At 31.8% G+C, this 57,671-nt stretch carries 45 protein-coding genes and 1 CRISPR repeat array (2 of these 46 running past the window's edge); of the genes, 18 read left to right on the top strand and 27 right to left on the bottom strand.

Translation table 11 applies throughout. The features are described 5' to 3' along the window. From ACFQ1R_RS00470 to ACFQ1R_RS00455, 4 genes are all read left to right on the top strand, one after another. Positions 1 to 857 carry the final stretch of an alpha-ketoacid dehydrogenase subunit alpha/beta gene (locus ACFQ1R_RS00470; protein WP_379924111.1) on the top strand. It extends 1,555 nt beyond the left edge of the window, so 857 of the gene's 2,412 nt are visible here — the last part of the coding sequence; its start codon lies beyond the left edge, outside the window; the stop codon is at positions 855 to 857. An 81-nt stretch (positions 858 to 938) separates the two neighbouring features. Then, the gene (locus tag ACFQ1R_RS00465) at positions 939 to 1,409 is read left to right on the top strand and encodes a hypothetical protein (protein ID WP_379924110.1); all 471 of its coding nucleotides are present in this window, start codon (positions 939 to 941) and stop codon (positions 1,407 to 1,409) included. Positions 1,410 to 1,500: 91 nt separating this feature from the next. Beyond that, positions 1,501 to 1,800 carry a nucleotidyltransferase family protein gene (locus ACFQ1R_RS00460; RefSeq protein WP_379924109.1) on the top strand — a complete coding sequence of 100 codons (300 nt, stop codon included), beginning with the start codon at positions 1,501 to 1,503 and terminating at the stop codon, positions 1,798 to 1,800. A gap of 137 nt (positions 1,801 to 1,937) precedes the next feature. Further along, positions 1,938 to 2,882, top strand: a complete 945-nt coding sequence (locus tag ACFQ1R_RS00455) for a hypothetical protein (protein ID WP_379924108.1) — start codon at positions 1,938 to 1,940, stop codon at positions 2,880 to 2,882. Here ACFQ1R_RS00455 and ACFQ1R_RS00450 read toward each other — a convergent pair. After that, positions 2,876 to 5,101, bottom strand: a complete 2,226-nt coding sequence (locus ACFQ1R_RS00450; protein WP_379924107.1) for a DNA cytosine methyltransferase — start codon at positions 5,099 to 5,101, stop codon at positions 2,876 to 2,878. The two genes, ACFQ1R_RS00455 and ACFQ1R_RS00450, sit on opposite strands and share 7 nt — an antisense overlap. 166 nt (positions 5,102 to 5,267) lie before the next feature. Between ACFQ1R_RS00450 and pheT the strand changes: the two genes are divergently transcribed. Then, positions 5,268 to 7,694 carry a phenylalanine--tRNA ligase subunit beta gene (gene pheT / locus ACFQ1R_RS00445; RefSeq protein ID WP_379924106.1) on the top strand — a complete coding sequence of 809 codons (2,427 nt, stop codon included), beginning with the start codon at positions 5,268 to 5,270 and terminating at the stop codon, positions 7,692 to 7,694. Positions 7,695 to 7,755: 61 nt separating this feature from the next. Here pheT and ACFQ1R_RS00440 read toward each other — a convergent pair whose 3' ends face one another. Then, positions 7,756 to 8,376 (bottom strand): L-threonylcarbamoyladenylate synthase, encoded by a 621-nt coding sequence (locus tag ACFQ1R_RS00440; RefSeq protein ID WP_379924105.1) that lies wholly within the window; start codon positions 8,374 to 8,376, stop codon positions 7,756 to 7,758. A 95-nt stretch (positions 8,377 to 8,471) separates the two neighbouring features. Between ACFQ1R_RS00440 and ACFQ1R_RS00435 the strand changes: the two genes are divergently transcribed. Both ACFQ1R_RS00435 and ACFQ1R_RS00430 read left to right on the top strand, forming a co-directional pair. Beyond that, positions 8,472 to 9,437 carry a pepsin/retropepsin-like aspartic protease family protein gene (locus tag ACFQ1R_RS00435; protein WP_379924103.1) on the top strand — a complete coding sequence of 322 codons (966 nt, stop codon included), beginning with the start codon at positions 8,472 to 8,474 and terminating at the stop codon, positions 9,435 to 9,437. Beyond that, on the top strand, positions 9,434 to 10,399 hold the full coding sequence (locus ACFQ1R_RS00430) for a glycogen-binding domain-containing protein (RefSeq protein ID WP_379924102.1): 966 nt from the start codon (positions 9,434 to 9,436) through the stop codon (positions 10,397 to 10,399). Before ACFQ1R_RS00435 ends, ACFQ1R_RS00430 begins: the two co-directional genes overlap by 4 nt. A gap of 5 nt (positions 10,400 to 10,404) precedes the next feature. Here ACFQ1R_RS00430 and ACFQ1R_RS00425 read toward each other — a convergent pair whose 3' ends face one another. Continuing rightward, on the bottom strand, positions 10,405 to 12,741 hold the full coding sequence (locus tag ACFQ1R_RS00425) for an ATP-dependent helicase (protein ID WP_379924101.1): 2,337 nt from the start codon (positions 12,739 to 12,741) through the stop codon (positions 10,405 to 10,407). A 147-nt stretch (positions 12,742 to 12,888) separates the two neighbouring features. On the opposite strand from ACFQ1R_RS00425, the gene ACFQ1R_RS00420 reads away from it, so the two are divergent. Continuing rightward, positions 12,889 to 14,460 carry an FMN-binding glutamate synthase family protein gene (locus tag ACFQ1R_RS00420; protein ID WP_379924100.1) on the top strand — a complete coding sequence of 524 codons (1,572 nt, stop codon included), beginning with the start codon at positions 12,889 to 12,891 and terminating at the stop codon, positions 14,458 to 14,460. Positions 14,461 to 14,466: 6 nt separating this feature from the next. Further along, the gene (locus ACFQ1R_RS00415) at positions 14,467 to 14,988 is read left to right on the top strand and encodes a DUF7935 family protein (RefSeq protein WP_379924099.1); all 522 of its coding nucleotides are present in this window, start codon (positions 14,467 to 14,469) and stop codon (positions 14,986 to 14,988) included. Position 14,989: 1 nt separating this feature from the next. On the opposite strand, the gene ACFQ1R_RS00410 is transcribed toward ACFQ1R_RS00415, so the two are convergent. From ACFQ1R_RS00410 to ACFQ1R_RS00400, 3 genes are read right to left on the bottom strand one after another with little or no spacing between them, the layout of a single operon-like run. Continuing rightward, positions 14,990 to 15,901, bottom strand: a complete 912-nt coding sequence (locus tag ACFQ1R_RS00410) for a patatin-like phospholipase family protein (RefSeq protein WP_379924098.1) — start codon at positions 15,899 to 15,901, stop codon at positions 14,990 to 14,992. 1 nt (position 15,902) lies between these two features. Beyond that, the gene (locus tag ACFQ1R_RS00405; protein ID WP_379924097.1) at positions 15,903 to 16,805 is read right to left on the bottom strand and encodes a patatin-like phospholipase family protein; all 903 of its coding nucleotides are present in this window, start codon (positions 16,803 to 16,805) and stop codon (positions 15,903 to 15,905) included. Next, a complete protein-coding gene (locus tag ACFQ1R_RS00400; RefSeq protein WP_379924096.1) occupies positions 16,806 to 18,851 on the bottom strand; it encodes a M1 family metallopeptidase in 2,046 nt (681 codons plus the stop codon). 83 nt (positions 18,852 to 18,934) lie between these two features. On the opposite strand from ACFQ1R_RS00400, the gene ACFQ1R_RS00395 reads away from it, so the two are divergent. The 4 genes from ACFQ1R_RS00395 to ACFQ1R_RS00380 all read left to right on the top strand — a co-directional run bounded on the left by ACFQ1R_RS00395 (position 18,935) and on the right by ACFQ1R_RS00380 (position 24,937). Further along, positions 18,935 to 21,472: a DUF559 domain-containing protein gene (locus tag ACFQ1R_RS00395; protein WP_379924095.1), complete on the top strand. Its 2,538-nt coding sequence runs from the start codon at positions 18,935 to 18,937 to the stop codon at positions 21,470 to 21,472. Positions 21,473 to 21,537: 65 nt separating this feature from the next. Beyond that, positions 21,538 to 22,119 carry a tRNA-(ms[2]io[6]A)-hydroxylase gene (miaE, locus tag ACFQ1R_RS00390; protein ID WP_379924094.1) on the top strand — a complete coding sequence of 194 codons (582 nt, stop codon included), beginning with the start codon at positions 21,538 to 21,540 and terminating at the stop codon, positions 22,117 to 22,119. 236 nt (positions 22,120 to 22,355) lie between these two features. After that, positions 22,356 to 24,521: an endonuclease MutS2 gene (locus tag ACFQ1R_RS00385; RefSeq protein WP_379924093.1), complete on the top strand. Its 2,166-nt coding sequence runs from the start codon at positions 22,356 to 22,358 to the stop codon at positions 24,519 to 24,521. Continuing rightward, positions 24,518 to 24,937 (top strand): thiol-disulfide oxidoreductase DCC family protein, encoded by a 420-nt coding sequence (locus tag ACFQ1R_RS00380; protein WP_379924092.1) that lies wholly within the window; start codon positions 24,518 to 24,520, stop codon positions 24,935 to 24,937. Before ACFQ1R_RS00385 ends, ACFQ1R_RS00380 begins: the two co-directional genes overlap by 4 nt. A gap of 8 nt (positions 24,938 to 24,945) precedes the next feature. Here the strand turns inward: ACFQ1R_RS00380 and ACFQ1R_RS00375 are convergent, their stop codons facing one another. From ACFQ1R_RS00375 to ACFQ1R_RS00365, 3 genes are all read right to left on the bottom strand, one after another. Then, on the bottom strand, positions 24,946 to 25,563 hold the full coding sequence (locus tag ACFQ1R_RS00375) for a YiiX/YebB-like N1pC/P60 family cysteine hydrolase (RefSeq protein ID WP_379924091.1): 618 nt from the start codon (positions 25,561 to 25,563) through the stop codon (positions 24,946 to 24,948). Beyond that, positions 25,560 to 26,402 (bottom strand): sulfurtransferase, encoded by an 843-nt coding sequence (locus ACFQ1R_RS00370; protein ID WP_379924090.1) that lies wholly within the window; start codon positions 26,400 to 26,402, stop codon positions 25,560 to 25,562. The genes ACFQ1R_RS00375 and ACFQ1R_RS00370 overlap by 4 nt, the downstream gene beginning before the upstream one ends. Positions 26,403 to 26,536: 134 nt before the next feature. Next, positions 26,537 to 27,982 (bottom strand): dicarboxylate/amino acid:cation symporter, encoded by a 1,446-nt coding sequence (locus ACFQ1R_RS00365; RefSeq protein ID WP_379924089.1) that lies wholly within the window; start codon positions 27,980 to 27,982, stop codon positions 26,537 to 26,539. A gap of 255 nt (positions 27,983 to 28,237) precedes the next feature. Between ACFQ1R_RS00365 and cas1 the strand changes: the two genes are divergently transcribed. Together cas1 and cas2 are read left to right on the top strand one after the other, a co-directional pair. Next, complete coding sequence (cas1, locus tag ACFQ1R_RS00360) at positions 28,238 to 29,122, top strand: type II CRISPR-associated endonuclease Cas1 (RefSeq protein WP_379924088.1); 885 nt, start codon at positions 28,238 to 28,240, stop codon at positions 29,120 to 29,122. Then, positions 29,113 to 29,442, top strand: a complete 330-nt coding sequence (gene cas2, locus ACFQ1R_RS00355) for a CRISPR-associated endonuclease Cas2 (RefSeq protein ID WP_379924087.1) — start codon at positions 29,113 to 29,115, stop codon at positions 29,440 to 29,442. The genes cas1 and cas2 overlap by 10 nt, the downstream gene beginning before the upstream one ends. 283 nt (positions 29,443 to 29,725) lie before the next feature. Then, a CRISPR array of direct repeats spans positions 29,726 to 32,461; the repeat unit is 36 nt; unit sequence AATATCGTGTTTTCTAATCTTTAATCAAACCACAAC. A 174-nt stretch (positions 32,462 to 32,635) separates the two neighbouring features. Here the strand turns inward: cas2 and ACFQ1R_RS00350 are convergent. Both ACFQ1R_RS00350 and cas9 read right to left on the bottom strand, forming a co-directional pair. Further along, positions 32,636 to 32,923: a GIY-YIG nuclease family protein gene (locus ACFQ1R_RS00350; protein ID WP_379924086.1), complete on the bottom strand. Its 288-nt coding sequence runs from the start codon at positions 32,921 to 32,923 to the stop codon at positions 32,636 to 32,638. Between the two features lie 137 nt (positions 32,924 to 33,060). Then, entirely contained in the window at positions 33,061 to 36,438 is a 3,378-nt protein-coding gene (gene cas9, locus ACFQ1R_RS00345; RefSeq protein ID WP_379924085.1) for a type II CRISPR RNA-guided endonuclease Cas9, read from the bottom strand. 486 nt (positions 36,439 to 36,924) lie between these two features. Between cas9 and ACFQ1R_RS00340 the strand changes: the two genes are divergently transcribed. Next, a complete protein-coding gene (locus ACFQ1R_RS00340; protein ID WP_379924084.1) occupies positions 36,925 to 37,308 on the top strand; it encodes an HU family DNA-binding protein in 384 nt (127 codons plus the stop codon). Positions 37,309 to 37,769: 461 nt separating this feature from the next. On the opposite strand, the gene aroC is transcribed toward ACFQ1R_RS00340, so the two are convergent. Further along, on the bottom strand, positions 37,770 to 38,831 hold the full coding sequence (gene aroC / locus ACFQ1R_RS00335; protein WP_379924083.1) for a chorismate synthase: 1,062 nt from the start codon (positions 38,829 to 38,831) through the stop codon (positions 37,770 to 37,772). 252 nt (positions 38,832 to 39,083) lie between these two features. Here aroC and ACFQ1R_RS00330 point away from each other — a divergent pair, with 252 nt between their 5' ends. Then, on the top strand, positions 39,084 to 39,929 hold the full coding sequence (locus ACFQ1R_RS00330) for a UDP-2,3-diacylglucosamine diphosphatase (protein WP_379926289.1): 846 nt from the start codon (positions 39,084 to 39,086) through the stop codon (positions 39,927 to 39,929). Between the two features lie 75 nt (positions 39,930 to 40,004). On the opposite strand, the gene ACFQ1R_RS00325 is transcribed toward ACFQ1R_RS00330, so the two are convergent. Continuing rightward, entirely contained in the window at positions 40,005 to 42,926 is a 2,922-nt protein-coding gene (locus ACFQ1R_RS00325) for an FAD-binding and (Fe-S)-binding domain-containing protein (RefSeq protein ID WP_379924081.1), read from the bottom strand. A 148-nt stretch (positions 42,927 to 43,074) separates the two neighbouring features. Here ACFQ1R_RS00325 and ACFQ1R_RS00320 point away from each other — a divergent pair, with 148 nt between their 5' ends. Then, a complete protein-coding gene (locus tag ACFQ1R_RS00320; RefSeq protein WP_379924080.1) occupies positions 43,075 to 43,575 on the top strand; it encodes a hypothetical protein in 501 nt (166 codons plus the stop codon). Between the two features lie 68 nt (positions 43,576 to 43,643). Here ACFQ1R_RS00320 and ACFQ1R_RS00315 read toward each other — a convergent pair whose 3' ends face one another. The 14 genes from ACFQ1R_RS00315 to ACFQ1R_RS00250 form a co-directional block, all read right to left on the bottom strand. Then, positions 43,644 to 43,955, bottom strand: coding sequence for a hypothetical protein (locus ACFQ1R_RS00315; protein WP_379924079.1), 312 nt, complete (start codon positions 43,953 to 43,955; stop codon positions 43,644 to 43,646). 88 nt (positions 43,956 to 44,043) lie between these two features. Next, positions 44,044 to 45,180, bottom strand: coding sequence for an N-acetyl-alpha-D-glucosaminyl L-malate synthase BshA (gene bshA / locus ACFQ1R_RS00310; protein ID WP_379924078.1), 1,137 nt, complete (start codon positions 45,178 to 45,180; stop codon positions 44,044 to 44,046). A gap of 91 nt (positions 45,181 to 45,271) precedes the next feature. Further along, positions 45,272 to 48,184 carry a glycoside hydrolase family 3 N-terminal domain-containing protein gene (locus ACFQ1R_RS00305; RefSeq protein WP_379924077.1) on the bottom strand — a complete coding sequence of 971 codons (2,913 nt, stop codon included), beginning with the start codon at positions 48,182 to 48,184 and terminating at the stop codon, positions 45,272 to 45,274. Between the two features lie 123 nt (positions 48,185 to 48,307). Further along, positions 48,308 to 49,780 (bottom strand): DUF3570 domain-containing protein, encoded by a 1,473-nt coding sequence (locus ACFQ1R_RS00300; RefSeq protein WP_379924076.1) that lies wholly within the window; start codon positions 49,778 to 49,780, stop codon positions 48,308 to 48,310. Positions 49,781 to 49,789: 9 nt separating this feature from the next. Next, a complete protein-coding gene (locus tag ACFQ1R_RS00295) occupies positions 49,790 to 49,999 on the bottom strand; it encodes a DUF4266 domain-containing protein (protein ID WP_379924075.1) in 210 nt (69 codons plus the stop codon). A 1-nt stretch (position 50,000) separates the two neighbouring features. Beyond that, the gene (locus tag ACFQ1R_RS00290; protein WP_379924074.1) at positions 50,001 to 50,984 is read right to left on the bottom strand and encodes an FAD:protein FMN transferase; all 984 of its coding nucleotides are present in this window, start codon (positions 50,982 to 50,984) and stop codon (positions 50,001 to 50,003) included. A 2-nt stretch (positions 50,985 to 50,986) separates the two neighbouring features. Beyond that, positions 50,987 to 51,427 (bottom strand): thioredoxin family protein, encoded by a 441-nt coding sequence (locus ACFQ1R_RS00285; RefSeq protein ID WP_379924073.1) that lies wholly within the window; start codon positions 51,425 to 51,427, stop codon positions 50,987 to 50,989. A 136-nt stretch (positions 51,428 to 51,563) separates the two neighbouring features. Further along, positions 51,564 to 52,787: a phosphoserine phosphatase SerB gene (serB, locus tag ACFQ1R_RS00280; protein WP_379924072.1), complete on the bottom strand. Its 1,224-nt coding sequence runs from the start codon at positions 52,785 to 52,787 to the stop codon at positions 51,564 to 51,566. Between the two features lie 51 nt (positions 52,788 to 52,838). After that, positions 52,839 to 53,324, bottom strand: a complete 486-nt coding sequence (locus ACFQ1R_RS00275) for an ABC transporter ATPase (RefSeq protein ID WP_379924071.1) — start codon at positions 53,322 to 53,324, stop codon at positions 52,839 to 52,841. Between the two features lie 2 nt (positions 53,325 to 53,326). Next, positions 53,327 to 53,953 (bottom strand): hypothetical protein, encoded by a 627-nt coding sequence (locus ACFQ1R_RS00270; RefSeq protein ID WP_379924069.1) that lies wholly within the window; start codon positions 53,951 to 53,953, stop codon positions 53,327 to 53,329. Positions 53,954 to 53,955: 2 nt separating this feature from the next. After that, positions 53,956 to 54,747: a (Fe-S)-binding protein gene (locus ACFQ1R_RS00265; protein ID WP_379924068.1), complete on the bottom strand. Its 792-nt coding sequence runs from the start codon at positions 54,745 to 54,747 to the stop codon at positions 53,956 to 53,958. 10 nt (positions 54,748 to 54,757) lie between these two features. After that, a complete protein-coding gene (locus tag ACFQ1R_RS00260; RefSeq protein WP_379924067.1) occupies positions 54,758 to 56,071 on the bottom strand; it encodes a 4Fe-4S dicluster domain-containing protein in 1,314 nt (437 codons plus the stop codon). A 6-nt stretch (positions 56,072 to 56,077) separates the two neighbouring features. Then, on the bottom strand, positions 56,078 to 57,010 hold the full coding sequence (locus ACFQ1R_RS00255; RefSeq protein WP_379924066.1) for an MlaD family protein: 933 nt from the start codon (positions 57,008 to 57,010) through the stop codon (positions 56,078 to 56,080). A gap of 57 nt (positions 57,011 to 57,067) precedes the next feature. Beyond that, on the bottom strand, positions 57,068 to 57,671 hold the 3' portion of the coding sequence (locus ACFQ1R_RS00250) for an N-acetylmuramoyl-L-alanine amidase family protein (protein WP_379924064.1). The gene runs 545 nt beyond the window's last position; only the last 604 of its 1,149 coding nucleotides appear in the window; the start codon falls outside the window, past its right edge — the gene reads right to left on this strand; the stop codon is at positions 57,068 to 57,070.

The raw sequence follows: 57,671 nt of genomic DNA, 5'->3' as shown, positions 1-57,671 counted from the left end.
CCGATACTGGCATTCGCGAAGCTACTATTATTGGGCAAGGCATAGGTATGTCGCTTCGTGGGTTACGCCCTATTGCGGAAATTCAGTATTTAGATTACATACTTTATGCGCTACAAATAATTAGTGACGATTTAGCCACCACACATTACCGAACCAAAGGCAAACAAAAAGCACCATTAATTATAAGAACACGCGGGCATAGACTAGAAGGTATTTGGCATTCTGGGTCGCAAATGGGTGGTATTTTACACCTTGTAAGAGGCGTAAATGTTTTGGTACCAAGAAACATGACCAAAGCTGCTGGTTTTTATAATACGCTTTTAAAAGGTGACGATCCTGCTATTGTAATAGAATGTTTAAACGGTTACAGGTTAAAAGAAAAAATGCCAAACAATTTAAGCACGATACAAACGCCCATAGGTGTTGTTGAAACTGTTAAAGATGGTACCGATATAACCTTAGTATCTTACGGTTCTACACTTCGTATTGTTGAACACGTTGCTAAAGACTTAATATCTGTTGGTATTGATGCCGAAGTAATTGATGTTCAATCGTTACTACCGTTTGATTTGCATCACGATATTGCAAAAAGCATCAAAAAAACCAACCGTGTTATGGTTATAGATGAAGATGTTCCTGGTGGTGCTTCAGCTTATATTTTAAACGAAATTTTAAACGTTCAAAATGCCTATCAATATTTAGATAGTCAGCCAAAAACATTAACAGCAAAAGACCACAGACCAGCATATGGAAATGATGGCGATTACTTCTCAAAACCATCAGCCGAAGATATTTTTGAAGCTGTTTACAATGTATTTCATGAAGTAAACCCGAGCGAATTTCCAAAATTGAGATAAAAAACTATCTAATAAATACATTTTCAAAAACCATCTGTTACCGATGGTTTTTTTATATTTAAAAAATAATAACCATTACAAATGAAAGCAGTATCACTTAAAGAAATCAAGCAAGAGTTAAATACACTTTCTACAAATGAAATTCAAGAATTATGTTTGCGTTTATCCAGATTTAAAAAAGAAAACAAAGAACTACTCACCTACTTACTATTTGAATCGCATAATGAAGATGGTTATATTCAATCGGTTAAAAGTTATATAGACGAGCAATTTGAATTAATTAACACAGCCAGTTATTTTTACATACGTAAAAGTGCCCGAAAAATATTAACCAATACCAAAAAGTATATTAGATATTCCCAAAACAAAGAAACCGAAGTAGCCTTACTACTCTATTTTTGTCAAAAATTAAAAGCCTTTTCGCCAAGTATAAAATACAGCACACAATTACAAAACATGTACAACAGGCAATTGCTATTAATTAAAAAACTAATTACAACACTACACGAAGATTTGCAATACGATTTTAATTTGATATTGGAAGATTTGTAGATTTATCTTCATAAAATCTACTTAAAACAAACCATTTGCATTAATTATAAAGAAATTTATTTACTTTTAATAAAATGCTTAATTTTGAAGTATGCTGCTCACTAAAGAAAATAAAACCACTATAAACAAGCTTTGTGAAATTCACAATGTAGATACGCTTTACCTTTTTGGTTCGGCTACTGGTACGTCGTTTTCTAAAAATAGCGATATCGATTTTTTAGTAAAGTTCAGACAAATAGACCTTGAAAAATATTTTGAAAATTACTTAGCCCTAAAAGAAAAATTAAAAAAACTTTTAAAGCGCGATGTAGATTTGGTTGAAAAACAAACATTAAGAAACCCCATACTTATAAATTCCATAAATAAAAACAAAGAATTAATTTATGGATGAACGTATTTTAAAATGGCTATATAGATTTTAACCTGAATGAGGTTTAAGAAAAATCCTAAATAAAAAGAACATTTTATTTACAAATTATAATTTTAAATAAATTTTACGATATTTACATGAGTTAAGATTTATTTAATATGTACAATACTATTCCAGGCCAATTAAGAAAGTTAGCAATTGAAAATGTTTTTAGCACAAATACATATAAAAATTGTTGGCAAACATGGAAACCTGAAATTTTAAAACTTTTAGGTAATAATTATACTGAAAATGAAGTTTTAAATATTGGAGACCATTTATCTGATATATTCAGATCAACTGGCGGTGGCGGAAGAGGACAAGGTGAGTTGTCTGCTAGTGGTACAGCTTGGGAATCTTTAGTTTGTTGGTATATAAATCTTTGTACAATTGGAAGTAGAGTTGTTGCTGTTAAAAAAATGAGCATTGTACCTAAAGCAATTCAAGACGCAATAACTGTAAATTATGGTAATTTTGCATGTAATACAGAATCCGATATAACTATACTTGTATTTCCTAACTTACCAGAATATAATACAGATATAAATCAAATAAATGTTTTAAATAACCTTGGTGTTAAAATAGACCCATTTATCAAAAATAAATTTAATCCTGAACTTACCAATTTTTTAGCCGAGAGAGATTTTAATCAGTTTGAAATTGGAATTATACAGTGCAAAACAAATTGGAATGATAACGCACAAATCCCAATGCTTTGGGATATGATTTATTCTTCTGGTGGATTCAGAGGTAGAAACATTACAATTGGAAGAAATGGTTATAACATTCAAAATGCTCAAAGTTTTAGCTATTCTTTTGTTACTGTTCCTTCAAATCAAAATGCGCAATACAAACCGAATGGAGTTGCTGTTAAAAGAGTTACTAATTTATCTGGAGGAAACTATTGGGGCAACCCAAGTGTTCAAAATGTTGCTAAATCATTAAAAGAAATTTTTACTAATAATTTTCAGTCAGGCTCAAAAACTGGATTAAGAACTGACATAAGAGCAGCAATACCAGAATTAACTGCAAAGAATCAATTATCTTATTTTGGACTTTATTGAATCTTTTTTAAAATCTCCAAAGCTACAGCTCTAGCCATCAATGGTGGAACTGCATTCCCAACTAATGTAAATTGAGGAACTTCAAATTTACGTTTATTTCCTCCAGTAGAACGCTTTCCTTGAAAAACAAACGAATCGTCAAAAGATTGAAGTCTTGCCATTTCACGGACAGTTAATGCTCTTGGATTTGAATAATGAATGTAATCGTCTGCAATTGTCATAATTGTAGAACTTTGTCCTTCTGGTTTTAAAACAGTATAACTTCTTTTATCAGATTCTAAGCCAATTTCTTTAAGATTAGATTTTGCTAATTCATAATTTCCAGACTTTAGTATAACATTTAATCTTTTTATAACATTTTGATTTTGTTTACTAGTTTTATGATTTTGTAAAGGCGCAACAAGATGTGACAAAGTATTTTCAAGTTCTTCAAAATTTCTAACGTAAAAAGGATTTTTTGCATTAGCAAATCGTCCATTTAAACGACCTTTTTTTGACCATTCTGAATAACTTAGACCATCATTTTCATTTGGTTTACCATCAATATTTCTCTTTTTTATTAATGCTTTCATTTTTTCTGTTGAGCCATTGTATTGTGCTTTTAAATTGACTTTTTCATAATCAAATCTTTCATCATCATTACCTACAAAATCTAAATCATAAATTGCTTCAAAAACATTTACTTTATCATTTTGACTTACGGTTGCTGGAATATCATTAATTAGTTTTTGGTCTTTTCTACTACCTATAAACAAAACTCTTTCACGATTTTGAGGAACACCATAATTTGATGCTAAGGCTACAAATGGTTGTTCAATATTATATAATCTTATTTTGGATAAAATAATTTCAAACTCTTTTTCTCTATTAGCTTTAACAACAAATGGGTTTAATCCTTTAACACATTCATCAAATGTGTAATCAAATATTTCAAGAGCTGTAATGATTTGATTTACTTCATCAATATAATATTCACTTGGCTTTAAATTGTTAAAAGAAGCATGTATTTTTTTTATAATAGTTTCAGGCTCAATGACTGCTAAAAAAACATCAAAATCATCAACAAAATCATCATTATCTAAATTAGAAAACGCCTTTTCATTAATTACTTTTTTTCTAATGTATTCAAATTCCTTAACTCTTTTCAAGAGGTTAAATCCGTGACGAATTGTACTAATATTTTTATCAGTTTTACTTGTTTTATAATTAACAATTTTGGGAGTTAAAAGTCTGAACTTGTTCTCTAAATTTTGAATATAACTATTCTTTAAATTATCTAATTCTTTATCTGTAAGCTTTTCAAATTGTAATCGTAAATTATAGCATTCTAGAATAAAAGAATCTTTAACTTCATACTTTTTAAGTTGAGAAACAAAAAAGATAAGTTGGTCAAACTCTTTTAAATCAACAATTGACCTGATTTCTTGTAAAATCATTTCTTTAATTTTTCCTTGCTCTTTAGTCAAAATACCTTTGACATTTTCCATTACAAAATACTTCGGTCTTAATCGTCTTATTACTTTTAAATAATGTGCAAATAAATCATCTTTTTTATCAAATTTTTTCCTTTTTCCTGCTAAACTAAAACTTTGACAAGGTGGTCCACCACAAACAATATCAATTTCTTTATCTCCAACTTTTTTTAAAAAATTATCTAAAAAATCTGGTTCGGTAATATCTTGACGAAGAAATTCAGTATCTAATCCAAGTTGGTAATTATATCTTGCCAAGTGGGTAAGTTCACAATTTTCATTAATATCACTTGCTAACCTAAAATCATAATATTTGTTATCAAATTCCGCTTGAAGAAATCCTTCACTAAAACCACCAGCTCCAGCAAATAAATCTACAAAAGTTATTTTTGATTTCGCTTCATGTTCAGTTGAAGGTTCTGCAACTATATTAATATCTGTATTCTCTCTTCTGCGATTAACTAAAGAAGCTATTTTTTCTTTGATTTTTTTATCTGTAAAATTTGTGTGTGGCTCATTTTCAAAATATTTTTCAACTTCTTGTTTCAAGAAGTTCAAAAATTTGTTAATTGATTTATGAGAATAATCAGATTCCTTTACAAGTTGATTTGCATTATCCCAATCTTTCTTCATTATCTTCTCCCCCGTCGCAACTTTAATTTGTAAATCTTTTTGACGTAAAACAAGATGAATTGGAAATCTTTTACTTTTATCTGCTTTATCTAGGTAGAATTTAACATTTATCATATTACGGACGTTTTTACGGATGCGGACAAATTTACGGACAAAATTTTAATATACAAGAATAAAACAAAAAAAAAAATCCCACACCCACATCTCACAATTTACAACGCAATCTTTGAATGCTAAAAGCAATAGTTTATCTTTGCAACCTTAAAATAGTAAATAGTTTATGACAATTTCATACAATTGGTTAAAACAGTTTCTTAAAACAGATTGGACACCAGAACAAACCAGCGAATTACTTACCAATTTAGGTTTAGAAGTAGAAGGTATAGAAACCTACCAATCGGTTAAAGGCGGATTGGAAGGCGTGGTAGTTGGCGAAGTACTTACTTGCATTCCGCACCCAAATGCCGATAAATTAAAAATTACAACCGTATCTATTGGCGATGATGCGCCTTTACAAATAGTTTGTGGCGCGCCAAACGTAGCTGCGGGTCAAAAAGTACCTGTTGCCACTATTGGCACAACTTTATATACCGAAACAGGCGAAGCATGGACCATTAAAAAAGGTAAAATTAGAGGTGAAGAAAGTCATGGAATGATTTGCGCCGAAGATGAACTTGGTTTAGGAACATCGCACGATGGCATTATGGTTTTAGATGAAAATTTAAAAGTTGGAACACCTTGTGCTGCCATTTTTGAAGTTGAAAACGATTATGTATTCGAAATTGGTTTAACACCCAATCGTGCCGATGCCATGAGCCATTTAGGTACTGCACGCGATTTAAGAGCTGGTTTAGTACAAAAAGAAATTAACCTTGAATTTATTACACCATCAGTTAGCGCATTTCATGTTGATAGTCGTACCTTAAAAATTGATATAGACGTTGTAAATAAAGACTTAGCTCCACGTTATTGTGGCGTTACCATATCGGGCATTAAAGTAAAAGAATCGCCTACTTGGTTACAACACCGTTTAAAAGCTATTGGCTTAAAGCCTATTAACAATATTGTAGATGCTACAAATTATGTGCTTCACGATTTAGGGCAACCACTACATGCCTTTGATGCTGCTAAAATTTCGGGAAATAAAGTAGAGGTTAAAACCGTTGCTGCGGGTACAAAATTCACCACATTAGATGGTATTGAACGTGAGTTACACGAAGACGATTTAATGATTTGTGATGCCGAAAAACCCATGTGTATTGCTGGTGTTTTTGGTGGTTTACATTCTGGTGTAACTGAAGGCACTACAAGTATTTTCTTAGAAAGCGCGTATTTCAATCCGGTTTCTGTTCGCAAAACAGCTAAACGCCATGGTTTAAATACCGATGCGTCGTTCCGTTTTGAGCGTGGTATAGACCCAAATATTACAGAATACGCTTTAAAACGTGCTGCCTTATTAATTCAAGATATTGCTGGTGGTGAAATTACAAGCGATATTACCGATATTTACCCAAAGAAAATTGAAGATTTTCAAGTGCGTTTAAGCTTTGAAAATGCTGAAAAACTAATTGGTGAAGAAATTCCAAAGGAAATAATTAAACGCATTTTAACCTCGTTAGAAATTAAAGTTAACAACGTTACCGAAACTGGTTTGGGTTTAACGGTGCCAGCATACAGAAACGATGTAACGCGTGAAGCCGATATTATTGAAGAAATTTTACGTGTTTACGGTTACAACAACATCAACACCACCGAAAAATTAAATGCGTCAATTTCAAATTCAACACGATTTGAAGACCATAAAATTCAAAACATTGTTGGAAATCAATTAGCTGCTCAAGGCTTTTTTGAAATACTTTCAAATTCATTAACAACGCCAAATTACGCAGCGTTAAGCGAGCAATTAAAAACAGAACATAACATTACTATTTTAAATCCGTTAAGTGGCGATTTGTCGGTTTTACGTCAATCGTTATTATTTTCTGGTTTAGAAGCAGTAGCGTTTAATATTAACAGAAAACGTTCCGATTTAAAATTATTTGAGTTCGGAAAAACCTATCATGGTTACAACGCATCTCGTGAAGAATTTAAACATTTATCATTATTTGTAACAGGAAACCAAAACGAAGAAAACTGGAATAACCCAACCAAAAAAAGTGATTTCTTCTTCTTAAAAGGAAACATTATCAGTCTTTTAGAACGTTTGGGCATTTCAAGATTTAATGAATTACCTGTTGAAAATGATGTGTTTAGTGAAGGTTTAAATTTTAGCTTAGGAAAAACCAAATTGGTAGATTTCGGGTTGGTAAAAAAACCAATTTTAAAATATTTTGATATTTCGCAAGATGTGATGTATGCCGATTTTAATTGGGATACTATTTTAGATATTGTAAAACGAAACAAAGTAACCTTTAAAGCCATACCAAAATACCAAGAAGTACGCAGAGATTTTGCATTATTAATTAATGATAATGTAACCTTTGAATCAATTTATAAAATTGCCAAACAAAGCGAAAAGCAATTGTTAAAAAGCGTAAATTTATTTGATGTGTATCAAGGTAAAAATTTACCAGCAGGCAAAAAAAGTTATGCCGTTGGTTTTACGTTACAAGACGAAAACAAAACCCTTACCGATAAACAAATTGATAAAATAATGAATACGCTACAAACACAATTTGAAAGTCAATTGGGTGCAGAATTGCGTTAAGTTTGTTATTAAAACTATAAAAGAATCCTATTGTTTTTTATATGCGATAGGATTTTTTAGTTTAAAAAATTTCCAAACTACCTTTACCTTCTCTAAGAATTTCTGGTTCATCACCCGATAAATCAATTACTGTTGATGCTTCGTTATCGCCATAACCACCATCAATAACCAAATCAACCAAATTATCCCATTTTTCCAAAATTAATTCTGGATCGGTGGTATATTCAATCACCTCATCTTCATCGTGTATAGAAGTTGAAATAATTGGGTTGCCTAGTTTTTTTACAATTTCTAAAGCAATCGTATTATCAGGAATACGAATACCAACAGTTTTTTTCTTTTTAAAAGGATGTGGCAACGTGCTTGAACCTGGTAAAATAAAGGTGTAAGCTCCTGGTAGTGCACGTTTTAATATTTTAAATGTAGCAGTGTCAATTTGTTTTACGTAATCGCTTAAATGACTTAAATCGTGACAAATAAAAGAGAAATTAGCCTTTTCAAGTTTAATACCTTTTATTTGCGCAACACGTTCCAAAGCCTTTATATTATTAATATCACAGCCTAAGCCATACACCGTATCGGTAGGATAAATAATTAAGCCGCCTCGTTTTAAAACAGCTACTACCCTATCAATTTCCCTTGGGTTTGGGTTTTCTTCGTAAATTCTAACAAACTCAGCCATATTTAAATATCTTCCTTAAGGCTAAAAGTAAATATTATTTGTTATATATGTAAATAAACTGTAACGTTTATTACTTAAATTAGTCTTAATAATATATGTTAAGGTTTTTATACGTCATACTACTTTTTACATTTAATGCTCATTTAGCTAATGCTACAAATGGCGTAACTGATGCTATTCAGTTTCCTAAAGCTGAAATTATAAATGAATACACCACTCGTATTCCTTTTAAATTGGTAGATCATTTAATTGTAATTGAAGCCGAACTTTATAATAAAAAAGGTAATTTTATTATTGACACTGGTTCTGAAACCTTAATTTTAAATAAAGTTCATTTTTCAGCGTTGTATGAACACCAAAAGAAAGACCAAACAGCTTCAGGTGTTTTACAATCTATAGACAACCTATATGAAAAGCAAGTAAAAGAATTCGCCTTAAAAAACTTTAAAATACATAATAAAGCATCTCATGTTATTAATTTATCGCATATTGAAACCAACAAAAAAATTAAAATACTAGGTATTATTGGTTATAATATTTTAAAAGATTATGAACTTTTTATTGATTTATACCTAAATCAAATAACCCTTACAAAAACAGATGCCACAGGAAATACATTAGATAAACATGTGTATCTTGAAAAAATTATTGATAGCTTAGATTTTAAATTAAAAAACCATACTATTATTGTAAACGCTACCATAAACGACCAAAAGTTATTATTTGGATTGGATACTGCTGCAGAGTTTAATCAAATAAATAAAAGTATTAACAAAAAAGCACTTAAATACTTTAAACCAACCAAACGATTGGTTTTAACAGGTGCTAGTAATAAAAAGATTGAAGTTTTGGCAGGGAAATTGTACCGTGTTAAATTAAGTGAAAGTGTTTATTTTGGTCCAATGAACACCGTTTTGATTAATTTAAACAAAATGAATGAAGCATTTGGCACCGAGTTAGATGGTATTTTGGGGTATGAATTTTTTGCTCAAAAAAGAACCATTATCAATTATAAAAAAGAGAAATTATATTTTATAGATTACCCTTTAAATTTTCAATGAAGCAATTAAAATTACATATTAGTTTCTTTCTTTTTGCTATAATAAGCGTGTTTTCATATGCTCAAAATAATACGTTTAAAGGTTATAAAATTGTGAAAGACACAGTTGTATTTTCTTTTGATGTACGCGATTATTCTAAATTCACACAAGAATTTACAGGTCAAATACTTGATTTTGATGATTTTGATATTAAAAACGTAGTGGTTTCTGGTGAATTTAATAATTGGTCGAGAGACAATTGGAAAATGAAAAAAATTGATGCTTTTAAATATGAACTTAGAAAAAGCATTTCCGATTTTAATAATGAATTTTCTTGGGAGTTTAAATACATCATCAACAATACTTATTGGGCTGAACCTACAAAAAAAGATCCTAACATTGCCAATGCAACAAAAAATGGTAGCAGACTTGGTGTGTATAATTTAAAAATGTACATGGCTTATGCTAGTGAAAGTGGTAATGCTAGTTTTAAACTACATGGCTTTAAAAATGCAAAAAAAGTTATTGTTGCTGGTTCTTTTAACAAATGGAATGAAAACCTTTTCGTAATGAAAAAAACAACTGAAGGTTGGGAGCTTACTCTGCAAATAAAACCTGGTGCTTACCAATACCGTTTTATTGTTGATGGCCATTGGATGGAAGATCCAAACAACCCATTAAAGGTAAGGAATGAATTTAATGAATATAATTCTGTAATTGATATTAAAGAATATATTGCTTTTAAATTAAGAGGCTATACAAATGCTAAAAAGGTTATTCTTACTGGTTCGTTTAATAATTGGAATGAAAACGACTTTGTAATGCGAAAAACAGACTACGGATGGAAATACGTTGTACCGCTATCTGGTGGTAAGCATCACTACAAATTCATTGTTGATGGCGAATGGGTTACAGACCCTAACAATAGTGTTAAGGAATATGATGGTAACGGACATATAAATTCGGTATGTATGGTTAAATAATAGTTTTAACCAATAACTTCCAACTTAGCAAATTTTAATAATAGCTTTTTTGTACCACCATGTTGAAATTTAATTTCAGCTTTCACATCGCCACCTGCACCTTCAATTTTTATAACCTCGCCCATACCAAAACGCATGTGTTTTACCATGTTTCCAACGGCTAAATTACCATCAAATAAATTGGTATTATCAGTAGAAGAACTTGCAGAAACAGGTTTTAAATTTTTTGGTGGTGTAATTTGAAATTTTACAGGTTCTTTTTCTGTAGTTCCTTTTTTTAATACAGCTTGTTTTGCTGGTTTAAATCTTATTTTATTAGGCTCAACATCACCAAAAATATCAGCATCAAGCATTGGATTAAAACGGCGTTCTTCAATAGGTGTAGTAATTTCTAAATATTGCTCGTCTATTTCTTCAATAAACCTACTTGGTTCAGAGTCTACTAATTTTCCCCAACGGTAACGCGATAGCGCATAGGTTAAATACGCTTGTTTTTCGGCGCGTGTTAAGGCTACATAAAACAAACGACGTTCTTCTTCCAATTCACTACGTGTTCCCATACTCATAGCACTTGGAAACAAATCTTCTTCCAAACCAACTATAAACACATACGGAAACTCTAATCCTTTGGCTAAATGTATCGTCATTAGTGCCACATGATCAGTATCTCCTTTATCTGCGTCTAAATCGGTTGCCAAAGCTACATCTTCTAAAAATTCAGCTAAAGAACCTGTGGTATCGGCAATTTCTTTTTGCCCTTCCACAAAGTCTTTCATACCGTTTAAAAGCTCTTCAATATTTTCCATTTTGGTAACACCTTCTGGCGTACCATCTTTTTTATATTCTCTAATTAAGCCACTAGTTCTGGTAACGTGTTCTGCCAACTCAAAAACATCGGCCGTTTGGTTAAGCACTTGGTAACTTTCAATCATGGTTACAAAATCTTGAAGTTTTGCTTTTGTACCTGAATTGATATTTACATCGGTTTTATCGATGTTTTTCATTACTTCAAAAATAGAGCGCTTATAGCCATTTGCAGCAACCACTAGCCTATCTATAGTTGTATCTCCAATACCACGTGCTGGAAAATTAATAACACGCTTTAAAGCTTCTTCATCAGCTGGATTAATAACCAATCGTAAATACGATAACACATCTTTAATTTCTTTACGCTGGTAGAATGATAAACCACCATAAATTCGATACGGAATATCACGTTTTCTTAAAGCATCTTCAATAGCACGCGATTGCGCGTTGGTTCTATACAATACTGCAAAATCGCTATTAGGAACGTGATGCTGTATTTTATTTTCCCAAATAGTACTAGCTACAAAACGACCTTCATCACCATCTGTTAAGGATCGATTGACTATTATTTTTCCTCCTTCATCATTAGCTGTCCAAACTACTTTATCAAGTTTTGTTTGATTCTTATCAATAATAGAATTAGCTGCATTTACTATATTTTTAGTAGAACGGTAATTTTGTTCTAGTCTAAAAACTTTAACATCGTCATAATCTTTTTGGAAGTTTAAAATATTATTAATGTTTGCGCCTCGAAACGCATAAATACTTTGGGCATCATCACCTACCACACAAATATTCTGAAATTTATCCGATAAGGCACGAACAATTAAATACTGCGAATGGTTAGTATCTTGATACTCATCAACCAAAATGTATTTAAAACGATTTTGGTATTTCATCAACACTTCAGGGAAACGAGTAAGAAGTTCATTTGTTTTTAGCAATAAATCATCAAAATCCATAGCACCTGCTTTAAAACAGCGTTCTACATATTCTTTATAGATATCACCTAAACGTGGTCGACGCGCCATGGTATCGGCTTCAATAAGTTCTGGATTTTGGAAATAGGCACGAACGGTAATCAAACTATTTTTATATGATGAAATTCTTGAACGTACTTGTTTGTATTTATAAATGTCTTTATCAAGATTCATTTCTTTGATGATGGATGCTATCAACCTATCAGAATCTTGCGTGTCATATATCGTGAAGTTTGTTGGATATCCTAATTTATCGGCTTCAATACGTAAAATTTTAGCAAATACTGAGTGAAATGTACCCATCCAAAGGTTTTTTGCTTCACTAGTACCAACAATAGTAGCGATACGATCTTTCATTTCGCGTGCCGCTTTATTGGTAAAGGTTAATGATAAAATATTAAACGGATCGATGCCTTCACTCATTAAATAAGCAATACGGTAGGTAAGCACACGTGTTTTACCAGAACCTGCACCTGCAATAATAATCATTGGTCCATCTTTTTGGATGGTTGGCTCTAATTGTGCTTCGTTTAACTGACTTAAATACTTCTCCAAATTAATTAGGTTTTTAAAAGGTTAAAAATAACCATTGTTAAGCGTTTATGTAAATGGAATTATTAATAATTATAAACAATTATAAACCCCGTATGCTTTATTAAAATTTAAATATATTTATCACTCATTAACTATACACAAAACAATATGCTAGATTTTTTATCGAATATAACCTGGTGGGGCTGGATTTTAATTGTATTGGTTCTAGTAGCCATAAGAGATGTTTTTATTCAAAAAGCACATACTATAAGCCATAACTTCCCTATTGTTGGACACTTACGCTATATGTTAGAAAAAATTGGTCCAGAATTAAGGCAATATTTGGTAGCAAATAATAGAGAAGAATTACCTTTTAACCGTATAGAGCGTGGTTGGATTTATGCTTCGGCGAAAAAAGAAAATAATTACGAAGGTTTTGGAACTGATAGAGATATTTATGAACACCATCATATTTTTATAAATAATGCGATGATGCCATATCAAATTGATGAAAAGCATCCAAATAGTATTGATAAAACATTTTTACCATGTGCTAAAGTAATGGGTGCATACCATAAACGCAAAAAACCGTTCAGACCTGCTTCGGTAATTAATGTATCTGCTATGAGTTTTGGTTCACTTTCCGCAAAAGCTGTAGAATCATTAAACAAAGGTGTTAAAATTGCCGGTGCTTACCATAATACGGGTGAAGGTGGCTTGTCTCCTTATCATAGCAACGGAGGTGATGTTATTTTTCATTTCGGAACAGGTTACTTTGGTGTTCGTGCTAAAGATGGTGGATTTTCAATGGAAAAACTAATTGCTTTAGTTGAAGCTAATCCGTTTATACGTGCTATTGAAATAAAACTATCGCAAGGTGCAAAACCAGGAAAAGGAGGCGTATTACCTGGAGCTAAAATAACAAAAGAGTTGGCAAACATAAGAGGTGTTGAAATTGGTAAAGATGTATTATCGCCACCAAATCATAAAGCTTTTTCTAACGTACCAGAAATGGTTGATTTTATTGAAAAAATTGCAGAAGCTACTGGCTTGCCTGTTGGTATAAAAGCCGCAATTGGTAAATTGGAACAATGGGAAGAATTGGCAGATATCATGGTAAAAACTGGTAAAGGACCAGATTTTATTACCGTTGATGGCGGTGAAGGTGGTACAGGTGCAGCACCACCAAGTTTTGCAGACCACGTGTCATTACCCTGGGTTTATGGTTTTAGTGATTTGTATAAATTATTTCAGAAAAAAGGTTTAAGCGAACGTATTGTTTTTATTGGTAGTGGTAAACTTGGGTTTCCTGCCAAAGCTGCTATGGCTTTTGCAATGGGTGCAGATTGTATTAACGTTGCCCGTGAAGCGATGATGAGTATTGGTTGTATACAAGCACAAATATGCCATACAAACCGTTGCCCTAGTGGTGTAGCTACACAAAGCAAATGGCTACAAAATGGTATAGACCCAACTTTAAAATCGGAACGATTAGCACAATATTTTAAAACCTTTAGAAAGGAATTTATCGAAATTACCCATGCAGCTGGTTATGAACACCCATGCCAATTTAAAATGAGTGATGTTGAAATTAATGTTGATGATCACAATTTATCAAAAGAATTAAATAAAACATATATGTATGAGAAAACACCTGTGCCTTTTACTAGTATGCAAGATTTAAAAGATTGCTTATATTTGGGTGGAAATTTTACTAAAAACAAAAGTCAAATTAGCTAAAAAATTATGAACCCAGATAGAATTATTGACCTATTTTTATTCGCTATTCCTTCATTAATAACAGGACTTATAGCTTACTATTTTTTTAAAGAACATACTAAAAATGAAGATGGCAGAAGACGTTTTCTACTAAAAAAAGAATTACAAGTAACAGCATTACCTACCCGCTTACAAGCCTATGAACGTATGGCGTTGTTTTTAGAACGCATTACACCTTCAAAATTACTCATACGAGTATCGCCAATAGATTCAAATAAAGATACTTACGAGTCTTTACTTATACAAAATATTGAACAAGAATTTGAACACAATTTATCGCAACAAATCTATATAAGTGAAAAGTGTTGGAGCATTATAAATGCTGCTAAAAATGCTACCATTCAATTGATTAGAAAAGCGAGTTTACTAGAAAAAACCGATTCTGCAAACAAGCTTAGAGAAGTGGTTTTAACCGAAATGATGGAACACAGGTCGCCAAGTGATGCTGCGCTATCGTTTTTAAAAGAAGAGATTTCTGAAATCTTATAGTTTAACCCATTCGCAATTCGTTTGACATGGCTTCTTTATCTTTATTTTTAGCATATTCAAACCCTTGTTGCCACCAAGAAACCATTAATTTTTTATTGAAAATTAATGAGTTTTCGGTTAGTTTTGAAGGTGTATAGTATAAATTAAGCTTTACATCTTTATTTTTTGCAGCTAATTTTCCGATAAGGATATCGCTTCGCTCTACTTGATCTAATAAATGACCGAATAAATTTAGCATCAATGAAAACGGATTTTTACCTAAAACCTTCATATATTCCATGTTTTCAGATTCTAAAACCACAGCATCAATTTCGGTTGCACCACGCTGAATGGCTTCACGAATAGGCACTACGCAACCAAATGCGCCATCGGCATATTCAAAACCATTAACTTTTGCTAAAGACATGAATGGAATGTAGTTACAAGAAATCCAAATCCATTCACAAAATTCTTCATACGAAAAATCTTTTATAGACTTATACTCTACTCTATTTTGAGATAAATTTGATACAGTTACAACCACATCTTCTTTAGTTTCTCTAATAAAATTATATTCGTCTTCTGTAAAGTGTTTTTTTAAATAGCGTTTTAAATTTTTACTTTCACCAAAGGTGCGTTTCATTTTAATGAATTGCCATAATGAGTTTAAAAAATTTATAGATACAAATTCTCTATCGCCTTTTTTACGAACTCTAAACGGGTTTACACTAAAAATGTTACTTTGCTTCACATCGGTAAACACATCGTAAATCTTATCTATTTTACCAGCTGCAATGTGAGGCACTAACAAACTGCCTGTTGATGTTCCTACAAACAAATCGTATTGATGTCCTTTTTCTTTAATTAAATATTCTGCAACGCCTCCAGCATATGCGCCTTTACTGCCTCCACCCGATATTACTAATGCCCGCATATTACGTTTCTAATTGACTAATTTCTTGGTTTTTAAATTTAGCAAAGTTATAGCCACTTTGCCACCATTCTGTCATTTTTTCTTTATTAAAAATAAGCGAATTTGTGGTTAAAACCGTTGGTGCAAAATAAAAATTTATAATGGCATCGTTATGGCTTGCTGTGAATTTACCAATGCGTATGTTTTGAGATTCAATTCTATCGAGCATAAAGGTAAACATGTTTGTTAGTAATGAAAACGGATTTCTTGAAGGCAATCTATTTAATTGATTAGCTTCTGTTTGTAAAATAATAGCATCAACTTCGGTTGCACCTCTATTTATAGCTTCTTCAATAGGTACCATATTTCCTAAACCGCCATCGGCATACTCACAACCATTTTTCTTAACCAATGTCATGAATGGTGTGTAATTGCATGAAATCCATATCCACTCTACAAACTCTTCATAACCAAAGTCTTTTATGCTTTTATACTCTACTTGGTTTAGCGACAAATTTGATACCGTTACTACAACATCTTTTGATGATTGTTTCAATTCATTAAATTCTTCAACTGTTAAGGTTTCTTCAATTAACTTCTTTAAATTATGACTTTCGCCGAAGGTTTTACTGCCTCGTAAAAAATTAAACATAACACTTATGTGATTGATAGCAATGTTTTGACTACCATGTTTTTGCTTCACAACAAACGGACAGACATCAAAAATACTATCGTTAGTAACGCTGGTGTAAACATTCTTTATTTTATCAATTTTTTGAAGCGCTAAATGTGATGTTAACAAACTACCTGTAGATGTGCCTATATACAATTGGTAATCGCGCTTTAATGCTTCTATAAGATATTGTGCAACACCACCTGCAAAAGCACCTTTACTACCACCACCAGAAATTACCAATGCTTTCATTTAGTTTGGTTTTTCTTCTAATTTAGTTATTAAATTCTTGTATTTTTCATCTTGTTTTAAAAAATCTAATAATTCTTTAGATGAAGCCTTAAATTGCCAATTATGATGCTTTGTGGCGTTTATAAGATTAACGATTACGGTTTCAGTAAACACATGCATTGCGGCTAAATAAGAAAAGGCCGTTTGTCTTGTTTCAGAATCATACTTCGGACTTGTATAACTTATTAATTCGTTCAAGAACTCTTGTGCATTCAAATCTTCGCCTTCTTGTGTATTTAACAACAAAGCAATCCATAGCATTCTTATATTTTTATTGTTAAACCCTTGAATGTCTTTTGTTTTAGAAAGATATTTTAATCTTATTCCGGGAAAATTAACGCATAAGTTATACAAGGCAGATTCTATGGTTGTATATGATGGATCATTTAAAAGTAATTCATAACTTTCCTTAAAATCAGATGATATTTGTTGTAAATTTTGAGCGAGAGCCTGCCGTATTTTAATATCTTTTGAAGCAAAAGCCTTTTTGATTATGCTGCTATGCGAACTATTTATTTCGTTTTTTAATAACAAATAAGCTCGGACTCTAGAACTTTTTGCTTTATCCCAATAACGATTTAAACCATCCTCGATAGAGAATGATGAAAACTTTAACTCTTCATCCAATTCAAACATTTGTGATATTTCTTTTGAACTTTTGGTTAATGAATTTATGCAATTTTCATATAAAAACGACTTGCTTTCTAACCATATTTTTACAAATTCACCCAAATCCTGCCCACTCGCCTTTTCAACTTCACTAATAAAATCATCAGTCTCAACATTTTTAAATTGATGTTTTAACAAATAGTTTTTTACTGCCGTTTTAAAAGCTTTATCGCCTACTTGCTCGCGTAGCATATGTAAAACCCAAGCTCCTTTTTTGTAAAACGTGGTACTGCTAGATTTAGGATCTAATAATGATGTACTTTGCTCTGTTTTGTCTTGTTCTAAAAGTTCTTGTGCATAATCAAATAACTGCCAATAGTAATAATCATCTCCAAAAACATCTTTTTCAGCTAATAAAGCGTAATACGTTGCAAAACCCTCTTGAAGCCAATGGTGTGAGCCAGAGGTTTCGGTTACCAAATCGCCAAACCATTGGTGTGCTAATTCGTGAGCGTTTACGTTTACATAATTTTTATCTACAAAAGCTATAGAGTCTATCACAAAACTATCTGAAAAAATAGTGGTACTTGTATTTTCCATACCTGCGTATAAAAAATCTTTAACAGGTACTTGTTTATAATTTTGCCATGGATATGGAACACCTATTTCTTCTTCTAAAAAATTGAATAGTTGTTCTGTATATCTGTATGTCGGTTCAAATTTTGAAGCATCTTCTGGATAAAAATACATTTCTAAAGGAATGCCGCTTTTTGAAAATTCTGTTTTTTTATCATATTTCCCAATAGCTAAAGCCACAAGGTAACTAGCCATAGGTTGTTGCATATCGTAATGCCAGGTTATTGTAGTATTGCTTGTTTGTTTATCGATTAGTTTTCCGTTGGCTATTACTTCATAATTTTTATCAAATTCAATACTTAAATCAAATTCAATTTTATCATTCATATCATCAATACTTGGCAGCCAATTGCTTGTGTATTTTCCTTGACCTTGCGTCCAGATTTGTTTATTTCCTTCTTCAAAATCCCAATCAATAAAATACATGGCTTTTTTAGGAACTGCTATGTAATTAAACTTTAAATTATAAATGGCATCGTTTTTAAAATCATATTTTAACCAAAGTTTTTTACCATCATTTAAATATGAAATTTCAGTTTCATTTAAATAAATATTTTGAAATTCCATATTAATAGCATCAATAAAAATGGAATCAACTGGTTTTAATATTTTAAATTCATAAGTTACAAACCCTTTAACTGTTTGCTTTTCAGGAACTAAAGAAAGTAGTGCTTTTACTGTTTTAAAATCTACATAACCAGTTTGTTGAGCAACTGAGTTAAATGCAAATAAATATAATAAGAAAAACAAAAAACGATTCATATTTTAAGTGTAGTAAACTTCTAGCCAAAATACGTAATTTTTCTATTTTTTGAATTGCTAGAAATGCCTTAAATTCGTTTTCTATGATTACCAATCTGCAAACTCCCATAGATTACTTAAAAGGCGTTGGCCCAAATAGAGCCGATTTATTGCGCAAGGAGTTAGGTATTCATACTTATCAAGATTTAATCAACTTATTTCCAAATAGATATATTGACAGAACACAGTATTACAAAATTAACCAACTGCAACAAAGTAATGCCGATATACAAGTAATTGGTAAAATTGTTGAATTTAAAGAAATTGCTCAAAAACAAGGAAAACGCTTAGTTGCAACATTTCAAGATGACACTGGTAGTATGGAATTGGTTTGGTTTCGCGGTCAAAAATGGATTCGCGACAATTTAAAATTAAACACCAACTATGTTATTTTTGGCAAAACAAATTTGTTTGGTGGAAAGTTTAGTATGCCACATCCGGAACTTGAATTACTACAAGAACACGAAAAAAATTTGCGCTCTGCCATGCAACCTATTTACCCTTCAACAGAAAAACTTTCAAATAAAGGCGTTACAAACCGTGTGATTATTCAAATTATGCAACAATTGTTTCTTGAAACGGGTGGTCGTTTTTTAGAAACGCTTTCTGAAAATATACGTTATGAGCTTAAGTTAGTTTCTAAAAGTGAAGCACTATTTAATGTACATTTTCCTAAAAGTCAGGAACTGTTAGCGAAAGCACAATTTCGGTTAAAATTTGAAGAATTTTTCTATATCCAGTTGCAACTTATCATTAAAAATTTAATTCATAAATCAAAAATTAAAGGCTTTCCTTTTGAACATGTTGGCGATTACTTTACAACCTTTTTCAACAACCATTTACCCTTTGAATTAACCAATGCACAGAAGCGGGTTATTAAAGAAATTAGAGCCGATTTAGGTAGCAATGCCCAAATGAATCGGTTGTTGCAAGGCGATGTGGGTTCTGGAAAGACTATAGTAGCGTTTATGTCAATGTTAATGGCACTTGACAACGGTTTTCAAGCGTGTTTAATGGCTCCGACTGAAATTTTGTCAGTTCAACACTATAACGGTTTATTAGAATACTGCAATGAGTTGAATATCAGTATAAAAATACTAACTGGTTCAAGTAAAACTTCAGAACGAAAAAAAATCCATAATGCTTTAGAAACTGGTGAATTGCAGATACTTGTTGGTACACATGCCCTACTTGAAGATAAGGTAAAATTTAAAAATTTAGGCTTAGCTATTATAGATGAACAACACCGTTTTGGAGTTGCACAACGCAGTAAATTATGGCATAAAGGCCCTCCTCAATCCTCCCATTGGGAGGAAGCCAAATCAGTACGAAAAAAATATATGACGGCAAGACCATCAACATACAACTTGATTAAAGAATTACAATTAGAAAACAAAAAAAATAGTACGCAAGCAGAACAAATTTTATGGGAAAATTTGCGTAATAAAAACCTTGATTTCAAGTTTAGAAGACAACATATTATTGATGAATTTATAGTCGACTTTGTTTGTCTAGAAAAAAATCTAATTATTGAAGTTGATGGTGGTTATCACAACACCGATGAACAAAAAGAAGCAGATGGATTGCGAACCCAAATACTCACCGAAATTGGTTTTCATGTAATTCGATTTAAAAATGAGGAAATAATTGGAGATATTGATAACGTCTTACAACATATTACGAACAGATTGAAAAGCCTCCCTTCTGGGGAGGTTGGTGGGGCTCCTATTCCACCACATGTTCTAGTTATGACGGCTACACCTATTCCTCGTACTTTAGCTATGTCAGTTTATGGCGATTTGGATATCTCGGTTATTGACGAATTACCTGCTGGAAGAAAACCAATTAAAACGGTTCATAGGTATGATAAAAACCGATTAAATGTTTTTAAATTTATTAGAGATGAAATAAAAAAAGGACGACAAATTTATATTGTATATCCGCTTATTCAAGAAAGTGAAGCTTTGGATTATAAAGATTTGATGGATGGCTACGAAAGTATTTCAAGAGACTTCCCTATGCCAGAATATCAAATTTCTATAGTACATGGCAAAATGAAACCTGCCGATAAAGATTTTGAAATGCAACGCTTTATAAAAGGCGAAACACACATTATGGTTGCTACAACGGTTATTGAAGTAGGTGTTAATGTACCAAATGCTTCAGTTATGATTATTGAAAGTGCCGAACGTTTTGGCTTATCGCAACTCCATCAATTACGCGGTCGTGTTGGTCGTGGTGCAGAACAAAGTTATTGTATATTAATGACAGGTAACAAACTAAGCAACGATAGTAAAACCCGTTTGCAAACCATGGTTAGAACCAGTGATGGCTTTGAAATTGCTGAAGTCGATTTAAAACTTCGCGGTCCTGGAGATATTATGGGAACTCAACAAAGTGGCGTATTAAACCTTAAAATTGCAGACATAATCAAAGATAAAGACATTTTACAAAGTGCGCGATTTTATGCAAAAAAACTACTAAAAGACGACCCAAAACTATCCAATCTTGATAACAAAGTCGTTTTGGATACTTACAAAGCCTTAAGCAAGTATAAAAATATTTGGAATTACATTTCTTAATTTAACAACAACCTTTGTAACTTGTATGTTATTATTATTTTTAAATCTTAATTTTTAATTATCAAATGCTTCATTTAAAACTAGAAACCGATCCAAGATGGGTAAATATTGTAGAGTCTAATATTGAAGAAATACTTACAGACCATGCGTGGTGTGAACAAAAAGCTGCTACAAATGCCATTTCTATAATTACACTTAATTCCGAATATCCTGATTTGGTTACCGATTTGCTAGAACTTGCTAAAGAAGAACTAGAACACTTTCAAATGGTGCACGATATTATTAAAAAGCGCGGTTACAAATTAGGTAGAGAACGTAAAGATAGTTACGTTAACGAACTTTATAAATTTATGAATAACGGTGGAAACAGACTGCAACGCATGGTAGACAGACTGTTGTTTTCTGCTATGATTGAAGCCAGAAGTTGCGAACGTTTTAAACTACTTTCAAAAGAAATTAACGATCCTGAACTTTCTAAATTTTATCATGATTTAATGATTAGTGAAGCAGGCCATTATACAACGTTTATTAATTTTGCTAGAAAATATGGTAAAGGTGTTGATGTTGATAAACGCTGGAACGCTTTAGTGGAATTTGAAAGTGAAGTAATTAAAAACTACGGTAAAAGCGAAACCATACATGGGTAAACAAACAAAAAAACTCAACTAAAAATAGTTGAGTTTAAACTGTTCGAGGCTTGATTGATGTTGATAACAAGGTAGTTACAAATTCATTTTAAAATGTTAGCATTGTGTTAAATAATTTAAACACACTGTTAATTAACATTTTTCAGAAATACATGCCTTATGTAAATTAAACGTTCACTCAATAAAACAGAATGATTAACTTTGCTTTTTTAATTTTAAGAGCATAAAAATTCAGAATGATTCACATTCACGAAAAGACCTTACAAGATTTAGAGTTTCAAACGGTTTTACAGCAAGTAAGCGAACATTGCATTACCATTTTAGGTACTGAAAAAGCCTTACAAATTGAACCTTACAAAACCACCGAAACACTATTAGTTAGTTTAAATTTAACTAATGAATATGTATCATCTTTTCATAATGATAATCGCATTCCTAATCACGGATTTGATGCTATCACTAAAGAAATCAAACTATTACGTATAGAGAACACCTATTTAGAAGTTCAAAGTTTAAAGAAAATTGTTTCCATATCATCAACTTCAAATGATATTGTTACGTTTCTAAAAAAGTTTGAAACCTATTACCCAAACCTTAACGAATTTGCTTCAAATATTGAAGTCACCAAAGTCATCATAGAAAAAATTGATGCCGTTGTTGATCGTTTTGGTGATATTAAAGATAATGCCTCTAACCTACTTTTCGATTTACGACAATCTATAAACAAAGTAAAAGGGCAAATAAACCAAAGTTTTGCATCTGCTTTAAATATGTATCACGGACTTGAATATTTAGATGATATTCGTGAAAGTGTTGTAGAAAACAGACGTGTTTTGGCTGTTAAAGCCATGTACAGGCGTAAAGTAAGTGGTTCTATAATGGGAAGTAGTAAAACCGGAAGTATTGTATACATGGAACCGGAAACGACCCTAAAATATTCTAGAGAGTTAAATAATTTAGAGTTTGAAGAAAACGAAGAAGTAGTTCGTATTTTAAAAGAACTTACCAATTTTATACGCCCGTTTTCACCACTTTTAGAAAAATATCAGTCGTTTTTAATAGCAATGGATGTTATATCTGCGAAAGCAAAATACGCACAATCCATGAATGCTATTTTGCCTAATATTTCAAAAGATAAAAGCATGTATTTACGCGATGCTTATCACCCATTACTCTACTTAAACAACTTAAAAAAGAAAGCCAAAACATTTCCACAAACCATTGAATTAAAGCCAGATAGCCGTATTATTGTTATTTCTGGTCCAAATGCCGGTGGAAAAAGTATCACATTAAAAACAGTAGGTTTATTGCAAGTTATGCTGCAAAGTGGTATGCTAATTCCTGTGCACGAGCGTAGTAGTGTATGTTTATTTGATAGGGTTTTAAGCGATATTGGCGACAATCAATCTATTGAAAATCATCTAAGTACGTATAGTTACCGCTTAAAACAAATGAATTATTTCTTGAAGAAGTGTAACAACAATACGCTGTTTTTAATTGATGAATTTGGAACAGGAAGTGATCCAGAACTTGGTGGTGCTTTGGCAGAAACTTTTTTAGAAGAATTTTACCATCGTGAAGCATTTGGTATTATCACAACCCATTATTCCAATTTAAAAATATTGGCAAATGAGTTGCCTTTTATGCTCAATGCCAACATGTTGTTTGATGAAAAAACACTAGAACCCATGTACAAACTCGTTATTGGGCAAGCCGGAAGTAGTTTTACGTTTGAGGTGGCACAAAAAAATGGCATTCCTTTTGGGTTAATTAACCGTGCTAAAAAGAAGATTGAGCGCAGTAAAGTACGTTTTGATGCTACCATAGCAAAACTTCAAAAAGAACGATCAAAGCTTGAAAAAACAGGCGAATCTTTAAAACTAAACGAAAAGAAAAAAATTCAAGAAGCTGATAAACTTGAAGAAATAAATGCTAAAATTCAAAAGAAATTAGAAAGTTATCAAGAATTGTATGATAGCAACCAACGTCTTATTTATTTAGGACAAAAAGTTGATGATTTAGCCGATAAATATTTCAACAACAAACAAAAGAAAGCCTTAATAGACGAACTTTTCAAATTAGTTCAAATTGAAAATTCAAAACGCATAAAAGTTACACCTAAAGAAAAAAAGGTTATTAAAGCTAAAGAAAAGCAGGTTAAACAAGAAGTAGAAAAAGTTGTAACCGTTATTCGTGAAAAGAAAAAAGAAGCCAAAATAAAAGCTATTGAAAAACCAAAACCCAAAGCCATTTTGAAAGTTGGTGATAGAGTACGCATGAACGATGGTCGTGCTATTGGTAGCATTGATAAAATTGAAAAGAATAAAGCTGTTGTTAATTATGGTATCTTTACGACTAATGTAAGCATAGACGAACTAGAACTAGTTGAAGCAAAAAAATGACAAACAACATCTCAAACAACAAAAAACTAATTTTATTTGACGGTGTTTGCAATCTTTGTAACTCATCAGTCCAATATGTTATTCAACATGATAAAAATAACGTGTTTCTTTTTACGGCCTTACAAAGTGATGCGGGTTTAGAAATTATTAAAAAACACAATATTGATACGGCAAAAACTGATTCAATTTTGTTATACACGCCCGAAAAAGGAATTACATCAAAATCTACAGCAGCATTACAAATTGCGCGTCATTTAGGTTTTCCTCAAAATATAATGACCGTGTTTTTAATCATACCACCATTTATTAGAAATTGGGTGTATGATTATATTGCTAAAAATCGCTACAAATGGTTTGGCAAGAAAGAATCGTGTTGGATTCCAACACCCGAACTAAAAAGTAAGTTTTTAAACTAAATTTCAGTCTAAATTTCACCCAACATCTTGAGTTTTCTTGATTTTGAAATGCCTCCTGGGTTACAACCTAATTCGCCCTCAGGAACATCCATACCTAGTGCTTTAAAATACGATTCCCAAACTTCAAAATAAATATCAGCACCTGGCGATTTATAAGTCATAGGGTATAATTTAAACAATGGTGTGCCGTTGGCTTCCAAAAAGCAATCATATATTAGCTCAGAACAATAATACTTTCCATTATCGTATATATAGGCTTCATCATAAGGTTTACCCAATTGCTGCAAACCAAAGGTAATGGCTTTGGGTATTAAAGCTTGATAGCGTTTTTTTAATCTGCCAACATATAGTGGCAAATTCGTTTTTTTTACAAAATCATCATAGTTAGTAAGCTTTACTTCACTGCCACTAGCTTCCAAAACATATACGTTGTTGTCTTTTATAACAACCATACCCATATGATTAAAATCAAGACCTCTATAACCTTCGGTAACTTGATTTATAGCATCACAAAGCGGACCACAATTAATCGATTGAAACATTAAATCACCATTTTTTAATGCTATGCGTTGTGAATGGGTTTTTAAACCAAATACAAGCAACAGAAAGCACAAACTGTATTTCATCTTATATTATTTTGGTTATTTTCTTCTGGTACCAAACTACCCCATTCTGTCCAAGAACCATCATAAACCGAAATATTATTGTAACCAGATATAGTTGCACCTAAAGCCAACACACACGCTGTAATACCAGATCCACAAGAAAAAATAATTGGTTCTTCTTTTTTTGCTAATACTTGAAACTTTGCTGCTATGGCTTCTTTACAAAGAAACTGATTAGCTTTAAGTAAATCTTCAAACGGTAAGTTTACAGAATTTGGAATGGTTCCCATGCGTAATCCAACTCTTGGTTCGGGTTCTAAACTTTTAAATCGACCTTCTGAACGTGCATCAATAATGGTATGACTTTTCGTTTTTGAAGCCATAGTCATAGCATCAAAAAACACTATTAATTCTGGTTTAAGTTTTGCTTCAAAATTACCAGATTCACCTGTATAAAGTTTCATCTTTTCAGTTGAAAACCCTGCTTTTTTCCATTCAGGAAAACCACCATCTAAAACCGCCACGTTATCAAATCCAAAGGCTTTAAACAACCACCAAACACGAGCGCTGGAATATATTCCTTTATCATCATACACCACAATAGTACTATCGTTAGTAATACCTAATTCGTGTGCCGATTCTTGAAATTGTGTTTCTGATGGGAAAGTTGAAGGAAATGGTGCCGATACATCACTAAACTTATTTTTTATATCAAATAAGCGTGTATTAGGAATTTGAAACTGCTTTTCATCAAACACTTTGTTAATTGTACCATCTAAAACAATAAGATTTTTGGCATTAATATGGTCATGAAGCCAATGTACAGATACTAAGGGTTGTGATAATGTAATTTTAGTCATGATAAAGTGATTTTAATGCAACACAAAAAATTATATTAAACTCTCCTGTATGGTTGAACATTATCAAAACTTACCAAACATAAGAGAGGCTAAAAAAAGGTCTCGTGTGCGCTCGACTAGATACTTAAATCTATTTAAGAATCCAAATCGAACGTTTCGGTTGGGTTTTTAGTACCTTTGTAATCGAGCATATTTTCACCATCGGCAATAATACTACACACTACGGTATCGCCTGTAACATTCACCACCGTTCTAAACATATCTAAAATACGGTCTACAGGAAAAATAATAGCAATCCAAACAGGATTTAAACCTACAGAATTTAATACCACTATTAGCATTACCAAACCTGCACTTGGCACTGCTGCCGACCCAATAGACGCCAATGTGGTTGTAACTACAATTATTAATTGTTGCTCTAAACTTAAATTAGCCATATGCATTTGTGCTAAAAAAATAACAGCTACTGCTTGGTACAAACTGGTACCATCCATATTTACTGTTGCACCAATAGGCAATACAAAACTGCTTATTTTTTTATTCACGCCTAAATTTTGCTCTACACATTCCATAGTAACAGGTAATGTAGCTGCACTACTAGATGTTGAAAACGCCAAAGTTTGCGCAGGACTCACCGCTTTAAAAAAGCCTATATATGATATTTTCTTTACAAACAGTTTTAAAATTGTTGGGTAAATAACAAAAATCATTAATAACAAACCAACCAAAACAGTAAGCGAATACCAACTTAAACCTTTAAAAATTTCTACTACTTTACCAACATCATCTCCCGCCATTTTACTAACTACACCAGCTAATAAAGCAAATACAAAAAATGGTGCCGCTTGCATAACCAAGTCTACCATTTTTAAAAACACCTCATTAATACCATCTACTAACTTTAAAACGGGTTGTGCTTTTTCGTTGGGAATGTATAATAAACATACGCCAAAAAATAAGGCAAAAAAGATAATTTGTAGCATTAATCCATTGTTGGAAAGTGACGCGAAAAAATTCTCTGGCACAATATCTATTAAGGGTTGCAAAGGCGAAACGTTTTGTTGATTTTCAGCTTTGGCTAGTTTATCCGATACTATAGACGCATCTATTTTTGCTGTTGATAATGCCGATACTTTTTTAACACGTTCAGCATACGCGGGGTCGTTTAAATAGCTGTGACCATCTTTAACCTCGTGCCCTTCAGATGCTGCCCAAATTTCATAACTAAGCCGGTTATCTAACCTTGTATCATAATCTATTAAACGCCCAGGTTGTATGGTATTTACCAACACCAAACCTAAAGAAATAGCCATAACCGTAGTAAGCAAATAAATACCCAAGGTTTTACCACCCATACGCCCTAAACTAGATGGGTCGCCAATATTGGCAACACCACCAATAATAGAAAACAATACTAAAGGAACTGCTATTAGTTTTAATAAATTGATAAAAATAGTACCAAACGGATCGATCCAATTAATGGTAAACGCACTCCAACCTAAGGTACTAGACAGTAAAGCCCAAACAATACCAAGTATCATTCCTATTATTATTTTCCAGTGTAGTGCGAGTTTTTTCATAAGCCTTTACTAACCTCTTTATAGAAGAGGCATTGTTTTTTAATTGATTATTGAATTTTGAAGCAAGATAAGGAAATTAAAGAATGTATAAATAACACCAATTAGATTATTTACTTGAAAAAAATGTAATGAATATGATGTTTTTTAAAACATTTAATAATCATAAAAAGACCTACTTTGTCGTTTATTTTTACAATTTAAAGATAAAACTTACTTAAATAGTTGTTATTAATTACTTTATGTGAAATTTTAATTATGATAAAAAGAAGTATTCTTATAGAAAACAAATGTAAAGTAACTACAAAAAACTCACAGTTAGTTATTAAAACTGATGAGAGAGAAGCAAGTATACCCATAGAAGATATTGGCTTTTTGGTTATTGACAATCCCGAGGTTTACACTAGTATGACAGCCTTTAACTTATTAGTTGAAAATAATGTTGCAGTTATTATTTGTAATAATGTACACTTACCAAATGGCATGTTTTTAAATTTAAATAGTCATCACATACAACAAGAACTCTTTAAAAATCAAATAGAAGCAAGTGCGCCACTTAAAAAACAATTATGGCAACAAACAATAATCGAAAAAATAAAAAATCAAGGAATTTTACTAAAGAAAACAATTAAAACCAGCAATAAATTTGAATATTTAGCGAGTAAAGTTTTAAGTGGAGATACTAGCAATATGGAAGGCGTTGCTGCCAATTTTTATTGGAAAGCAATATTTGACTTTGAGTTTAAAAGAGAACGAAATGGGAATTACCCAAATAATTTTTTAAATTATGGTTATGCCATTTTACGAGCAGCAACAGCTAGAGCATTATCAGGTAGTGGTTTGTTAAACACTTTAGGAATACACCACAAAAGTAAATACAATGCTTTTGCATTAGCTGATGATATTATGGAACCATTTAGACCCATTGTAGATGAAGCTGTTATAGAGATTATGCAACACTATGATGATGAAGAATTGAATACAGAAATAAAATCGATATTATTACAAATACTTACCCGAACCGTATTCTTTAAAGAAGAAAAAAGTCCGTTGATGGTTGCACTTCAAAAAACAGCAAGTTCTTTACAGCAATGCTATGGTGGTACGCGAAAAAAAATAAAATATCCAAAACTATGGAATTAAATGGTTATAGAATTATGTGGTTATTTGTTTTTTTTGATCTACCAACCGATACGGCTAAAGACCGTAAAAATGCAGCTGCCTTTAGAAAAAACATCATGAAAGATGGGTTTAGTATGATGCAATACTCTGTTTACATGAGGCATTGTGCTAGCAGTGAAAGTGCCGATGTACACGAAAAGCGTATAAAAAAACTTTTACCTCCTTTAGGAAAAGTTAGTGTATTACGAATAACTGATAAGCAATTTGGTAATATCATGAACTTTTGGGGACGTGCCGAAGTACCCAAAGAACCACAACCTACACAATTAGAATTATTTTAGTTACCCATTTTTGTCATTCCGATGAAAGGAGGAATCCCACTCAAATGAGAAATCTCGTGGCTTATGCTTCGCTATTTTGATATAACAAAAAACTAATTAACAGCACTTTACTAACTATTCAATTACTATATTTATATCTAACTCATGTTAAAGTAAATGGCTGTACTTATAAATCACAATAAAAAAAATGCCTCAATCTTGCTCTATCACTGCAAAAAAGAAGCATTTTTTTATACGATATTTTAACTTAATCATTTGTATATTAGAAGGTAACAAACCAACTAATATCGTGTTTTCTAATCTTTAATCAAACCACAACGCCTCTTGAAAAATCGGGCTCCATAGTGTTAATATCGTGTTTTCTAATCTTTAATCAAACCACAACAAATACTCTATAATTAAATGATTGATTCTAATATCGTGTTTTCTAATCTTTAATCAAACCACAACAGTGGGGTGGCGCGGGGTGGCGTTGTTTTTAATATCGTGTTTTCTAATCTTTAATCAAACCACAACACCCTCAAATACAAATTCTTACCAGTTGGGAATATCGTGTTTTCTAATCTTTAATCAAACCACAACCTGACGAATTTCGGTTAAAAATTGGTTTAGAATATCGTGTTTTCTAATCTTTAATCAAACCACAACCACCACCGCCAAAATTGTTTCCAGAATATAATATCGTGTTTTCTAATCTTTAATCAAACCACAACCCCTAATGTAGTTGTGCCAATTAATAATACAATATCGTGTTTTCTAATCTTTAATCAAACCACAACCAGGCACTGGCGACCAAGTAATAGGTGGTTAATATCGTGTTTTCTAATCTTTAATCAAACCACAACGCGTTGCTCGCGGTATTTTATTTTTTTATCAATATCGTGTTTTCTAATCTTTAATCAAACCACAACAATAGGTGATACATAAAGCAACACGTTAGCAATATCGTGTTTTCTAATCTTTAATCAAACCACAACCACCAGACTTTGATATCAATGAGATACGTCAATATCGTGTTTTCTAATCTTTAATCAAACCACAACAATTGCGTTCAAAACAATGAAAAATTAAGTAATATCGTGTTTTCTAATCTTTAATCAAACCACAACAAAAAGTTTCACCCATGAAAAACGGTCACCAATATCGTGTTTTCTAATCTTTAATCAAACCACAACATCACCGCGCGACGAATAATTGTTGTATGAAATATCGTGTTTTCTAATCTTTAATCAAACCACAACTATAAAGTAAATCGCTTATGTAGGTTTCTAATATCGTGTTTTCTAATCTTTAATCAAACCACAACAAGTTTAAGTTTGTTGTATTTATCCAATTCAATATCGTGTTTTCTAATCTTTAATCAAACCACAACCAGAAAGGCATCTTTTGAATATGCAACAATAATATCGTGTTTTCTAATCTTTAATCAAACCACAACGTGTCGTCTATTGTTATAAACGTGCTGTCTAATATCGTGTTTTCTAATCTTTAATCAAACCACAACGCCCGCGCTTACTGGCTTAGGCTCTTCTTTAATATCGTGTTTTCTAATCTTTAATCAAACCACAACATGTTACCCAACGAAGTGAAGATTGGTTTGAATATCGTGTTTTCTAATCTTTAATCAAACCACAACATGTGAGCAAGTTGGTTGCTTCTCTATTCTAATATCGTGTTTTCTAATCTTTAATCAAACCACAACTCATAAGGAAGAGGCTTGTTATAGTGGAAAATATCGTGTTTTCTAATCTTTAATCAAACCACAACAATGGGTGATACATAAAGCAACACATTAGCAATATCGTGTTTTCTAATCTTTAATCAAACCACAACGTTTAGCATAGATTTTTCTTTGCTTCTTATAATATCGTGTTTTCTAATCTTTAATCAAACCACAACAAACGAGGCGACCACGATACAGGGCTTAGGAATATCGTGTTTTCTAATCTTTAATCAAACCACAACAGGGCAAACGTAGCGCCTACAGCTACTGCAATATCGTGTTTTCTAATCTTTAATCAAACCACAACAAGCCAATTTAAAAGCATCCGCGCAAAAATAATATCGTGTTTTCTAATCTTTAATCAAACCACAACACAACGGGGTTTGACTATCCAGAGCTTGAGAATATCGTGTTTTCTAATCTTTAATCAAACCACAACTATTAACCTTTCGATTGCTTTCATAATTAAAATATCGTGTTTTCTAATCTTTAATCAAACCACAACTTATAATCCAACAATGACAAACTAGACATTAATATCGTGTTTTCTAATCTTTAATCAAACCACAACTTGAAAACCAGCGACCAAAACAATATCGCAAATATCGTGTTTTCTAATCTTTAATCAAACCACAACCTCTAAGGTAACATCATAATCATTTAATAAAATATCGTGTTTTCTAATCTTTAATCAAACCACAACCTATGGGGAAGTGGAAATTTTGGAACATGGAATATCGTGTTTTCTAATCTTTAATCAAACCACAACTTTATGACTTTCAAGGACTTTGTTTAATAAATATCGTGTTTTCTAATCTTTAATCAAACCACAACTTTTACCACACATTTAACTACTGTTGGGGAAATATCGTGTTTTCTAATCTTTAATCAAACCACAACATGACCATCGTCAATCCATTGCTTTAATAAAATATCGTGTTTTCTAATCTTTAATCAAACCACAACATAATCATTGCTTTAATCGGCATATTTAAAAATATCGTGTTTTCTAATCTTTAATCAAACCACAACTAGACATGGGCGGGAACGTTTTTAATCTTGAATATCGTGTTTTCTAATCTTTAATCAAACCACAACTACTTTTTCATTGTTTATTTCTATTCTATCAATATCGTGTTTTCTAATCTTTAATCAAACCACAACACACGCAAATACAAATTTTTGCCAGTTGGGAATATCGTGTTTTCTAATCTTTAATCAAACCACAACAAAAAATCTTTAATCGGTTTAGCTGGTATAAATATCGTGTTTTCTAATCTTTAATCAAACCACAACGGAAAATCCGTTGGTAGAAAATCGGGAAGATTTCCCGTTGTGGTTTGGTTGCTTAAGACTACAAAGTGTATGTCAATGAACGGTGTTTTGTCATTCCGACGAAAGGAGGAATCTGATAACTTTGGGTTAGCTTCTTTATGCGATTCCTCGTGCGTCGGAATGACAAAAATAAACTCAATTTTTTAAAAACTGTGCTTCTAAAAATTCAAAATTTTCGTTAAAAACACGAATTAAATGTAATTTCTTATCTCTCCGCCAGCCTTTTAACTTTTTTTCTCTTGCAATAGCATTCTGTATCCAAGTAAACTTTTCATAATATACCAAATGCTGCAAATTGTATTTGGCTGCAAAAGTTTTTTTGCCATTTTCAATATTATCATGATGTTGTTGTAAACGCTCTGCTAAATTATTGGTTACACCAATATAAAAGGTGGTTCTGTATGGGTTTGTTATAATGTACACATAATAAGTATGTCTGCCTTCATTTTCGTTAAAATCTATAATATATAATTATTTTATGAAACAATTGTTATTTCGACCACGGGGAGAAATAACATAATAAATGTATGATGTGATTCCTCCTGCGTCGGAATGACAAATCATGCCTTTTGAATTTTTCCAGAAACTGATATTTTAACTTTTATGGGGTTAAAGGTAAACCAACCTGTTTTTCCTTCGCCAAAACTTTGAATTCTTATATAAAAAGGCTGAAAATTATTTTGAATTGCTGCTTCTGAAGCCAATCTAAATTCGTAAAACTTTGACGAAAGTTTCTGTACTCTATACAAATGCGCTTTCAAAATATCATAATCAGGATTTTCCCAATTAATTTCATCTTCATTTATACCTAATAGAAACATATCGTTAATATGTAGTGTTGTAATTATTTCTTTACCATCAATTGGCAATTGATAAACAGTTTGTCCAGTTCTTTTGCGTTCTACAACAGTCCAAAAGGTAACCACTTCTTCATTAAGATTACCTTTTTCGTCTTTATAAATTAATACATGGTGATTATTTCTTGGATTCACCCATTGATTAACGTTTGATTTTAGTTTTTCAGCACCTCCAATATTCTCTTTCATTCTGACTTTTAAAACAGGTACTGGCTCACCATTTTTATTTGGTAAAAAGATTTGTGGTTGTTTAACTCCGTTTTCATCAACTACAAAAAAAGTATTATTTGGTATCTTATCTTTTTGAAAGCCTCCTAATACCTGTATGCGTTTTAAAATTAACAACCTAATAGTTTCATCAACCACTTTATCAATTTGTTTAACCGTTTGCAAAGATTCTATTGGTTTACGTACATGAAAAGCTTCTTCACTATTAAACGTTCGTTTCCCATAAACGGTTTCTTTGTGCAATTGCCCTCGAGCAGCTACACCTAAATTAGTATGCTTTTTGCCATTTTTTTCAACTGTTTTTGTTCTAACTGTTATATCATTGGATACTTTTTTATGAGAAATCAATATTCTTTCAACAGCTTTTTCTGCATCATAATGAAATGTTTCCCAAGGCAATGGAAAGTTTTTCATCTCATGTGTTTTTCTATATCTATTCCATCTTGATAATTCTTGAACATAAGAAAGTTTAGTACATGCCATAACCAACGCATCAATAGCATGATGACGATGGTCTTCACGAGATTTAGCATTTTCATCATTTAAAATATGATTTAAACCCCATTTTTGTCTTAAACTTGAAGTAGCTTGTCCTGGGGAAACCATTACATTTTTGCAAACTTTAGACAAGTAGTTTTTTGCTTCTTTACTTATATATCGTGTATCGTTTAATTGACGAGAAGAAAAATCGTCATCAAACTTTTGTTTTACAAATCGCTGAAATTTCTTGTAAGAATCAGGATATTCCTTTGTAAAGGAAAATAATTTTAATGCTCTTTCTTTGATTGCAGACCAATTGGCTTCATCACCACCATAAAATTCAAATGGTGTTTTATTTCCTTTTTTAATATTTTCAGTTCCTAAACAAAGGGTTTTGTTAGAAAAACTATCATTTAATGATTTACTCCAAGGATGAATATGTTCAATTTGCCATTTGTTTGTAAATAATTCATTTATTGGTATTGATAAACCAGTATAAGGACAAGTTTGTTTACATTCTTCCCAAAGCTTAAATTTAAGAATGTTATCATGGGATAAATTAGTATACTTTAAAACTTCAAGTTTTATTCTATCATTTTCTTTTTCCAATCTTTGTTGTTTTCTGCGTGTTTTGTATCGTTCTGATTTAGAAACCTTTAAATCACGAGCCATTTCTACTTTTATTTCATCAATTTTCCCGTAGTCTTCAATTAATTCATTGACTAATTTTCGCAATTCAAATAAAGCTGTAATTACAATAGGGTTTTTTATAGATTGAATTTCTTTATCTGCATCTTTTCCAACAGGTAATTTTTCTAATAATTCTGTTGCTTCAATAGTAGCTGAATGATGATATAATTTTCTTAATTGATTATCAGAAATATTATAATCATTCCGAAGAATATCTTTAATAACATCAACAAAACCACCTTTTGTTTTTGAACGAACAATTCCTTCAATATTATCAATTAGAAAATTTCTTTTTTCATCTGAAAGTTTTTCCCAATCTGAACCAAAAGTATTTTTGATTCCACCAAGTACAACTGCAACATCATAAGTGAAACCTAGTTTTAAAAAAGGTAAAATATTTGAAATTGCTTTTCTACTTAAATTAGAATAACCATCTTTTACATTGAATTTTGAAATTGAATCGGCTTGTTCTTCTGTAAAGTTCCAATTCTTGATTGCATATTCTTTTAGATTGGATTTACTATCAAAGAAATACAACACATGCCAAATGTCTTCTTGCTCTTTCTCTGAAAATTCGAACCATTTTTTTCCAAAATATTTTTTATTTGATAAATTGGAAATGGTATGTGTGCCAACAATTTTATCATCGTCTTTATAATTGAACTTATACTCAGCACTTTCTTTCCCAATTACCTTTCTAAGGCGTTTAAAATCTGGTTTTTCATTAGCGTAAAGAAAGTCTGCTATTTTCTCTTTCTCTTCTTGAGAAATTTTATTTCCGTTATACTCCACTGTATTAACCCATTGCCAAACTCTAAACTGTTCGAATGAAATAGCACTTATTGGGCACTTAGTTTTTGTTGGCTCAAAAGAACAATTACCGACTAAATGTTTTTGTGAGCGCAAAGGACGTTGATGAAATAAAATGCCGTTTTCTTTATATCCATCTAATTTTCTTCCACCAAAAAGAGTTTTTAATTCTTCAGTAAGTTCAGCATGAAATTGCGATTGTTTATTCCAAATCAGTTCAAATTCATCCACATACATTTGTCTTGTAGTGTATCTATTTCGAATTCGTTCTAAACCATCTTGAAAAGGTTGATTCTCTTTTGGGTAAATTTCAAATAAATAAGAACCTAAGGTTTTATCTTTAATACTCTCTTGGGTTTTTGTAATACCAATTTTTCCTTCTTTAGCATTTCCTTTAAAAATAGTACCATCATCTACTCCACCTTTTCTGCTATTACTTAAAAAGCCTCGTCTTTGAATTAAATGATAAAAAATTCTACCAATTTCTTCTAAAGATAATTTTTCGTTTAAAGCTTTTTGACGTAATTCATAAGGATTTAAGACAAACCAATTAGCTAATTTGTCTGAAGGAAATTCTTTTGTTTTTTTCCAATTTTCAAAATCAGAAGCAACTATTGGACACATTTTATGCTCTGAAAGAGCTTTTAACAATATTTTCTTTCTCAATCGTCTTCTAAAAAATTGTCTTCTTACACCTCTTGCTCCAGTTCTTCCTGCATTTTTAGACATTTCTCTTCCTTCACCTTCTCCTAAATTCTCGACACCCATTGGAAAAATTCTACTTCCTATGCCTAGTATTTTATCTTTATCTTCATCAATTAATGCCCAACCAATCGAGTTGGTTCCTAAATCTAATCCTAATATCTTTGTCATGCATCTTATATTAAACCATAAATATAATACGCTTACTAAAATAAAAAAATACGTACAAACACGTATTTTTTTATTAAAACTTTTTATTAAATTTGTAATAGATTAAAATTTCTAATCTTTAATCTTATCACAATAAGGCTATATGCCGTAGATGAAAATCTTTAGTCCTGCTTCGGTGGGACTTTTTTTTATTAAAGTTTGTACAAACATAAAGTTATAAACATTTTGATTTAAAAAAACTAATAAATTATACTATTATCATAACTTCTAGTAATTTTTATCAATTCACCTACTCAATAACATACTCACAATCAATACTATAAATTAATTTAGTATACATTATAAACAAAATCATTAACAATTTAAATGTTCAAAACTTTGTTTTCTATATTTAGTTATTTTAGAGAACTTTGTAAGGTCAGTTAGATACAGCATTGTTGTATACTAAGACAAAATTTTATTATTAATTTAAATTTACTAAAGCCTATGGCCATTAAATTTAAGGCGCAAGCCAGAAAGAATCCTCAGGATATTAATTTGCCTGAGAAGTACTATGCCGCTGCCATTGCAGATGGTGAAGTAGATATGGATACGCTCGCGGAGCAAATTTCGTATCAATGTACCGTAACCGAATCGGATTGTTATGCGGTACTTTTATCATTAGAGCGCAATATTATTGACGCTTTAAAACAAGGACGCATTGTAAAATTAGGGCGTTTGGGTAATTTTCAAGTAGGAATCAGCTCAGAAGGTAGAGATACCGAACTAGACGTTGATGCTAATGCCATTACTAAAACCCGTATTTTATTTCGTCCGGGTAAGCGTTTACGCGTTTTGCTAAACGATTTATCTTTTAGAAAAGCGAGCTAGAACCCCGTTTTTTCAGTTTTTTTTGATAAGGTCTTGAGTAGTCTCACCACTCAAGGCCTTTTTTTATGAACAAAAATACTTTAAGTTCATGCTGATGAACCTTTTTTAAGATGCTGATGATTTGTTTTGTTGATACTGATGAGGTAAAATAATCGTCCTAATGCTATAAATGCATCTTAGTTTCAAAGCGTTTTGGTTGAGTTTTGAGCATAAAAAAAGCTCAAAATAGACAGCTAGAACCCCGTTTTTTGAGCTAAATTTAATAAGGTCTTGAGCAGTCTCACCTACTCGACATGTTGTTTCCAACGTGGTAAAAGTAATAAAAAATAGGGTAAAACCCTGTGCTTTGGTGTTAAAAAGTTTGATGTTAGACTTGAGATATCAGACAATAGAACTATTTCGTAATTCTTAATTCGTAACTCACCATTCTTAGCTTATAGCTTATGGCATAAAGCCTAAAGCTACAAATACATCTTATTACGTAAATAAAAATCGGCAATCACCAATGCTGCCATAGCCTCTACAATAGGCACTGCACGAGGCACTACACATGGGTCGTGACGTCCTTTTCCATGCATCGTTACTATATTTCCTTCTTTATCGATGGTTTCGTATTCTTGAATTAGGGTTGCTACGGGTTTAAATGCTACGTTAAAATAAATATCCATACCGTTACTTATACCACCTTGTACCCCACCAGAATTATTGGTTTTTGTAGTACCATCGGTATTAAAGGCATCATTATGTTCGCTTCCTAACATGGTGCAGCCTTCAAAACCACTACCATATTCAAAGCCTTTTACCGCGTTTATGGATAGCATGGCTTTTCCTAAATCGGCATGTAATTTATCAAATACAGGTTCACCCAAACCAATGGGTACATTTTTTATAACACAGGTTACTATACCACCTACGGTATCGCCTTTAGCACGAATTTCTTTAATGTAGGCTTCCATTTTTGCTGCCATAGCTGCATCAGGACAACGTACTATATTAGATTCTATTTGAGTTAAATCTAAGGCTGTATGTGGTTTGTCTAATTTTAAAGTACCAACGCCCGAAACGTAAGCATAAAACTCAATGCCTTTTAGCATTTGTTTTGCCACAGCACCAGCAACAACACGACATGCGGTTTCGCGTGCCGAACTTCTTCCGCCTCCACGGTAATCTCTAAAGCCGTATTTTTTGTCGTACACATAATCTGCATGACTTGGGCGATAACTATCTTTTATATGGGTATAATCGTGTGATTTTTGATTAGTATTTTCTATTACAAAACCTATAGACGTACCTGTTGTTTTACCTTCAAAAATACCCGAATGAAAGGTAACGACATCATCTTCTTTACGTTGGGTAACGATGGCCGATTGCCCTGGTTTACGTCTATCTAAATCCAATTGAATGGCATCTAAATCTAATTCAATTCCTGATGGACAACCATCAATAACACCACCTAAAGCAGGTCCGTGAGATTCGCCATATGTTGCTAAAGTAAATAGTTTTCCAAAGGAATTTCCAGCCATAATTTTAATTTTTTGCTAAAATAAAGCTTTTTTAGAAATGAAGTACATCAAATGCATAGTGATAGTTTATTTATTTTTTATGAAATTAATAAAGAAGAAATAAAACACTAATCTAATTTGTAATTCATATTTTGAAATTAGTATTTACAAAGCATAACATTTGGTTAACAATATGCTCATGTTTAAATAATTATGAGGTAATGGTTAGGTAATATAAAAATAGGTATTTTACAATTATATATAATCCCTTTGATAATAAAACGTAAAATAGAACTAGCCGTTATATCCGATGTACATTTGGGAACTTACAATTGTAACGCCAAAAATTTACTAAACTACCTTAACAGCATTGAACCCAAAAAGCTTATTTTGAATGGTGATATTGTTGATGGTTGGCAATTTAAAAACCGATATTTCCCAAAATCGCATTTAAAGGTTATAAAAAAGATTATGAATATGGCTGCCGATGGTGTTGATGTTATTTACATTACAGGTAACCATGATGAATTATTGCGAAAATTTAGTAACACTACCATAGGTAATATTAAAATAGTTGATAAATTAGTTTTAAACCTGCATGGTAAAAAAGCATGGTTTTTTCATGGCGATGTGTTTGATGTTTCTATTAAAAATGCCAAATGGCTTGCAAAACTTGGTAGCTATGGCTATAACTTTTTAACTTTAATAAACCGATTTATAAATTGGTATTTAGAAAAGCGCGGAAAGGAACGTTATTCCTTATCTGAAAAAGTTAAAAATGACAAAAAAGAAACTAAAAAACATATTGCTAAATTTGAAAACGTTATTTCTGATTTAGCTATCGAAAATGGTTATGATTATGTTATTTGCGGTCACATACACCAACCAAAAATGGCATATATTGAAACCAAGCACGGCAATACAATGTACCTAAACTCTGGTGATTGGATTGAAAATTTTACTGCTTTAGAATATCAATTTAAACGATGGAAAGTTTATAATTACAATAAAGACAAACTCTCTCCTTTTTATGTTGAAGAAGAATTTGAAGATATGGACATTAAAAACCTAATTGCTGCCATAACCATTGTTGAACAACATGGAAAGAAATCTAAATAGTTTGTTGTGAAGTTGTTAAATCGTTTAGTTGTTTAATAAGAACCAACTTAACAACATACAACTAAACAACTTAACCTAAAGAAGCGCTTCTCGTAAAATAGTAATTGGGTGCTTCGCATCACGCTTTGTTCCATCTTTAATTTGATGTCTGCAACTTGTACCATTAGCTGAAATTAACACATCATTTGCTGCATTTCTAACAGCTGGAAACAAGGTTTGTTCACCAACTTGCATACTTACCGCGTAATGTTCTTTTTCATAACCAAAACTTCCTGCCATACCACAACAACCACTTGGAATAATAGTAACTTTATAGTTTTTAGGAAGATTTAAAACATCAAAACTTGATAATTGGTTGCTAAATGATTTTTGGTGACAATGCCCATGAAATTTTATTGTTTTAGCTTCTGAAGTAAATTGCTCTGACTTTATGTTGCCTAATTTTATTTCTTGCTGAATAAATTCTTCAATAAGAAATGTATGTTTTGCTATTGCTTCTGCAGAAGTTTTATCGTCTGCTAACCGTAAATATTCATCTTTAAATGTTAATATTGCTGATGGTTCTATGCCTAATAATGGTGTGTCTTTACTAATGATATTTTTAAAAATAGCAACATTTTTGTTTGCCATATCTTTAGCCTGTTCTAGCAAACCTTTTGATAAAAAGGTGCGTCCAGATTCAGCGTTTTCAACCATCTTAACCTCGTAATGTAATGCTGTTAAAAGTTGTATAGCATCGATACCAATAGGTGTATCTAAATAATTTAAAAACTCATCATTAAATAAATAAACTGTTTTAATATATTTTTTTTCAACTTCTTGTTTTTTAATAGTTTGAAATTGCTTACTTAAACTTTTATTTGAAATTAATGGTAATTGTCTTTCATTAGCAATTCCGAACGATTTTTTTAAAATAGACGAGGTAAAAGCATTTGAAAACACAAAATTAGTCAGTTTTGGAAATGCACTTCCATAACGGTTTAAAGTGTTATTATACGCAAACAATTTTGTGCGTAATGACACACCATTTTCCTTTTGATATTGATAAAGAAATTCTGCTTTCAAACTCGCAACATCTACACTACTTGGGCATTCGCTGGCGCAAGCTTTACAACTTAAACACAAATCGAAAACCGTTTTTAATTCTTCATAATCAAACTTATTTGTTTTATTAGAATTGGTTAAAAATTCGCGTAACGCATTGGCTCGTGCACGAGTGGTATCTTTTTCATTTCTAGTAGCTCTATAACTTGGGCACATGGTACCACCAAACTCTGGTAGTTTTCTGCAATCGCCAGAACCATTACACTTTTCAGCTTCGCGCAAAATACCTTGAGAATGTGAAAAATCGAGCATGGTTTTAATCTCTGGTTCTACCCTATCTGGAACATAACGTAGCGATTCATCCATAGGAAATGCATCAACAATTTTACCAGGATTGAAAATAGCATCAGCATCAAAAGCCGATTTTATACGCTTTAAAATTTGATAATTAGCATCGCCAATCATAAGCGGTATAAATTCACCACGTACAATACCATCACCATGTTCACCACTCATGGAACCACCGTATTTTTTTACTAAATGCGCCACATCGGTAGTTATTTTTCTAAATAACACGACATCTTCAGATTTTTTTAAATTCAAAATAGGTCGTAAATGCAACTCGCCAGCACCAGCATGGGCATAATAAATAGCTTCTTGGTTATAACCTTTCATTAAAGCTGCAAATTCTGAAATATAGTTTGCCAAATCTGGAACAGTTACTGCGGTATCTTCAATACAAGGATGCGATTTTTTATCGCCAATAATATTTCCCAACAAGCCCAATCCAGCGCTTCGTAAGTTATTGGCTTTATTTATGTTATCGCCTTCAAGCGTAGGAAATGCATAGCTTAAACCAGAATTTTCAATAGTTTTTATTAGGTTTTCGGCTAAAACCGTTACCTCTTCTTTTGTAAATGCGCGTACCTCGCACATTAAAATGGCTTTTGGATCGCCTTCAATAAAACTTCTATTGGCTTGCTGTGTTTTGTTATGTTTAGTACAATCTAAAATGGTTTTATCCATCATTTCACAATTATATAAATTGTGGTTCATTACAGGTTCTACAGCATTTAAACACGCCTCAATGGTTGTAAAATGAGCTGCCACCATAATGGCTTCCTGTGGCGGTAATGTATCTAATTTTAGAGTGATTTGCGTTGTAAATGCTAAGGTTCCTTCGCTACCTGAAAGCAACTTACACATATTAAACTGTTCGGTTGTATTTGAAAAAACATCCGATTTTATCAATTCATCAATGGCATAGCCTGTATTTCTTCTGTGTATTTCGGGCTTTGGAAAGTTTTCAATAATTTGATTTTGAATTGCTTCAGATTTAAGTTCCTCAAAAATAGATTTATAAATCTGTCCTTCTAAAGTATTTAAACTAGTCTTCTTTTGAAATGCTTCCGAAGTAATTTCATTAAAAACAGCATCGCTTCCATCACTTAAAATGGTGTGCATTTCAACAACCTTATCGCGAGTAACACCATACCGAATAGATGTTGTACCCGATGAATTATTACCTACCATACCACCAATCATACAACGGTTGGATGTTGATGTATTTGGGCTAAACCACAAACCAAAGGGTTTTAAATAGTTATTTAACGCATCGCGAACCACACCAGGTTGTACCGTTACGGTTTGCGCTTTTTCGTTAACATCTAAAATTTTTGTGAAATATTTAGAAACATCAACCACTATACCATCACCAACACATTGTCCTGCAAGCGAAGTACCTGCAGTTCTGGGAATTAAAGCGGTTTTATGTGCTTTTGCAAACCGGATAAGTTCCTTTATATCCTCATTAGTTTTAGGATATGCAACAGCCAGTGGCAGTTTTCTAAAAACGGAAGCATCGGTGGCGTAGATGGATTTTATTAAATCGTCATAAAATAATTCACCTGAAAGTTTTTTGCTTAATGTCTGTAAATGTGATGTTAACGCCATAACTCAATAAAAATATTTATAAAACTAATAAGGTGTTAAATATAAATACAATTTTGGCGTTATTTTTGTTATTTCTAACTGGATTATTAAAAAAAATAATCTATTATCAAAAAACAATCGTATATAACAAAAACAAAAAATAACATTTATGAAGAAATTACTTTTATTTTCAATTGCATTATTAGGTTTTACCTTTGCATCAAACGCTCAAGACATTTCAGAAAACGCTTTAGGTTTACGTTTAGGCGACAGTAACGGTGTTGGTGCAGAAATATCGTATCAACATGCTTTAGGAGACAATAACCGTTTGGAAGTTGATTTAGGTTGGAGAGATGGAAAAAAATACGATGGTTTTAAACTTGCTGGTTTGTACCAATGGGTTTGGAATATTGAAGATGGTTTTAATTGGTATGCTGGTGTTGGTGGTGGTTTAGGCTCTTTTGATTATAATGACAATAATGGTGATGATTATAATGACACCTTTGTTTTTGCAGCAGGTGATATAGGCATTGAATATAACTTTGACATACCATTATTAATTTCATTAGATTTTAGACCTGAAATTGGTTTTGGAAATGACTATAATAATGATTTTAATAATAGTGGTTTAGGATTTGATATTGCTTTAGGTATTAGATATCAATTCTAATCAAAAAAAACATTAAAAAAAGAAAGCACCTTGATTGAGGTGCTTTTTTTATGACTTTAATTTGAGTATTATAAAATTAAAAGAATTAATAGTATAAGAATAATAGCACCTGATGAAATATAAATACCATTACCAGATTTTCTTATTTTTTTCTTCATATCTCTAACTTCTTTTCTAAGCTCTTTTCGTTCTGAAGGTTTTAAGTTTGATTTATCCATATTTTTAATTTCTTCCAAACGGTCAAGCATCGTTTTAACTTCTGCTGGAATTTCGGTTGGTGTTTTTTCAATAGGCATTGGATTTTTTTCCGATGCCAGTGCTGTACTTGGAACGATACTTAAGGCAATAACTATTACTAAATAAAAAACTGATTTTTTCATATGGTCTTTATTTTAAATGTTAATACCTAAATATACAATAATTTATAGACACATAAACAAAATAGCTTAGTGCATAAATTTTATTGATTTACAATACCAAACATTTAGATAAAGTATCTTGATAAATAGCTTCATATTGAGGAACAATGGTGTGTAGATCGTACTTTTCAGCAGTTTTTCTGGCATTTGTTTTAAAAGTTGCTAATCTATCTTTATCGCTTAAAATGTATAAAGCGTTTTTAGTCATATCTGCCACATCACCAACATTACTTAAAAACCCTGAAACACCATGTATATTAACCTCTGGAATACCGCCTGTGTTACTTGAAATAACAGGAACGCTCGATGCCATAGCTTCTAATGCTGCCAATCCAAAACTTTCGGTTTGTGACGGCAGTAAAAATAAATCGCTATAGCATAAAATTTTATCGATTTCATTACTCTTTCCGAAGAAAATAACTTTATCTAAAATACCAAGTTCTTGACAACGTAATTCTATATGCTCGCGTTCTGGTCCTTCACCAATTAGCATTAATTTTGCTGGCATTTCTTTTTGAATGTTATAAAATATGCTAATAACATCTTGCGAGCGTTTTACGGGACGTAAATTACTAATATGTGTAATTATTTTTTCGTCATCTTTTGCAAGCATACCACGTTGGCAATCGGTAAATTTATGATTGTACTTTTCTAAATCGATAAAATTAGACACAACATGAATATCATTTTTTATATCAAACAAACGTAATGTATCTTCTTTTAAACTTTGTGATACTGCTGTAACGGCATCCGATTTATTAATACTAAATGTTACTGCAGGTTTATAAAATGGATGGCTTCCTACTAATGTAATATCCGTTCCATGCAACGTTGTTACAATAGGCACAAAAATATCAGCGTCTTGTAATATTTTTTTAGCCATATATGCTGCATAGGCATGTGGAATGGCATAATGTACATGTAAAATTTCAATGTTATGAAGTTTTACCATATCAACTAATTTGCTTGATAAGGCTAATTCGTAGGGTTGGTAATGAAATAATGGGTATTCAGGTACATTTACTTCATGATAATGCACATTGTTACTTAACAACTCTAAGCGTACGGGTTGGTTGTACGTAATAAAATGTATTTCATGACCACGTTTTGAAAGTTCCAAACCTAATTCGGTTGCTACTACGCCACTACCACCAAAAGTTGGGTAACATACAATTCCTATTTTCATTTTTTAGTTAGTTTAAAAGTTTTAAAGTTGAAAAGTTAAAAGGTTGTCTAAACGCATTTAAAATCTTTTGAACTTTTAACTTTAATTACATTTATTTGATAATCGCTTCGTAAATTAAGCGTTGTATATCGGTTCTAATATTCTTTTTTGCTAATAAATTATCTTCTGCATTTGGGTATGTTCTATTAGATAAAAATACATAAACAATTTCTTCTTCTGGATCTGCCCAAGCATAAGTGCCTGTAAAACCAGCATGTCCAAAACTACTTAACGACACGCAACCACAGGTTGGACCTTCTTCGCCTAATTGCGGTTTATCAAAACCTATACCGCGTCTATTTCCTTTTTCACAGTAATAACAGGTATTAAATTTATCTAGTGTTTCAGGTTTAAAATAGCGTTTTCCGCCATAATAGCCTTTTTGTAAAAATAGTTGCATAATCTTAGCTACGTCATTAGCATTACTAAAAACACCTGCATGCCCGCCAATTCCATTTTGCATTGCCGCACCCATATCGTGCACATACCCATGAATTTCTTGGTACCTATAATAATCATCAATTTCTGTTGGAACAATTTTTTTACTACTTATTTTATGGTACGGATTATACATGGTGTAATTAGCGCCTAATGATTTGTAAAAATGATCTTGTGCAAGCACGTCTAACGTTCTGTCGTAATAGTTCTCAATATATTTCTTTAAAATAAAATAAGGAAAGTCACTATACCTATATTGTGTTTTTGAAAGTAGCTCGGAATTTCTAATTATTTTTTGTATAGAATCCTCATAATCAGATCTTAAAAATAGATTTTTAGCAACTTCAATATTAAACTTATCACTTTGTTCTTTACGGTAATATTTTTCACTTGGATGCTTAGTACTATCTAAAGTTTTTGCATAAAAAGGTTCCCAAGGGCGTAAACGGGCATAATGCGATAACATACTTTTTAAAGTGATGTTGGCTTTGTTTGATTTTTTATAGCTAGGAATAATTTGCGATAATTTTGTATCTAATGTAACTTCGCCTTTTTCTTCTAGCTCCATTAATAAAGGTAAGGTTGCTAATATTTTTGTTAGTGATGCTACATCATAAATATCATCAAAAGCTACTTTTTCATTACCAGTATAGGTGTGTTTTCCAAAGGTTTTATTGTAAATAACTTTACCTTTTCTAGCTACCAAAAGTTGTATACCTGGTGTCATCATACCATCAATAGCTGTTTTAGCTATGGCATCAATTTTATTTAGTTTTTCAGAATCCATACCTACACGTTCTGGAACCGTGTAACTTAATCGGTTTAATGAATTATTAAAAATACCATCGCCAACTTTAAAATGCGTGCCAACTGAAACAGGTAAAACACCTTTAGATTCTAATGCTCCAAAAATTATTTGAGCCGATTTTTGTTGAGCAATTTTACTGTTTTGATAGCTTACTACAATACTTTCTATATTTTCAATAGAAGCCAAATCGGAAAGTGCATATGGTTTTACAAAAACATCTAAAATAACGTTATGTGTTTTTGCAATTTCTGAAAGCCAATTTAATTCTGATTCCGAAAATTGATGCGCCTTCCAAGGGTTTTGGTTTGAACGATGCAAACCAACTATAATTGTATTATAATCTTGAAGGCGTGTTAGTAAATTATCTAAAGTATCCGCTTCAATTTGATGTACTTTTGTGTACTTTTTTAATTCATCTAAAAACACAGAACCAGTATCATCACCCATTTTTATATAAGCAATAGTTTGCGTTTCAAAATGGCGAAGTGGCAGCAAATCCTTATCATTTTTTACAATGGTGATGGCATTTTCCATAAGTTCTTCATACAAAATATCATCTTCCAACCTATTCAAATCGCTTTGTAAATCACTCAAGCCTATTGGCTTATAAGTATTTAAACCAACTTTGTATTTTGCTTGCAGAATTTTTTTAACCGAAAGCGCTAAACGTGCTTCAGTAATTTCACCAGTATTATAAGCTTCTATTATTTTTGAAATACCAATCGCAACGTCTTTAGACATTAGCATAACATCGTTACCTGCATTAAAAGCTGCTAAATCAATACTACCAACTTCTTTAAAATCGGCAGCGCCTTTCATATCTAAAGCATCGGTAAAAATAAGACCTTGAAAACCTAATTTTTCCTTTAAAATATCGGTTACAATATGTTTTGATAATGAAGATGGATAGCCAGATGGTTCTAAACTTGGCACTTTTAAATGTGCTACCATTACGCTTGATAAACCTTCTGTTATTAATTTTCTATATGGATATAACTCTATGGAATCAATTCTTTTTTCATTAAAACTAACGGTTGGTAGGGTTTTATGCGAATCTTGGTCGGTATCGCCATGACCAGGAAAATGTTTTGCACTTGCCAAAACACCTGCATTTTGCATACCTTTCATAAAAGCTGAAGCTTTTTCGGTAACGTTATCTCTATCTTCACCAAACGAGCGATTTCCTATAATAGGGTTTAATGGGTTGGTATTAATATCTACCACAGGAGCAAAATTAAAATGCACGCCTAAACGTTTACAATGCTCGCCAATTTGCTTTCCTGTTTGTTCAATTAGTGCATTATTTTTAATAGCACCTAGTGTCATATTCCAAGGAAATGCATACGTATTATCTAAACGCATGCTTAAACCCCATTCCGCATCCATACCAATTAGCAATGGAATTTTAGAAAGTGATTGCAATTCATTATTTAAAACGGCTTGTTTTTCTGGATTACCAAGTGAATAGATTAAACCACCAATGTGATGTGTTCTTATAAGGTCTATAATCTTATCTTTTGTGGCTTGATCTTGGTTTGACATCACTTGAACCATATATAACTGCCCTACTTTTTCTTCTAAAGTCATTGAATTATACAAACTATCAACCCACTTTTTTTGTGCTTCAATATCTTTTGAAGCTAAGGGATTTAGCGGTGTTTGAGCAAATGATACTAGTGATATATATAGAAATAAAAGTGTAAATGAAATGTGACGCATATTTGAGGATTAATTTAGTAAGCTTACTTACATCTTACTACATAAATAATCATGCCAAAATACTACTTTTAAAAATAAGTTAAAAAGACTTTAAGATAGATTTATAATAAGATTATAAACAATTTAATCCATAACAAATTTAAAACCGGCAGAAATGATATTGGCTTTTAAACCTGTATTTCGCTTGTAACTATTATACTTTAAATCGATGCTTTTTAAACCTAATTTCCAAATATGGGCTTTAGTTAAAATATCTACATATCCTACACCTATACCATATTGATTTGCGTTGAATTTTGATAAATCGTAATCGGATGTATAAAATAAGCTTGTAGAGACATGCTGTTCATAAGGCGCAAAATAATCTGCAGCCGTTTGATTATAGTAACGATAGGATGGATACAATGTGAATTTTGAAGACACTTTTAAAGGTAATTCAATTGAAGCTGTATGCGAATTAATGCCCCAATCATCCCAATAATAACGGTAATAGGTTCTTACAGTAAACATTTCATTTAGGTAATAATGCCATCTAAAACCTATTGGTAGTTTAAAGCGTTTAGTTGGTAATCGCTCAATATCATCAGCTAATTGAAATACACCATCATTTTTAGTGGTTGTATAATTTGGTATATATTGTGGGTTTCCTATATAGAAGTTATCTACATCACCAAAATACACACGTTGCATAGGGTTTGATAACCAACCATTTTGTTGCACCAAATCAAAAAATACAGAAAACTGTGAATTTTTATTTAAAATTTGCGATAGGCTAAATGATAGTGAATATGAGTTTCTAGACTTATTACTTATGAAAGGAGATTTAAAAGGTGACCAAACATCGCTATCATCATTTTTATCAATGGCTTCACCTTCTTGATTGTAAATTGGTACATTATTAAAAAATCCTGCATTTAAATTTTGATTGGCTTCATAATACGAATCCAATTCAGTTGGGTATCTAGGGTTCCATGTATCCAAATACACTTTTGTGGTAATACTTAGGGATGTATTTTTCTCATTAAATTGCTTTACGAAACCACCTCCAAAACCAAAAGAGCTATAGTCATACTCGGTAGCTACAGACACATCGGCACTAAACACTGTATTTCTGTCATCTGAACTATGGCTGTAATCAATATTTACATTGCCCCAAACATCTGAACTAGAAGCACCAGATGAAGCTGCCCAAGGCGTTGGTGATGATACATAAGCATAATTTGTATTTTGTTGCGTTCTTGTAGAAGACGCGCCAGTAACAACCGTAGTAGTTGTAGTGGCTACTTTTTTAACTCTATCAAAAGGATTTAAATTGCTAGAGGATGCTGATGTGTATGCTGAAAAACCCGCATCAACTGTTAAAACATCATCGGCATTAAGTGGTAAACTAACCACGATGGTTGGTGTAACATCAGTTAGTTTTTCGGTACCTATACCTCCAGTAACCGATGCATTATTACCTTCTTGTGAATAATAACTTGATAAAAAATCTACTTCTGCTGTTTCTAAAACACGTTTTTTATAGGTTGTTTGGTTTTCTTGAGAAAACCCAACAGCAACCCATATCATACATAATAATGCGACAATTTTATTCATAATACCAACCTAATTACAACCACAACCACCACCCGACTTGCCTCCATTAGCTCCAGAAGCACCTTCTCTGTACACTTGAAAATTAGTTTCAAAACGACTAACTTTTTTTTGCGACAAAGCCATATCAGGATCATTTAAATTTACTTTTTCGTATTCTTTAACAACAGTACATGAGGTTAAAGACAATACCAAAATCGAAGCAAAAAACATTTTTTTCATGCTAATTGGTTTGTTTTAAGTTTATATTCTTAGACGTTTTAATTTTATTATCCTTATCAACAATAATACACTCTACACCTTTAAGTTGGTTTACAAAATCTAAACCCGTTTCTACACCCATAACAAAAATAGAAGTTGCCAGTGCATCGGCTAATTCAGCATTAGCAGTAAATACGGTGGCACTTAATATGCCTGTAGCAGGATAACCTGTTCTCGGATCAATAATATGTGTATATAAAACATTATTAAATTTTACATACTTTTCATAATTACCCGATGTTACAACAGCACTGTTGTTAACGGGCATCCAAGAAAAAACGTTGTCTTTATTTAATGGGTTTACAATAGCAACAAGCCAATCTTTTCCATCGGGTTGTTTGCCCCAAGTATTTAAATCGCCTGACGCATTTATAATTCCAGAAATAGCACCTTTACTTTGTAATAATGCCTTAGCTCTATCGGCAGCATAACCTTTTCCTATAGCACCAAAACCAATTTTCATGCCTTCAAGTTTTAGGAAAACGGAATGATTTTTTTCATCTAAAATAATATTTTGATATCCTACTTTGGCTACCGAATTTTTTATAGCTTCTTCACTGGGCATTTCAGTCATACTGCCATCAAAAAACCAAACCTTATCCATGGAAGCATAGCTAATATCAAAAGCGCCATTGGTTAGTTTTGATATTTTTATACAGCGTTGAATTAGCTGAAATAATTCATCATCAACAACAACTGGTTTTATACCTGAATTTCTGTTAATTTCTGAAGTTTGTGATTTAGCATCCCATGACGAAATTAATTTTTCAATTCTGGTTATTTCAGCAACCGCCAAATCGATATATTCATTCCCTTTTGTTTCAGATTCTGCTACAACAGTTACATCAAAGCGACTACCCATTAACTTAAGCGTTCTGGTATAAATACTTTGAGAGTAAATTGTAATTGAAACTAAAAAGAATACGGAGGTTGCTAAACGTTTCAAAATTATTTGAATGATGCTAGTTTATTATAGTATTGTGTTGGCGATATTTTTTCGTAGCCTAAGCTTCCTAAAACTTTGCCATTTTTATTCAAAACAACCACATATGGAAAATAACCTTGGTTATTATAGGTTTCTGCTAGCTTTTTGTTTTGTAATTCTTGTTCTTCAGAAAGTTTGTTTGCTTTTTTTCTAGGAAAATCTGCCTTAAGCATTACAAAATGATTCTTTGCTAAATTTTGATATTCTTGCGTGCTCCAAATTTCTTTATCGAGTTTAATACATGGTGCACACCAATCGGAACCTTGAAAAACTAATACGATATTTTGATTATTTTTTGAAGCCAATTGTTTTGCTTCTTCAAAGTTAGTTTTCCAATCTTGTGCAACTGCCGAAAAAGATGTGATACAAACTAATACTACTAGGTAAACCAGTTTTGTTTTCAAATTGTCAATTTTTTTCAAGTAAATGTAAATTAAAAATCATACGCATTGTGTAACAAAAGTTACAGATTAGTGTTTACCAAAAAAACGTTTTGTATACTAAAATAGTATTTACAAAATTAATTTAGAATTAATCTACTTACTCTATCAAATCAATATGTCTGTCGTGATAACCTAATAAATACAATACACCATCAAGTCCAATACTTGAAATAGAGCTTTGAGCATTATCTTTTACTTTTGGTTTTGCATGAAATGCAATACCTAAACCTGCAAGATTAAGCATAGGTAAATCGTTTGCGCCATCACCTACTGCTATGGTTTGACTAATATCAATACCTTCTTTTTTAGCAATTTCTTTAAGATATTCGGCTTTTTTATTACCATCAACAATTTCACCAAGGTAACCACCTGTTAATACGCCATCTTTTATTTCTAACTGGTTGGCATACACATAATCCATACCTAATTCTTTTTGTAAATAGTGACCAAAATAGGTAAATCCACCTGATAGAATAGCTGTTTTAAAACCGTAACTTTTTAAGGTATCAATAAGTCTTCTTGCACCTTTAGTTATTGGTAAATTAATAGCCACATCATGAAGAACATCTTCACTTAACCCTTTTAGGAGTTTCATACGGCGAATAAAGCTTTCGTTGAAATCTATTTCACCTTGCATAGCAGATTCGGTTATGGCTTTTACTTCATCACCAACACCGGCTAATTCTGCTAGTTTATCAATAACTTCTGCTTGAATAAGGGTTGAATCCATATCGAAACACACCAAACGGCGGTTTCTTCTATAGATATTATCTTCTTGAAATGCAATATCAACATCCAAATCTCTTGAAATTTGCATGAATTTTGACGTAAACTCGCGTTTATCATCTATATGTCCTCTAATAGACAATTGTATACACGCTCTTGGATATTCATCTTTTTTAAGAAGCGATGTACGTCCTGTAAGTCGTTTTATAGAGTCAATATTTAAGTTCTTTTCAGAAATTATTTTGGTAACTTCTGAAATTTGTTGCGCTGTTAATTTTTCGCCTAAAATGGTTACGATGTAACGGTCTTTTCCTTGAAGGTTTACCCATTTTTCATAATTTTCAAGTGAAATAGGCGTAAATTTTGCTTTAATACCAAGTTCGTAAGATTTGAAAAGTAAATCTTTTAATACGGCTGCCGATTTTGAACCTGCATGAATTTCAAATAAAATTCCTAGAGATAACGTGTCGTGAATGTTTGCTTGCCCTATATCTAAAACTTTTGCGTTGTATTCTGCTAAAACACTTGTTAAACTTGAGGTTAAACCTGGTTTATCTTGACCTGATATATTTAATAGGAAAATTTCCTTAGCCATAATATACTATTTAAGCTGTAAAATTGATGATTGTATTTGAAATATGAAAACTTATTTGATAAATCGACTGTGCCAGCTTTCACTTGCTGGTACTTCCCAATTTTCACTAAACTCGGCAACACTAGTTACCAAATTATTGAAAACAATGGTATTTTTTGAAACGGCTTTGTCTTTTGCCATTTGTTTAAAATCGGTAAGTGTTTTGTAGGCTATAAAATCGCCTTGTTTATAGGATACATTCATTTTATCCATTAAATCAACATTATAATCAGTTTCTAACTGCTGAATAAAACGAACAGATGCATCGATGGAACATCCTGTAGCTTTGTTTAAATTCTGATTTAAACCAATAACTATAAAGCGTTTATATTTAATGAGATAACCCGATTGCAAATCACTTCCATGTGCTGTCCAATTATCAATAAACACATCTAATTTTGATTGTATTTCTGCTATTTCTTCTTCTGAAAAAGAACGATTAGCTTGATAAATCCAAACACGTGATTCTTCTGGTAATGTATTAAAATCTACTAACATTTTTATAAAACTGAAATTTTCTTAATGATTTTAAAATTACGATATTCTTTTATTTTTGGATCGAACATTTCATACTCGTAACAAGTAATTTTAACTTTCATTTTTTTTAACTTATTAAGGTCGTACAATAAATGATCGCCTTCAAAATATTCAAGCCAAAGTATTTTTTGCATTCTGTTATCAGTATCTTTTAATTCAATTGTATTGAATAAAGATTCTTGAATGTTTGTTACTTGCCCAACTATAATGATATCGTCTTTACCTTCTTCAAATTCACTTGCAGTATATGTTCCAACTACTTTCATCATAAAATCTGAGCAAACGCCCATCATTTTAATAGCAACTTCAGCTCCTAATGCTTCTAAAGATTGTTCATCGGTTAAAGAAACTGTGAAATATTTGTCTGCTTCCTTTTTATGTTTGCTATAACTTTCTAAAATGCACAAGCCAAACTCCATTTCAAGTTGAGAGTGTTGTACAGTTTCAAAATCTATTGATTTCTTGTTAATACATTCACAAGCTTCATTAGCAATCGTATCTAACAATACCTCTTTTGAATCAATATCTTGTGCAAATAACGCATTACTAAAAATTATAAAACTTGCAACTAAGTAGGTTAATTTTTTCATAGTTATAAATCTTGAGCATTTGCAATTAATTCTGCTATATCCATAATTGCTACATCTGCTTCTTTTTCTTTTGCTTTTACACCATCAGTCATCATGGTATTACAAAACGGACAACCAGCTGCAATAATATCTGGTTTTATTTCTAATGCTTGTTCAGTACGTTCAATATTTACTTCTTTATTACCTTTTTCTGCATCTTTAAACATTTGAGCACCTCCAGCACCACAACATAAACCTGTACGTTTGCAATTTTTCATTTCAACCAGTTCTGCTTCTAACTTTTGAATTAAATCGCGTGGTGCTTCGTATACATTATTGGCGCGACCTAAATAACATGGATCGTGAAATGTGATGCGCTTGCCTTTAAATTGACCACCTTCTACAATTAAGCGTCCTTCATCTAAAAGTGTTTTTAAAAACTGTGTATGGTGCATAACTTCATAATTCCCACCAAGTTCTGGATATTCATTTTTTATGGTGTTAAAACAATGTGGGCATGCTGTAACTATTTTTTTTACTTCGTAAGCGTTTAAAACTTCTATGTTTGTAACAGCTTGCATTTGAAACAGAAATTCGTTTCCAGCACGTTTTGCAGGATCGCCAGTACAACTTTCTTCGGTTCCTAGAACCGCAAATTCTACCTTGGCTTTGTTTAATAATTTCACAAACGCTTTGGTTATTTTTTTTGCTCTATCATCAAAACTGCCAGCACAACCAACCCAAAATAATACTTCAGGTTGTTTTCCTTCTGCCATAAATTCTGCCATGGTAGGCACTTTTAGTAATTCGCTCATTATATTGCGTTTATTCGTTTTTCCAGTTTAATCTGTCCATTTGATTGTATGGCCATGGCGCACCGTTATTCTCTATATTTGTCATCATAGTATTTAATTCGGTTGGAGCTGCACTTTGTTCCATAACCAAATAACGTCGCATTTCTAATATAATAGAGAGTGGATCTATACTTACCGGACATGCTTCAACACAAGCATTACATGATGTACAAGCCCAAAGTTCTTCTCTAGTGATGTAATTATCAAGCAGTTGTTTGCCATCTTCTTTAAACTCACCTTTATTCAAATCAATATTTTTACCAACTTCCTCCAAACGGTCGCGAGTATCCATCATAATTTTTCGTGGTGACAATTTCTTACCTGTTTGGTTTGCAGGACATTCGCTAGTACATCGTCCACATTCTGTACAGGTATATGCATTTAGTAATTGTACCCAGTTTAAATCTTGCACATCGCTAGCACCAAATTTTGCTGGCATATCGCCTTCTGAACCTTCGGCTGGTGCAGCAAATGGATCTACATTTGGATCCATCATCATTTTTACTTCTTTAGTAACAGCTTCAAGATTGTTAAACTGACCTTTAGGTGTTAATTTTCCGTAAAACGTATTTGGAAATGCTAATAAAATATGAAGGTGTTTTGAGAAATATAGATAATTTAGGAATACTAAAATACCTATTATGTGTATCCACCAAGCCGTTCTTTCAATGGTATGAAGTGTGCTTTCTGATAAACTGCTAAACCAAGGCGTTAGATATTGACTAATTATGTTACCAGAATTTAATGATTGGAAATGTACATCTGTAGCATTCATTACCAAAAACAATGTCATTAAAATCATTTCAAAATATAAAATGAAATTACCATCGTTTTTTGGCCAACTTGTCATTTCACTTTTCCAGAAACGTGCAATTTTAATTATGTTTCTTCGTATCCAAAAAACGATAACTGCTACTAATACTAAAATAGCTAATACCTCAAAAGTACCAATTAGAAATCCGTAAATTGAGGTTGGTAACACGTTTAAACCTATACGATGTGTTCCAAAAATACCGTCTATAATAATTTCTAAAACTTCAATATTGATGATGATGAAACCAATATATACTATAATATGCAATAAACCTGAAACTGGACGACGTACCATTTTACTTTGCCCTAAAGCGAGCATGGTCATGTTTTTCCAACGTTGTGGTTTGTTATCGGTTATGTTTAATGCACGACCTAACTTAATATTACGGATTAGCTTTTTTATGTTTTTAGCAAAAAAACCAATACCAATACAAAGTATGATTGTAAAAAGTATATTTGGTAAATACGCCATGTAGTTTTAGTTGGTTTTTGGTTCGGTGTATGGAATTTCTTTTTTTGATAATACTCTAAAATAACGTTTTGGGTGTAGTTTAATATCTAATAGTAACGATTCCATTTCTTTGGTTGCGCCTTCTATATTATTATACAAACCTTCGTCTTTTAGTAATTTACCTATAGTACCATCACCTTTATCTATAGATGTTAATATAACGTTTAATTTAGCTAATGTAGCGTTTAAAGTTTCAACGGTTGTGCCTATGTTGGCTGTTTTTAAATCGGTTGTAAGCACAGCTAAATCTGCACTTATGGTTTTAAATTTTTCAAGAATAGCTGTAATGTTTTTATCATTTTTTGATAAGGTTTCATTAACCGTATTCGAGGTATTTCTAAACGATTTTAAAGTGTAATTTAATTCTTCAATGGTATGTTTTAAACCAGCATCCGAATTATCATTCACTAATTTATTAATGCTATACATTAACGTATCTGTAGATTTTAACGCTGAATCTAAATTATCTGTAACTCCAGAAAAGTTTTTTGAAAGATTTGTAACTAAACCAAATTCTACTTCCGACTGCAATACATCGCCTGGTTTTGCTTGCTCGCCTTCATTACTTATAAGTAAGGTTAAACCATTACCACTCATAAAACCAACTTCGTACATTTTTACAATGCTGTTTTTTGAGAACTTCAATTTTTCGCTTACTGTAAATGCGACTCTTGTTTTGCCTGTATCGTAATTATATGATATATCTTCAATTTTACCTACGGAATTACCCATAACGGTAACAGGTGAAGATTTGCTTAACGCATTATAATCAAATTCTGTGTAAAAAACATCTGTAGGTTCAAATAAGTTTCTTCCTTTTAGGTAATTAAATCCAAAAATAAAAAGGGCAATACCCAATAATACTAATATGCCTGTTTTAACTTCTTTTGATAGTTTCAAAGTAGATAGAGTAAATGTTATAAATACAAATTTAAAATAAATTTAAAAAGAACCTGCTTAATTTGTAGTTGTTTTTAAAGCATCGGTTAAGCTTATTTTTTTACCATCTTTAAAAGCCACAATAAAACATGATTTATAACCTTTTTTTATTGCTTCTTCTTCTAGAAGTTTTATAGTGTTATAATTTGATGTATTTCCGTAAAAATATTTAAACAATCCGCCTTCTTTTTCTCGAGTAATATTATTTAAACCTTTAAAATTGGTTGGTTTTGTTTCAATAGATTTTGAAGTTGCTGCTATTTGAACTTTGTAAGCTATGGATGTATCTATAGTTTTATTAACCTCTGTTACTTTAGGAATTTCGGCTACTTGAACCTCTTTTACTTGAGGCGTTACCACATGAGGTTCAAAGTCAAAACCACCTACATTACCATCTAAATTGTGTTTATATTCTAGTATTGCGCTTGTTATGTTATTAGCCATGTCCTTTTGCCCTTGAGCAGAATTTAAATATGCACCTTCTTCTTTGTTTGTTAAAAACCCAACTTCAACCAATACACTTGGCATCACTGTTTGGTGTAGCACGATAAAACCTGCTTGTTTTACACCTCTATTGGTTCTTTTTAATTTGGTTGTGAATCTGTTTTGAATATAACTTGCT

The sequence above is a fragment of the Mariniflexile jejuense genome (assembly GCF_042675665.1).
Lineage (GTDB): Bacteria > Bacteroidota > Bacteroidia > Flavobacteriales > Flavobacteriaceae > Mariniflexile > Mariniflexile jejuense.
This window is presented reverse-complemented; position numbering and strand designations above follow the sequence as displayed.

Excerpts from the sequence above, each read along its gene's own strand:
- ACFQ1R_RS00465 (WP_379924110.1), top strand. The coding sequence starts at position 939 with ATGAAAGCAGTATCACTTAAAGAAATCAAGCAAGAGTTAAATACACTT.
- ACFQ1R_RS00460 (WP_379924109.1), top strand. The coding sequence starts at position 1,501 with ATGCTGCTCACTAAAGAAAATAAAACCACTATAAACAAGCTTTGTGAA.
- ACFQ1R_RS00455 (WP_379924108.1), top strand. The coding sequence starts at position 1,938 with ATGTACAATACTATTCCAGGCCAATTAAGAAAGTTAGCAATTGAAAAT.
- ACFQ1R_RS00450 (WP_379924107.1), bottom strand. The coding sequence starts at position 5,101 with ATGATAAATGTTAAATTCTACCTAGATAAAGCAGATAAAAGTAAAAGA.
- pheT (WP_379924106.1), top strand. The coding sequence starts at position 5,268 with ATGACAATTTCATACAATTGGTTAAAACAGTTTCTTAAAACAGATTGG.
- ACFQ1R_RS00440 (WP_379924105.1), bottom strand. The coding sequence starts at position 8,376 with ATGGCTGAGTTTGTTAGAATTTACGAAGAAAACCCAAACCCAAGGGAA.
- ACFQ1R_RS00435 (WP_379924103.1), top strand. The coding sequence starts at position 8,472 with ATGTTAAGGTTTTTATACGTCATACTACTTTTTACATTTAATGCTCAT.
- ACFQ1R_RS00430 (WP_379924102.1), top strand. The coding sequence starts at position 9,434 with ATGAAGCAATTAAAATTACATATTAGTTTCTTTCTTTTTGCTATAATA.
- ACFQ1R_RS00420 (WP_379924100.1), top strand. The coding sequence starts at position 12,889 with ATGCTAGATTTTTTATCGAATATAACCTGGTGGGGCTGGATTTTAATT.
- ACFQ1R_RS00415 (WP_379924099.1), top strand. The coding sequence starts at position 14,467 with ATGAACCCAGATAGAATTATTGACCTATTTTTATTCGCTATTCCTTCA.
- ACFQ1R_RS00410 (WP_379924098.1), bottom strand. The coding sequence starts at position 15,901 with ATGCGGGCATTAGTAATATCGGGTGGAGGCAGTAAAGGCGCATATGCT.
- ACFQ1R_RS00405 (WP_379924097.1), bottom strand. The coding sequence starts at position 16,805 with ATGAAAGCATTGGTAATTTCTGGTGGTGGTAGTAAAGGTGCTTTTGCA.
- ACFQ1R_RS00400 (WP_379924096.1), bottom strand. The coding sequence starts at position 18,851 with ATGAATCGTTTTTTGTTTTTCTTATTATATTTATTTGCATTTAACTCA.
- ACFQ1R_RS00395 (WP_379924095.1), top strand. The coding sequence starts at position 18,935 with ATGATTACCAATCTGCAAACTCCCATAGATTACTTAAAAGGCGTTGGC.
- miaE (WP_379924094.1), top strand. The coding sequence starts at position 21,538 with ATGCTTCATTTAAAACTAGAAACCGATCCAAGATGGGTAAATATTGTA.
- ACFQ1R_RS00385 (WP_379924093.1), top strand. The coding sequence starts at position 22,356 with ATGATTCACATTCACGAAAAGACCTTACAAGATTTAGAGTTTCAAACG.
- ACFQ1R_RS00380 (WP_379924092.1), top strand. The coding sequence starts at position 24,518 with ATGACAAACAACATCTCAAACAACAAAAAACTAATTTTATTTGACGGT.
- ACFQ1R_RS00375 (WP_379924091.1), bottom strand. The coding sequence starts at position 25,563 with ATGAAATACAGTTTGTGCTTTCTGTTGCTTGTATTTGGTTTAAAAACC.
- ACFQ1R_RS00370 (WP_379924090.1), bottom strand. The coding sequence starts at position 26,402 with ATGACTAAAATTACATTATCACAACCCTTAGTATCTGTACATTGGCTT.
- ACFQ1R_RS00365 (WP_379924089.1), bottom strand. The coding sequence starts at position 27,982 with ATGAAAAAACTCGCACTACACTGGAAAATAATAATAGGAATGATACTT.
- cas1 (WP_379924088.1), top strand. The coding sequence starts at position 28,238 with ATGATAAAAAGAAGTATTCTTATAGAAAACAAATGTAAAGTAACTACA.
- cas2 (WP_379924087.1), top strand. The coding sequence starts at position 29,113 with ATGGAATTAAATGGTTATAGAATTATGTGGTTATTTGTTTTTTTTGAT.
- cas9 (WP_379924085.1), bottom strand. The coding sequence starts at position 36,438 with ATGACAAAGATATTAGGATTAGATTTAGGAACCAACTCGATTGGTTGG.
- ACFQ1R_RS00340 (WP_379924084.1), top strand. The coding sequence starts at position 36,925 with ATGGCCATTAAATTTAAGGCGCAAGCCAGAAAGAATCCTCAGGATATT.
- aroC (WP_379924083.1), bottom strand. The coding sequence starts at position 38,831 with ATGGCTGGAAATTCCTTTGGAAAACTATTTACTTTAGCAACATATGGC.
- ACFQ1R_RS00325 (WP_379924081.1), bottom strand. The coding sequence starts at position 42,926 with ATGGCGTTAACATCACATTTACAGACATTAAGCAAAAAACTTTCAGGT.
- ACFQ1R_RS00320 (WP_379924080.1), top strand. The coding sequence starts at position 43,075 with ATGAAGAAATTACTTTTATTTTCAATTGCATTATTAGGTTTTACCTTT.
- ACFQ1R_RS00315 (WP_379924079.1), bottom strand. The coding sequence starts at position 43,955 with ATGAAAAAATCAGTTTTTTATTTAGTAATAGTTATTGCCTTAAGTATC.
- bshA (WP_379924078.1), bottom strand. The coding sequence starts at position 45,180 with ATGAAAATAGGAATTGTATGTTACCCAACTTTTGGTGGTAGTGGCGTA.
- ACFQ1R_RS00305 (WP_379924077.1), bottom strand. The coding sequence starts at position 48,184 with ATGCGTCACATTTCATTTACACTTTTATTTCTATATATATCACTAGTA.
- ACFQ1R_RS00300 (WP_379924076.1), bottom strand. The coding sequence starts at position 49,780 with ATGAATAAAATTGTCGCATTATTATGTATGATATGGGTTGCTGTTGGG.
- ACFQ1R_RS00295 (WP_379924075.1), bottom strand. The coding sequence starts at position 49,999 with ATGAAAAAAATGTTTTTTGCTTCGATTTTGGTATTGTCTTTAACCTCA.
- serB (WP_379924072.1), bottom strand. The coding sequence starts at position 52,787 with ATGGCTAAGGAAATTTTCCTATTAAATATATCAGGTCAAGATAAACCA.
- ACFQ1R_RS00275 (WP_379924071.1), bottom strand. The coding sequence starts at position 53,324 with ATGTTAGTAGATTTTAATACATTACCAGAAGAATCACGTGTTTGGATT.
- ACFQ1R_RS00270 (WP_379924069.1), bottom strand. The coding sequence starts at position 53,953 with ATGAAAAAATTAACCTACTTAGTTGCAAGTTTTATAATTTTTAGTAAT.
- ACFQ1R_RS00265 (WP_379924068.1), bottom strand. The coding sequence starts at position 54,747 with ATGAGCGAATTACTAAAAGTGCCTACCATGGCAGAATTTATGGCAGAA.
- ACFQ1R_RS00260 (WP_379924067.1), bottom strand. The coding sequence starts at position 56,071 with ATGGCGTATTTACCAAATATACTTTTTACAATCATACTTTGTATTGGT.